This is a genomic window from Erwinia sp. AK-PDG3-5 (assembly GCF_056821705.1).
Window position 1 is genome coordinate 1896336 of sequence record NZ_CM165967.1, and the last position, 53382, is coordinate 1949717.

Genomic DNA, 53382 nt, shown 5'->3' on the forward strand with positions numbered 1-53382 from the left:
TTACTTCGGCCTGCACGATATGGCAATTGGTCCGGTTGCCTGTGGCGGCCGTGCCGCACTGAAAGCCTTAATGATTAACGGCCGCACCATCGTTGAAGACGATGTGGTGCCCGGTCTCGATCTTGATGCGCTGCGCCAGCAGGCGATGTCTGCGGTGCGTACTCTGCAACAGCGCGTTGCGGGCTAACCTCATTCCCTGAAGAAGGAAAACAACATGTCACAGTCCCAAGGTTACGGTTTGCAGGAACTTGAAAAAGAGGCGCTGATGGGCGCCATGGGCGAAGAGACCTTTACTCGCGAAGTGCGCTGCATTGACCTGTCGAACTTCGAACAACGCAAAAGCGAGATCGCCGACCAGCTCTGGCAGGCTGCGGTTGAAATTGGCTTCTTCCAGGTCAGCAATCACGGCATCGCGCTGGATGATATCCGTCATGCCTTCAGCACCACCGAGTCGTTCTTCGCGCTGCCGGATGCGGTAAAAGCGCAGTATCCGCTGGCGAGAAACGCCGGTTGGGAAAATAAGTCCCAGGTGCGTCCTTCGACCAAAACCCCCGATCAGAAAGAGTCCTATCAGATTACCCGTCCGCTGATGGATGGCCTGTGGCCGGGCGAGAACGAACTGCCGGCGTTTAAACAGACTATGCTGACATTTGAGTCGCAGTGCTGGGCGCTGGGAATGAAGCTGCTGTCCTGCTTTGCACTGAAGCTGGGCTTCCCGGAGCACTTTTTCGCGCAGGCGCACAATCCTGATGAGAAAACCTATCAGAGCACGCTGCGTATGCTGCATTACTATGCCACCGAGCAGTCCGAGCAGGGGATGTGGCGTGCCGGTGCGCATACCGACTTTGATTGCCTGACGCTGTTGTTCCAGCGCCCTGGTCAGGGTGGCTTACAGGTCTGTCCGGGCAAGGACCATGAAAGTCAGCAGTGGACCAGCATCGAACCGCGGGAAGAGGTGATCACCTGCAATATCGGCGACATGCTGATGCGCTGGAGCGACGATCGGTTGCCGTCGAATTTCCATCGGGTCAGAAGTCCGCTGCCGGGTGAATATCAGGGGCCGCGCTACAGCCTGGCGTTTTTCTGTCAGGCCAATAAAGAGGTCGAAATTCTTGGGCCGCAGAAGAAATATCCGCCGATCACCGCCGCAGACTATCTGCAACAGCGTATCCAGGCGAACTTCGCTAAAGGATAGAGGGGAAGGGCGACGCGCTCAGTGATTCTGAAAAGACAAAAGCCCGCTTATAAACATAAGCGGGCTTTTTTAAAGGGGCACGTCTTCGCGATGAGGGCTGGCCCTGATTTATCCTCGCGTCCTCCCCATCGATAAGACTATCGGGTCAGCTCACCGCGAACGATAGCAGCACCGGCACTTAACGCGCTCAGCTTGCCACGGGCAACGTCACGAGACAGCGGCGTCATGCCGCAGTTGGTCGAAGGATACAGCTTGTCAGCATCAACAAACTGCAGGGCTTTGCGCAGGGTATCAGCCACTTCTTCTGGCGTCTCAATGGCATTGGTAGCCACATCAATCGCCCCAACCATCACCTTTTTACCGCGGATCAGTTCAATCAGATCCATCGGCACGCGGGAGTTCTGGCATTCCAGTGAGACGATATCAATGCTGGATTTTTGCAGTTTCGGGAAGATTTCTTCATATTGACGCCATTCGGTACCCAGCGTCTTCTTCCAGTCGGTATTGGCTTTGATGCCATAGCCGTAGCAAATATGCACTGCCGTTTCGCACTTCAGGCCTTCAACCGCTCTTTCTAACGCGGCAATACCCCAGTCATTCACTTCATCGAAGAACACATTAAAGGCAGGCTCATCAAACTGGATAATGTCGACACCGGCAGCCTCTAAATCTTTCGCTTCCTGATTCAGGATTTTAGCGAATTCCCAGGCCAGCTTTTCGCGGCTTTTATAGTGGCTGTCATACAGCGTGTCGATCATCGTCATCGGGCCAGGCAGGGCCCATTTGATTGGTTTGTCGGTCAGCTTGCGCAGGAATTTGGCATCTTCAACAAACACTGGCTTCTGACGCTCTACCGCGCCGACCACGGTCGGTACGCTTGCATCGTAGCGATTACGAATCTTAACGATCTCACGCTTCTCAAAATCAACGCCGTTAAGGTGCTCAATAAAGGTGGTGACAAAGTGCTGGCGGGTCTGTTCACCATCACTGACGATATCGATACCGGCCTGACGTTGATCTTCCAGGCACAGGCGCAGCGCATCGTGTTTGCCATCAATCAGTTCCTGATCCTGCAATTTCCACGGTGACCATAATGTTTCAGGTTGCGCCAGCCAGGAAGGTTTTGGCAGGCTGCCCGCCGTGGACGTAGGTAATAAAATTTTCATAACAGGTGACCTTATATTTTTATGGTTAATCAAAGAACGGGATTAGCTGAGAGCTGTTCAAGGATCGCCCGATAGGGTTTGATAAAGCGCTCTTCAGTAAACTTTCCTTGTTCAATCGCTAACTGGCTGCGTTCTTCTCGATCATAAACAATCTTCGTTAATGCATAATCTTTGTGACTCAGGGTCGGCTGATATTTCTTACCCGCCGCAGAATTCGCATTGTAAATCTCAGGACGATAAATCCGTTGGAAGGTCTCCATCGTGCTGATGGTGCTGATTAACTCAAGATCGGTGTAATCGTTCAGCAAATCACCGGAGAAATAAAACGCCAGCGGCGCAACGCCGTTTGGCGGCATAAAGTAGCGTGCCTGCAGGCCCATTTTATTGAAGTAGTGATCGGTCATGGACAGTTCATCCTGCAGGTATTCGACACCTAACACCGGATGCTGATTTTCAGTACGGTGATAGGTGTTTTTGCTGGATACGCTCAAACAGATCACCGGCGCTTTATTGAAATGCGCTTTGTAGGCCGCAGAGTTAACGAAATATTTGAACAGGTTGCCATGTAAATCACCGAAATTATCCGGCGTGGTGAAGGCGGTTTTGTTCTTGTTATGCTCTAACAGCACCACGCTAAAATCATAATCACGTACATAAGAGGAGAAGTTATTACCGACAATCCCTTCGATGCGCTGATGGGTCTTTTTATCAACGATGTGGGTTTTCAATATTTCAATCACCGGGAAGGTATTTCCCTTGCCTTCGACATCCATCTCAACGGAAATAATTTCCAGCTCGACGGAATAACGATCGCCATTGGCATTATCCTGCAGCGCCAGCGAGTTGAAACGATCGTCGATCATTTTCAAGGTGTTGCGCAGGTTATCCTGGCGTTTTTCACCACGTGCCAGATTGGCAAAATTGGTGGTAATACGCGTATTTTTTGAAGGATTATAATTTTCATCAAAAGAAAGACTTTTAATGGTAAAGGCGAATTCGTTATTCATTTTGATGGCTATCCTAATCTCAGATGTGACACTGAATGCGTTTATTTTAAGCAGTTCCAGAATTTACTTTCTGGTTTCTTATTCAGCTGTTGTCAAATTGTCTTGGGCGAAAAGCAGTGTCTAATTTATGCCATAGTCACTGAGTGAGGAAAAGTGATATAAATTCACCGAACATGAAGTAATTTCATGATCTGGATCAATTTTTGAGGGGATTTCACCAGTAAGGCCGCTTAACAGGGGGAACCCGGGCTGGAGGTTAAGGCCAGCCTGGTGTCTGAAGCGGACAGGTTAACGCCTACTTCTTCTTGTTGAGCATCGACTTTAAATCGGCAAACGGATTGTAGGTCGCGGCATCCACGTCATTCTGCGCATCTTCTCCCGCCACCACCGAGGTGCCGTACTGGTCAGCTTCAGTGTACTTCGAATGCTCGTGATCATGGCAATACAGACACAACAGCTCCCAGTTACTGCCGTCTTCCGGGTTATTGGTATGGTCATGATCGATATGGTGAACCGTAAGTTCACGCAGGTTGGAGTAAACAAACTCACGCGAGCAGCGTCCACACACCCACGGATAGATCTTCAGGGCTTTCTCGCGGTAGCCGCTTTCCAGACGGGTGTAGTTTTTGGGGATCAGAGCCATGCCGATGTTACCTGTTAACAAGAAATCAATTCACGATAGTGCTGCCAATATATCCCAAAGCCCGGGTCATTCCTATCTCGCCTGAAGCCAATACTCTTCCACCCGTTGCTCACCTGATGCAGCGCCCGTCCAACCCCCGTTCATCGCACAACGTCGGTGCCATTCTCCTTAATATTGGACCTGTTTTCCAGGATAGTTCCTGGAATCAGCGGCTGGCGTTTCATCTTCTTGTAAAAAAAGTCTATTAAGTTTATTTAATAATTAGGTTGCTCACTTTTCATCTCTTTAAAAGGAAAAAGCGAATGTCTGTTGATATGTATCTGAAAGTTGATGGTGTAACCGGCGAATCCGCTGACTCTAATCATAAGAACTGGATTGATATTCAGTCTTTCAACTGGGGAGCCAGTCAGCCAGGCAATATGGCGGTAGGTGGCGGCGGCGGTGCCGGTAAGGTCCAGTTTAGCGACCTGGCGGTGCAGGCGTTTATCGATAAAGGCACTCCGGCGATCATGAAATTTTGTGCGTCAGGCAAACATGTCAACAGCGTTGAGCTTTCCGTTTGTAAGGCCGGTGGCCAGAAAGTTGAGTACACGCGTGTCGTCCTTGAAGACGTGCTGGTCACAGGATGCAAATTCACCGGGGTGGGCAGCACCGATAAAATCATGGTCAGCTATTACTTCCAGGCAGCTAAAGTAAATCTTCATTACTGGGAGCAAAGTGAACAGGGCACCAAAGGCGCAGAAACGAAATCAGGATGGGACGTTAAGCAGAATAAAGAAATCTAATTGTCTGGGGTATAACAATGGCTGGCATAGCATCCGCGATAACTAACGCTATTTATAATGGTGGATCGTTCGATCATGAGGAGATGAAACTGTTAGTCGATATCATCAATCACACACATGATGATGACCTGTACAGTTTTGCCAATGATGATGTCGAACAGGCGATGAAAACCTACACGGCTCTGCTGAACAACACCAGTGGCCGTACGGCGATGAGTGAGGATGATGTTGAGATGGGGCTGTTATCTAACCGCGCCCATGCTGTGATGGTGACGCCCAATAACCAGAATTTCTTCAATAAACACACCGCGGGAAATTCCGGGTGGTGGAATCCCCTGAAGGTCCGGGATGTTTACAATAAGTCTAATCGGGATTTTTTATGGGAGATTCTGGCGCCCATCGGCACCTTTTTGACTTCCGGGAGTACCATTGCCGCTATCTTGAGGGAAGTCAGCGTCAGGGTAGCGCTGTACTCCGCAGGCTCAACCTCTGCCCTGGTCTCTTTATTATTGGTGCTGAGATCAAGGAATAAAGAACATCAGCTGAAAGATAATAAAGACTTAATGAACGCGTTTAAGTCTCTTGCCAAGTCGAAAATTGAACTAAAGAAATCGTACTTGAAAGTTATTTCAAAGCTAAGGAATGATTTAGGCCCGCATGTGAAAGAGGACAAGAAGGAAGATACTCTTGATAATCTCAATAGCGATCTTAATATTTGGGGGGCGAGTGAGGGTATGAAAACCTTCATTCATGGCGGCTTTCTGAATATTTCGGGCGATTCTAATCCCGAAATAAAGATTGTGGACAACGGTTGGGTGATCAATTTTGATCATACGATGACCTTCAGTAAGAACGATATTGAGATTCTGGAGAGAATGGCTTAACCACCTTTTACCGGCTATGAACGATGAGGAGCGCGCGCCGACTTCGTTCATGGCCTGTTCCTGCCTTGCCACCTGATTCGGCCTGAAAAAACAGGTATAATCCCCCAAAATCAGGTAACCAGTTAGAGACCAGGATGACAAAACTCACCTTACAAGAGCAGATGCTAAAAGCAGGATTAGTGTCGAGCAAGAAATTGGCCAAAGTGCAGAAGACGGCCAAGAAATCACGCGTTCAGGCGCGTGAAGCCAGAGAAGCGGTTGAAGAGAATAAAAAAGCGCAGGTCGAGCGTGATAAGCAACTGAGCGAACAGCAGAAGCAGGCCGCGTTATCGAAAGAGCACAAGGCGCAGGTGAAGCAGCTGATTGAGATGAACCGGATCGCCATTGCCAGAGGCACCATCGATTTCAACTTCACCGACAATAATCTGATCAAGAAAATTGCCGTGGATAAAACCACCCAATCCCAACTGATCAGCGGCCGTCTGGCCATTGCCCGCCTGAGTGCGGATAACAACGGTGAAAATACCTATGCCATTATCCCTGCCAGCGTTGCCGACAAGATTGCCCAACGTGATGCGAACAGTATTGTCCTGAACAGTGCGTTGAGTCAGGAAGAGCAGGATGAAGACGATCCGTACGCGGACTTTAAAGTGCCCGATGATTTGATGTGGTGATTCGCTGGACGCTGACTTTGTTCCCGGTTAAATGACCCGGTGGTTGCCGCCTGAAAAAAGCAGGCGGTTTTGCCGGGAAAAAAACCTCTCTATCAGCGGCATTCTTTGCCATTCTGCTTAGCGCGTGGTTTCGTTCGCGTTGAGAATAAAGGTTTCAACATCGCCGCCGGTGAACTCAACCCCAATCACAACGCTTCGTTCAGACTGCTGATCGTCAGGTTTCTGAAGAATGTATTGTACGATGTACTGGCCGTTCTCAGAGAATTGATAAAATGCGGGAGGGAGACAAAGTTTTCCATTTGCGACAGTCAAATCAGGTGAGTCCTTTATGGACAGCTTTTGTGGAGGCGTTCCTCTCGGGTTTATTGCGATGAGGGAAGGTTGGTAGTCACTGGCATCTGGAATATCGAAGCATATTTCAGCCCCAACTTTACTGACCGTAGTCGTTTCGTCAGCTTTTAGCCTGTCACCTGAACCTGGACATCCACTCAGGAATATAACTGAGGCCGCCAGGATAGAAGAGCGTATTTTAATTAAGTTATTCATTATCATCCCCATGGGAAGTAACGCATCGTTTCTTGATATTTTTGTTTAATCACCGCTTCGCTTAAATCCCCGTCCAGGGTGATATCTCCCCTCCGTCTGAGGATCATCCACACGGCATAGCCGTAATGGCTCAATATAAAGTGGTCCGCAATAATTTGAGCCTGTTGTTCCATGGGATAGCGCCTTAAAGGTCGTCCATCGAGTCTGTAGCGATAGCTGACAGCAAAGCTTATCAACCCTCTTGCGATGACATTCATGCCTCTTTCACGCTGCCATACATGGCTCATCTCATGGATGAAAAGGTGCTTATAGGGATAGTCAGCTACTGAGAAGTCATTGCAATATCAGGCCCTGAAATACAACTCTCCATTCGGAGTCATTGCGGTATCTTTGTTTTGCAGGCCGAAGGGTAAGTAACTTCCATGATGAATCCAAACTTTGTTGTAATGAATCGCTTCTCCAAAAACAGACTTAGCGATTTTAATCTCACCCAGAGTAAGTAGCCTCAGACTGCCTTCCTTATTCTCACTCATTGAAACCTCCTTGTGTTTATCTAAGGTTAACATATGGATAGCTAAGTTCAATGCTTTGGTTGAGAGGCCATAGAGCCTCTTTTGCTTGCTGACAACTGATATTTCAGCCTGATATCACGTCAACCTTTCCGCTGCTAACCGCGCTCTCAGATAAGGTAAAGTCGTAAGGTGAGACAGGCAATTAGCAGCGGTTCAAAGGTCTGTCAGAACGGACTGTTATGACAGGCGTTGATCGGTTCCTGGCTGATGGGATGCACAAAATGCAGCGCGCTGGCGTGCAACATCAGCCGTGGTGTTTGTTCGGTGCCGGGCAGCATCAGGCCGCCATACAGGTCACAGCCCAAAATTGGGTGGCCCAACTGCTGGCAGTGAATGCGCAGCTGATGGGTGCGCCCGGTTTCCGGGGTGAGCTGCACCCGCGTTACTGGCAGTGACGTCCCGTCTTCACACTCACGATAAAAGCGCTCGACGACCTGATAACGCGAGCGAGCTGGCTTGCCGTTAATTGCGCAAATCGACATCAGCGGGAACAGCGCCGGATCTTTGGCTATCGCGGCGTCGATAACCCCGTCATCTTCCGCCAGATGCCCGCACAGCAGGGCGCTGTACACCTTGGTCACCGTGCGCTGGCTGAACTGATGACACAGAGCGGCATTGATCGCCTTATTGCGCGCAATCACCATCAGCCCGGAGGTGCCGAAATCCAGCCGATGGATCAGCGTACAGCCGGGGAACAGCTGCACCAGCCGGTGATGCACCGAGTCGAGATTTTGCGGATTTTTGCCCGACAGGCTGAGCAGTCCGCTGGGCTTATTGATTAGCACCAGATGCGGGTCCTGATAGAGGATCTCAATCTGATCATGGCACGGCGGGGCAATAAAGGTATCGATAATCCTGGACATCAGGTAACCAGCAAAGAGAGGGGCAGCGGATGATAGCGAATTTTACGCCGACTGACGACACTGGCGAAGGGCGGGTCAGATCACCGCCTCCTCGCAAGTCGGCAAATTATCGTCCAGGCTTAAAGAAATGGTCTGCGCAGGCATTGTGATTTACACTGCGCGCTGCAAAAATTGAGCAAATAAACGATTAAGTAGGCGGTAATGGCGATGAACGGAACAATCACAACCTGGTTTAAAGATAAAGGCTTTGGATTTATCAAAGATGAAAACGGTGATAACCGGTATTTTCATGAGGTTAAGGTCGCCAACCCTGATCTGATCAAGAAAGATGCGGCGGTGACTTTTGAACCGACCACCAACAGCAAAGGGCTCTCAGCCTATGCGGTCAAGGTCGCACCGGAAAGCAAATACATTTATATCGCCGGTGAGCGCATTAAGCTTACCTCGATCAAGTCTTACGTGGTGTTCAGCGAAGAAGTGCCAGCTGATACCCGCATCGATAAAGAAAATGCCGTGCTTTCCGTGGGCATTCTGATGAGCAGCATCAAGCCTAAATCAGCCACCACCGCGGGCGAAATGCGCTCGGTGAAAAAACTGGCGATCACCACCTTCCAGGGCACGACCTTAATCTTCTCGGAAGATGAGATCGACGTGGATACCACGGTGAAAATGCTGAAGGTCTGATTTTCGCTCCCGCGCTGAACCGCGGCGTGTAAATACGCCGGTGTTCTGCAGGGAAACCTCCCCATCATTGATGACCGATCAAGACAGTAAATTTGGACTCTTTATGAATAACGAAATAGCGCTTAAATATTATGACATCGCCGATGATTATGTGGCGGAATCTGCCAAGCCGGTGAGCGAGCCACAGCGTGACGCGCTGGCTCATTATTTCCAGCTGCTGCTGACCCGCCTGGCGGATAATCAGGAAATCAGCGAAGACACGCAGAAAGAGATGGCCCGTGAAGCGGGTATCGACGCGCAGCAGATTGATGGCATTGCGAACTACCTGAATGAATGGGGCAACGAGTAGCTTTTACCCGAAACACGTGAAGCGGATATAAGGTCACGCGCTTTATATCCGCTTCGGGTTGCGCCGAAAATGAATAGCAAAAAGCCCGCTTAAGTTTCCTTAAGCGGGCTTTTCTAATATGGCTCCTCTGACTGGACTCGAACCAGTGACATACGGATTAACAGTCCGCCGTTCTACCGACTGAACTACAGAGGAATCGGTTTCGATGGGGCGCATATTAGCGGGGTAGCCCAGGTGTGTCAACAGCAAAAAACACGCTAGCTTTCAACTGGCTAGGATTAAATCAACCCGACGTATTAGTGAACAATTCCACGGTCATTTTGTCGGAATTGCGCGTCTGAATAGCGTTTGGCCGGATCCTGGCGGTAAAACTGGCTAAAGCGTTGATAGAGGCTGGGGAAACGATCCTGCACGATGTCCGGCGCAGTGAAGAAGTACTCCGATAACACGGCGAAACATTCGGCGGCATCGCTGGCGGCATAGGCATCAATGCTGGCGGCGTTTTCACCGACGGTATCAATCTCATCCTGAATATCCTTCATCGCCGCCTGCAAATCCTGCTCCCAACCGGCCACATCACGCAGCGCAATCGACGGCACGCCATTGGCATGACCGCTGCCGCGGCTGTCGAGCTTATGCGCCACCTCGTGAATGATCAGGTTATAACCAGAGAGATCCCAGGAGTCCTGCACATCCAGCCAGTTCAGTACCACCGGACCTTGCTGCCAGCTCTGACCCGAATGCACCATCTTTTCATGGTGAACCAGACCAAATTCATCCTGCCACTCATCGTCGACCACAAAAGGGGAGGGGTAGAGCAGCACTTCATGAAAACCGTCCAGCCAGTCATAACCCAGATTCAACACGGGCAGGCAGAAGATCAGCGCAAGGCGGGTACTTTTCAATTCATCCAGCTGGAAGTCTTGCAGCGTGACCAGGCGCTTTTGCTGTAAAAAGCGTTTCGCTAATGCGACCAGCGATGTCTTTTCAGCCGCGGTCAGCGCGCCAAGTAAAGGAATCGCCATTGCCTGCTGCCAGGGCAGCGCGTCTGCGGCATCTTCGTCGGTTTTCCACGGCCATTTGATCATGATGCACCCGGTTCGCTGAAGGGATCTTTACCATGCCGCAGCGCACCGTCTTACGCAACTGCTGCGTGGGAGCAACAGTGCATAAGAAAGAAAGCTGAATGTGGGATACGCTGGCTTTAAGGCGCATATTCAATCACTTAAAACCAGCGGTGTCTGTGATGAAGTACAAAAAAGCGGCCTTTCGCCTCAGACGCGTTCGAACTCAATCACCCAGACCCAGGGGTTAACTTCCCAGCTGGTGCCACCGTACTGTAACGCCCATTGTTTACGATAGGCATCTTTGCTGGAAACCGCTTCGCTGTGCATGGTGAAAAAATTATTCAGGAAATGGGAGTCGGTTTGCACACCCTCGGCGATCACATCGTCATCGCTGATATCCTGAATTTTCTCGACACGAATGCCGGTGACCACCAGATCGATACGGCTTGCCCAGCGGGGCATATGAATGCCGGCCTGCCAGCCGAACTGCTCTTGTTCATCCAGCTCGGCGGTTGCGAACTGGCTGGTATCGGCACGGTACTGGCAATAACGCGCGCTTTTAAATGCCGCTGGCGAACGCTGATATTCCGCCATTTCGTCAGGCTCGATAACCGGGCCGCGCCAGGTTTCACGGACCCAAAGCCTGTCGCCGGGTTGTCCGTAAGGGCAGTGGTAACTTAAGTTTTCCATGCCCATAACCCGGTTGCCTTGCAGGTGATTATTCAGCACATCAATACCATAGCACCCCTCATGGTTATCCTGTCCGGGACCAAAGAGTTGTGACTTCATAATGCGCCGAGTTTGGCTCTGTTGGCCTGAGAGCAGCGCTCGCACCCGTTGATCGCTAAACAAAATCGGGCGTTCTTTCATGGTTTGACCTCTGTTACTTACATGTTGAACCGATAAACACAGCAACGCTAAAAAGACAAGACAGAATAATCTGAACATTAGCCTGAAGAAAAATACCAGAATCAAAAATTTAGGTAAACATTAGCTGTGCTTGTTGATTTCATTGCCAGGTTAGGACCATTGCACCTGCTGAATTATCAGGTCGTCCTACCCGGTCTTACCCAGGATGACCCCCTAAAATATAGGCGGGGTAACAAATTTGACATATGTCGTCTTTACAATCTCTTACAGTGCAGATGCTGAAACCGCGTACCGTCGCGAGGTAAAAATGCCCCAAAACAAGAGATTGTTGGGTAGGGTTAATTCTATCTCACTCTTTGCATAAAAGCCGACAGTTAATTTCACGGCGTTCATTATGTCTGTTTAACCATTTGCCTGAAAATTAATCAATAAATTTTCTTATGGCAAAAGGCTGAAAAGACGAAATATGTTGTGATTCCGTTAAAATTAGCGTTATAAACATGATGTGGATCTCGTTTTTGACCAATTGGTACAGGCGGGTTTCCAGCAGTGGACTGGCCTTCACCCACTGACATCTCTACAAGTCCAAACAATAAGGAGAAGTCTATGTCGCTTATTAACTGGCAACTGCGTTTTGAAAGCTGGCTCCATGAGACCTGGCCACAGGATGATAAAGCCCACGATGTGGCCCATTTACGCCGTGTCTGGCAGACAGCACAGCGTATTATGAAGGGCACCGAGGCGGATGAGCTGGTTGTGCTGACCGGCTGTTATTTCCACGATATTGTGAACCTGCCGAAAAATCACCCGGAACGTCATCTGGCGTCTGCGCAGGCCGCGGTCGAGACCCGGCGCGTATTGCGCGAGGTCTTTCCTGATTTCCCCAAAGATAAATACGAAGCGGTGGCTCACGCGGTTCATGCTCACAGCTTCAGTGCCGGCGTAACCGCTGAAACGCTGGAAGCGAAAATCGTGCAGGATGCTGACCGTCTGGAATCATTAGGCGCGATTGGATTGGCCAGGGTGTTTTATGTGTCTGGCGCGCTGGGGCGTTCACTGTTCGACAGTGCCGATCCGCTGGGACGTGAACGACAGCTAAATGATACCGAATGGGCGCTGGACCATTTCCAGAAGAAATTGCTCCGCCTGCCTGACACCATGCAAACCGTTGAAGGTAAACGTCTGGCGGAACACAATGCCCGTTTTCTGGTGACCTATATGGCCAAGCTGTGTGCTGAATTGAAAGGCGATTTCTGCGCACTCGATGAGGATGTGTTGCGGGAATTTAGTCCGGCTTCATAGAAATATTAAATTTTTATGAACATATGGTTAAATCGCACGATACAGGCTACGTTATCTGGGACATTTTTCAGGAGAATCAGTGATGACCGATAACGTAAGCCTTACGATTAAGATCGACCCTACTTTAAAAGAAACCCTCAAATCTCTGGCGCTGGAAAACCAAATCTCCCTGAGTCAGGAAGTTTGCCAGCGTCTGCAAAACAGTCTGACCGCCGTGGAACACACCGCCGTCGATAATCAGGGCACCGCAGAAGAAACTGACGAGCAGCTGAACGCCAGCGAACTCAAGCAGATCCGCGCGTTACTGAAAAAATCCAAAAAGAAGAAGTAACCCTCCTTCTGATTGCCCCTCATCGCTGCGAGGGGCACGCTTCCAGTTACAACACGAACTGACTGACGCTTTGCGATAACCGCTGTGCATGGGAAACCAGGTTTTCTGATGCACTGGCACTCCGTTGCGTTAACGCCTCGCTGTTTTTCACCTGTTCATTCAATCGTCCAATTTCGCTGGCAATGGCATTCACGCGTTTACTCTGCGCGCTGGCATTTTGCAGTAACTCATGCAGCACAGTCACCACGCCCGTAACCGAACCAGCAATCTGTGCATACAGACTATCCAACGCCTGGACTTTGCTAAATCCATTATCAATATGCTGATGGGTGCTGGTAATCAAACTATCAATATTGCGGGTCGACGCGCCGCTTTTTTCCGACAGCAGGCCAATCTCTCTGGCGACAATCGAAAAACTGCGACCGAAAATACCAGCATGGGCCGACTCTATCGCGGCGTTCAGCGCCAGTATTTTAGTTTGCAGCGACAGGCTATCCAGTAGCGTCACAATCCCGGCGATTTCACCTGACGCGCCGACAATCTCACGCATTTGTGCCTCGACATCCGCAACCATTACCCCACAGCGCTGGGTGAGCGTATCCGCTTGCTGAACCTGTTGCGTGGCATGGCTGGCAAAGCCAACGCTGTGTTCCACTTCTTCCGCGACCCGGTTAAGACGCTCGCTGATATGAGTAAAGGCTTCAGTCTGCTGCTGGTTATGCGCGCTGAACTCATCATTATGCTCAGACATCTGTTCCGCGCTGGTCATCACCGCCAGCGAGATGGCGTTTATTTCACCGACGATATGCTGCAAGCCGCTTTGCATCTCGCCAATGCTGTCATTCAGTTGGCGAATTTCACGGGCGTATCGACCCCGTGATGGCGTCTGCTGCGACAGGTCACCGACGGCAATGCGCGACAGCTGACGCGATACCTGATTCAGTGGCAGGATCACCCCGCGCAACAGCAATCCGCCGCCGGCCATTAACAGCGCCAGTAGCAGTGCCGAAATGCCCAGCGATACGTTACGGCTGGTGGTCAATGACCCAAGCGTGGCGTCATTAACCTGCGATGATTCGGCATTGGCCTGGTTTAGCGTCTGGTAATAAGCGTCATTAAACTGTTGCTGGAAGGCCTGCATTGGTACCATAAAGAACCCATCGATATCGCGTGCATTAAGGCCTTTCAGCTGCTCTTTCAGCCCGTCAACCAGCATGGCAAAATTTTGGCTCAGCGGGCCGTTGCTATCGGCATGGTATTGAGCAAACAGTTTTTGCGCATTCTCCAGCGAGGCCTGCGCGCTTTGCGCCAGGCTTTTCCAGCTGTCGACCGATCCGGTTTGATTATCCTGCATTAAATATATTGCGCCGCCCTGACTGTTATCGCTGGCGGTGAGTAGCTCCATGCGTGCTTTATCCAGCAACGACTGTCGCGCTGACAGTTGATGCGCAACGGCGACATTCTGCTGGGTGCTGTCCACCAGGCGCGTCAGCAGCAAAACACTGGCACATTGCATGACACAGAACAGCAACAAAAACAGCGTAAAGGCCCCGCGCAGGCTGTGAAGCCAGCCCGGCAGCGCGAAGGAGACGGCACGGCGACGAAGCAGACGGATGGGCAGAACGGTGAGCAGCGACATACAAAGACTCCAAAAAAAGAAGAGAGTATTGGCGCTGTTTATGACAGTCATGTTGCGGCCCAGCCAGATGTACGCTAAACAGTTTTAGATCCGTTGTTAAGGCAAATAGCCTGCCCGATCTTTTTTCCGCCTGGCGCGGGCGCAGCGAAGTGATAGACTGCAGGCGTTTACTTATTGATGTCGGGTGATTATGAGCGAGTTTGACAGCGTGGCGCTGCCGTTAGCCGAACAGGCAAGCCAGCAGAAATTTGATCAGGACTGCGAGTTACTGCACAAGGTGCTGGCGATTTATGACCAAAAACGGATCCTGGCGGAATTACAGCAAGCCAGCCAGCATGGCTGGACGCGCGACAGCCTCAGTCGCTGGATGAGCGGTAAAAGCGCCGCAACGCCGCTGACTGAAGCTGAGCATCAGGCGCTAAGCCAGCTGCTACCGACACCACCCGCTCATCATCCGCATTATGCCTTCCGCTTTATCGATCTGTTTGCCGGCATCGGCGGCATTCGCAGCGGCTTTGAAGCCATCGGCGGTCAGTGCGTGTTCACCAGTGAGTGGAACAAATATTCGGTCAGAACCTATAAAGCCAACTGGTACTGCGATCCTGACGCACACCGCTTTAATCAGGATATCCGCGACGTCACCCTGAGCGGCAATCCGGCGGTGAGTGAGCAGCAGGCTTATCAACATATCGATAAGCAGGTGCCCGACCATGATGTGCTGCTGGCCGGATTCCCCTGCCAGCCGTTTTCACTGGCCGGCGTGTCGAAGAAAAATGCGCTGGGCCGGGCCCATGGATTTGAATGTGAAGCGCAGGGCACGCTGTTTTTCGACGTGGCGAGGATTATCACCGCCAAAAAGCCGGCGATTTTCGTGCTGGAAAACGTCAAAAATCTGAAGAGCCACGATAAAGGTAAAACCTTCCGCATCATCATGGATACGCTGGATGAGCTGGGTTACGACGTGGCAGATGCCGAAGCCAGCGGTGCCGGGGATCCCAAGATCATTGATGGCAAACATTTCCTGCCGCAGCATCGCGAACGTATCGTGCTGGTCGGGATGCGTCGCGATCTGAAACTGCCGGAATTCACCCTGAAGGCGCTGTCCACGCTCTATCCCAAACAGCGCATCCCGCTGCTTGCCTTAATGGAGCCCGAGGTTGACGCCAAATACATTCTGACGCCAACCTTATGGAAGTACCTTTATAACTACGCCAAAAAGCATCAGGCAAAGGGTAACGGCTTTGGCTATGGCTTGGTGGATCCGCAGGTGGAGACCGGTGTGGTGCGCACGCTGTCCGCGCGCTATTACAAGGACGGCTCTGAAATTCTTATCGATCGCGGATGGGACCGCCAGCTGGGCGAAGCCGATTTTGACCAGCCCGAAAACCAGCTGCGCCGTCCGCGCCGTCTGACGCCAAGAGAGTGCGCCAGGCTGATGGGCTTCGAAGCGCCGGGCAGTTACCGCTTCCGCATTCCGGTTTCAGATACTCAGTCTTACCGCCAGTTCGGTAATTCGGTTGTCGTGCCAGCGTTTGCGGCGGTGGCTAAGCTGCTTCAGCCGTGGATAGCGTTGGCGGTGAAGCAGCGTTAATTGGCCCGATCCTAAGCTGAGCTATACTTAGCCAAAGCATAAGGATGATAACAATGGCCGACGTTCACTCCTCTGAAATCCGCAGCAAAAATATGCGCGCGATCCGCACGCGCGATACGGCGATTGAAACCCGGCTGGCAGAGTTGTTGACCGGCCTCGGCTTACACTATCGGGTGCAGGACAAGGCGCTGCCGGGCCGGCCCGATTTTGTGCTGGATGAGTATCAAACCATTATCTTCGTCCACGGCTGTTTCTGGCACAAACACCATTGCCATCTGTTTAAGGTTCCGGCGACGCGGACGGCATTCTGGCTGGGGAAAATCGACAGCAATGTCGCGCGAGATAAGCGCTATATTGCCGAACTGAGTGCGGCGGGCTGGAAGGTGTTGCTGGTGTGGGAATGCGCGTTGCGGGGCAAAACGCGGCTGGAAGAAGACGCGATGACCAGCCGGCTGGAAGAGTGGATCTGTGCCGGAAAGGGAAACGGAGAGATCGATTCCCAGGGGATCCGGCAGATTTAAGGGTCGCGTTACTCGCCCAATACGCAAGGTTTCACGGTAGGCCTGGCCGGGAACAGGTATTTTCCCAGCGTCACCAGGATCACCGCCAGCACAATAATTCCTAATGCCAGCCACTCTCTTGAGGTCAGGCTCTCCCCGCCAAATCCAATCCCCAGCAGCACGGCCACCACCGGATTCACATAGGCGTAGCTGGTGGCGATGGCCGGCGGCACATTGCGGATCAGGTACATATAGGCATTAATGGCGATCACCGAGCCAAACAGGCTCAGATAACCCAGTGCCAGCAACCCTTCAATCCCCGGACGCGTGGCCAGATGCTCACCGCTTACGGTGCTGGCGGTCAGCAGGACGATACCAGCGGTCAGCATTTCCACCGCACCTGCCATCATGCCGTGTGGCAAATTAATGCGTGAACCCCAGACGGATCCAAACGCCCAGCTTAATGACCCCAGCAGGATCATCAGCGCGCCCCAGGGATTTCCCCCCAGATGGCCGCCGCTATTCAGCAGTACGATGCCAACCAGCCCAACACCAATTCCCAACCACTCAATCCAGCGGGTCTGGATGCCGAATAGTCGACTAAAGCACATCGCGAACAGCGGCACCGTCGCCACCATCACCGCAGCAATGCCGGAAGGGACATTCTGGTGCTCAGCCACCGTCACTGCACCGTTACCGATCGCCAGCAGCATGATGCCGACCAACGCGGCATTCAGTGCAGGACGCCAGCCGGGCAGCTTTTCGCCACGTAGCAGCAGGAACACCAGCAACACGACACCGGCCAGCAGGAAACGCAGACCTGCCAGCATCATCGGCGGCCAGCTGGCAACGCCCACTTTGATCACGAAGTAGGTTGATCCCCAGATAAAGTAGAGGGCGAACAGCGCGGCTAACAGCGGCAGCAGGGCAGGAGCACGGCGTAACATGATATTTTTCTCGACCTGTTAAAGGAGGGTTAACTTAACGCTAAAAAAACGTTTCAACCAGATGATAAAACACTTTTTTTCCGGCAAAAGGACGATTAGCGTCACACAAGTTGCATCCCTCGTTCATAATTGTTTAGATCACACTCTTTAACATCTCTCGGCAGGGTAAACCATGGCCAGTATCAAACTCACGGTAAGACGGCTGTATAAAATCAGCGGCGAGCGCATGGTGAATACCCATGCGACCGCACGGATATTTGTCGGTGAATACCTGGTGGCAACCGAAGAGATTAGCGGAATGACCGAAAGCCCGGTGAGTAAATACCTTCATCATCATCAGGCCGAAGGGCAACCGATCCGCGTTGAGTGGGATTGCGACGGTATTGCCGATATGGCAGTGGCCGAAATACAGGTTTGTCCCTGTTGTCAGCACGATGAACAATAATAAGGAACGTAATTTTGGCAGGAACGAGCTTACTGACACTTTTGGACGATATTGCCACGCTGCTGGATGATATTTCGGTAATGGGGAAGGTGGCGGTAAAGAAGACCGCTGGCGTCCTTGGGGACGATCTTTCGCTGAACGCGCAGCAGGTTAGCGGCGTTAAGGCCAATCGCGAACTGCCCGTAGTCTGGGGCGTTGCCAAAGGGTCTTTCCTCAATAAATTAATCCTGGTGCCGCTGGCGTTAGTGATCAGCGCCTTTGCCCCCTGGGCAATCACCCCTTTACTGATGGTTGGCGGGGCTTATCTCTGTTACGAAGGCTTCGAAAAGGTGCTGCACAGTCTGCACAAGGACAAGTCGGCGAACACGCCGGAAGCGAGAGAAGCACGCATTAAGAAACTCTCCCAGCAGAATGCGGCCGAGTTTGAAAAGAAAAAGGTCAAAGGCGCGATCCGCACCGACTTTATTCTGTCGGCTGAAATTGTCGCCATTACTCTGGGTATCGTCTCTGAAGCACCGTTGATGAACCAGGTATTGATACTGGCGGGCGTGGCGATTTTGGTCACGGTGGGCGTGTACGGGATTGTGGCCGGTATCGTTAAAATCGACGATCTGGGCATGTGGCTGCAGGAGAAATCCTCAGCGGTGGCGAAAGCCATTGGCGGTGCGCTGCTGGCGATGGCGCCGTGGATGATGAAGATCCTGACCGTGGTGGGCACTATCGCCATGTTCCTGGTTGGCGGTGGAATTATTGCTCATGGCGTGCCGGCCATTCATCACTTAATCGAGCATTACACCGCTGATTTCGCCGGGATCCTGGCCTCCGTGCTGAGCAATCTGGCACACCTGGCACTGGGCCTGATTGTGGGGTCAATCGTGCTGTTGGTGGTGAATTTGGTTGCCAGGATGCGGGGTAAATCAGTATAAAGGCAGCTTATTCGCGAGTAAGATCTCTGGAGTGATGATGAAAGACGACATTTTTGAATTTGATATTGATGCCGAGCTGGAACAAGCCGAAGCCAATGCGCAAAAAAAGGCCAGTGAAGTGCCTGCCGACTTAGGCGATGAAGCGGATTGTGAAGGTTGTAAAATCTGACGCCAGAGCGCCAGTACTTTCCCTTAAAAGGCGAATAACATTGGTTATTCGCCTTTTTTATTTGCCTTAGATTGAGCAAGTTATCGGAATTTAACATAAGTTTTACTCCCCATTAACAGAATAAAGCTGGCCCGCCTGCTATACCTGAAGTTCCGGTGTCAGGTCTGCAAACATGAGAGGTGGTTATGATCATGGTCAGTCAGGAAGTGCAGCTTAAAAGTGGTGGTCCGGCGATGGTGGTGACAGGCTATGCCAGTGGCATGGTTGAGTGTCGCTGGTATGATGGTCACAGCGTTCGTCGCGAAGCCTTCAGGGAGGAAGAACTCTCACCTTTGCTCACTGGCGAGAGCCAACTTGCCAGCTAGCACCAAAAAGCAGGACGAAGTCGCTCCCGTCCTGCTTTTTCTCTCCTGAATTGCACTGCCGTCTGGCGCGATAATTACACGTTGCCGGCGTTATCCTCTTCTACCGCTTCATAAATCCGATGCAGAATATCCGGAAACGCTGACTGAACGCGGCTCCAGCTCGGGATAAAAGGCTTCTCGTTTGGCCGTTCAATAAACGACTGACCGGCATCCAGAATCGACTGGGTAAACATCTCAACCGCCGCCTCCTCGGCATGCTGATCGAACTTCAGGCCGTTCATCGTCGCTTCGTGGTTATAGACTTCCATCATATCCAGCGCATTGCGGTAATAGGTCGCTTTCAGCACGCGGAACGAATCGCTGGTGATGTTCACGCCCATCGTCGCCATCTTACGCAGCAGCGACTGCACAATGTCATTGCTCATCCTGCGCAAGCCTCCGGTGCCATCCTCTTCCGATAATGGCTGATGCTTGTGGTCGTAATTATCGGCAATCTCGACCTGACAACTCTGTCGGGTAGTGTAGTTACGGTAAATTTCTGACAGCACGCCGATTTCAAGTCCCCAGTCGCCCGGGATCTTGATGCCGTTGAGGACGTGAGTGCGCATGGCGAATTCACCGGAGAGCGGATAACGGAAGCTGGAGAGGTAATCCAGATACTCAGAATGGCCATACACTTTTTGCAGTGAGCGCAGCAGCGGGCCAACCAGCAGGCGGCCCACGCGGCCATTCAGCTTGTTATCCGCCACGCGGGCATAGAAACCTTTGCAGAACTCATACTGGAACGAGGGATTGGCCAGCGGATAGAGCAGACGTGCCAGCATGCCGCGCTCGTAGGTGACAATATCGCAGTCATGCAGCGCAACGCAGGAGGACTTGTCTGAAGCCAGCGTGTAGCCGGTACAAAACCAGACGTTGCGCCCTTTACCCGGCTGTGACGGCGACAGACCTTCTTTATCCAGTTCCGCATCCAGCGCTTTCAGACGCGGTCCATCGTTCCACAAAATACGGTGCCGCTGCGGCAACCGCGAGAAGAACTCACGGGCAAACAGAAACTGCTCACGGTCAGCCTTGTCGAGGCCAATCACAATCTCTTCGAGATAGGGGACTTTCGCCAGCTCGTCAACGATGTTGCTTAACGCCGGTCCTTCCAGTTCAGAGAATAAAGAAGGCAGGATTAACGCCATTTTGCGCTTTTTGGAGAAACGCACCAAATCCTTCTCAAGTTCCTCAACCGGCCGGCCGGTGAGGTTATGGAAGTTGGTAATTACGCCGTTCTGGAAAAAATCACTCATCGCATTCCCCTTAATGGCGGGTTATCGGCAGCAGGCCGATCCTCACCCCTGGTTTAAAAAGTGCGTAAGACCTTCACTCCAGCCTTCAGGGCCGAAATACGCACTGTGGAAAACGTGCTCGTTATCTTCACGCTGCAGCGTGACGGGTGTTTTACTGTAACCCTTAATAATGACGGCAAAATCGACTTTATCCAGCATGGGCGCATCATTGGGACCGTCGCCTAAGCCCACCGTCAGCCAGTGCTGGCCGGATGGATTTGGGTAGTGGCTGAGCAGAAAGTCCAGCGCCGCGCCTTTTCCCGCACCCTGATTGGTGACGCTCCAGAAACGTCCTCCCTGCAACAGCCCCAACTGCTCGGCGGCCAGCACCTGCTTAAAGGCAGTGAACTGCTGTTCGGTGTCGCGCCAGATCAGGCTTTCCGATCCTTCACGCATGCGCGCCAGCGAGGCGTTATGCAGCGTCAACCCGGTCCAGTCAGCCACTTCCTGTTCGGTCACATCGGCAAATCCGGTAAACTTGAAGTGATAGCGGTCGCGCAGTGCGTGCAGGGTCTGGCAAATCTCGGTGTAACCTTTTTGTGTCGGTTGAGCCAGGGCGTCCTTAAACCCTTCCCAATGGATGATGGCGCCATTTTCCGCGATATAGGGTGCGCCGGTCAGACCCAGCTGGCGCTGAAGCGGTAGGATCTCGGCGGCGGTTTTACTGGAACAAATGACCACCGGGATCTGTTGCTCATTAAGGCGATCCAGCCAGGGCTGAGCAGGCTGCCAACTGTAGGTATGATGATCGAGCAGGGAGCCATCTAAATCCGTCACAATCATCAGGGGATCATTCAGCGTGGGCATAAGCCATCCTCCTCGTTCACAACGATAAAAATGCAGGATAATCAGAGAGTATAACTCCGGCTGGAGACTCCGAAGGCTGAAACGCAGAAATACTGTCCGTTGAGGCCGGAGGAGTGATAAGAATTATCCTAAAAAATAGCGGGGGTTGTACAAGGGCAAAATAAAATGAGAATACCGTCTCAACGCGCGGCAGCATTGGGCTGGCCGATTTTTACTTTGTACAATTTTCACAATACTGTACAACTTTAGCAAAACTTGGGACTTGTCTTAGTAGAGAAGTCAGGTAGTCTGCTGCAGTCAGAGAATTTCCTCTGTAACGAATTTCAAAATGAATTTTTCATTCCCGGCCAGATGGCCGGGATTTTTTTTATCTGTTCACTTCAGAAACCGTGAAATCGCGGATATCAAGTTCGAAGGCGTCGGCAAGCTCGGTGTACGAACGGTACTCCCGACCATCCACCCTGACTTTGTGCGCGCGGTCATTATCCATAAACTCTTTGACCTCGCCGCTGGAACGATCATGGATCGCTTCCAGTAACGCCTCAACGTCAATATTGACTTCACGCTGAACATTGTCGCTGTACTCTTTTGCAATAGTCATCACGGAGTTCCTCGGCCGATCGTATCAACTGAGTATAGATGGCGGGAAGGAAAGGGGAGGCGGGAAACAGGCAAAAAAAAGCCCGCGCTGCGCGGGCAAAAATCCTTGTTACTTTTAGGTTGACTGCGCCTTTGGGGATGGTGCAGTGGGGAGAGTGTATGCAATCTCCCTGTCAGAAGTCCCACCGCGAAACGTTAAGAAAGTGAAAAGAGGCGTTGCGCCAGACATTACGTTGTTTTACACGCTGCCACCGGGCGGCATTATGCATAACGGCTATACTTATCAGTCGATTAGACAATAATAAGTTTGAATCCACGCTATGGAGGCGACATGGACCTTTTACGTATCATTATTGCGATTATTTTACCGCCAGTTGGGGTGTTCATGCAGGTCGGTTTCGGCGGCGCGTTCTGGCTGAATATTCTGCTAACGCTTTGCGGCTATATCCCGGGAATTATCCACGCCGTGTGGGTAATTGCACGTCGTTAACTGACTCCACTGCCAGAGGCGTTAATTTCGGTTAAACTTAGCGCATCTATCAAGGGAGGAACGCAATGAAAGTGAACGATCGGGTCACGGTCAAAACCGACGGAGGCCCACGCCGACCGGGCAAAGTACTGGCTGTAGAAGATTTCAGTGAGGGCACGATGTTTCTGGTTGCGCTGGAAGACTATCCGCTGGGGATTTGGTTCTTCAACGAGATTGGCCACAGCGATGGCATCTTTGTGGAGCCACATCCGGAAGCCTGACGGCGGGAACGGTGTTGCGATCCTGTTGCCTCTGACCCGGCAGCACGTTATTGAAGTAAAGGGGCGAACTGAAAAGTTCGCCCCTTTTCGATCAGAAGGTTTCCCAGTTATCGCTGTTCGCCAGCGCAGGACGGCCAGTAGCCAGCGCGGCTTTAGGCTGAACCGCCTGCACCGGCTGTGCTACGCGGCGCGGTGCGCTGTCACTCAGATGGAAGGCGGCAACGGCCTGGGTCAGGCGTGAAGCCTGTTCTTCCAGAGAAGAGGCGGCCGCTGAGGCTTCCTCAACCAGCGAGGCGTTCTGCTGCGTTACGTTATCCATTTCGGTCACCGCCAGGCTGACCTGCTGGATACCGCGACTCTGTTCATCAGAGGCGGCGGCAATCTCGGCCATAATGTCGGTAACGCGGCGCACCGCACCGACAATGTCGGTCATGGTGTCGCCGGCATGGCTGACCTGCGAAGACCCTTTACCAATCAACTCCACCGATTCAGAAATCAATCCTTCAATCTCTTTCGCCGCGCCCGCACTGCGTTGGGCCAGGTTACGCACTTCGCTGGCGACCACGGCAAAACCGCGACCCTGTTCTCCCGCCCTGGCGGCTTCGACCGCCGCATTCAGCGCCAGAATATTGGTCTGGAAGGCGATGCTGTTGATCACCGTGGTAATTTCGGCAATTTTCTTTGAGCTGGTGGAAATATTATTCATGGTGCTGATCACGCCGGAGACAATTTCGCCGCCCTGACTGGCTTTACCTGAGGCATCGGCAGCGAGCTGGCTGGCATGATGCGCGTTCTCGGCATTCTGTTTCACCGTGGCGGTCAGCTGTTCCATACTGGCTGCGGTCTGTTCCAGCGCGGCGGCCTGCTGTTCGGTGCGCGAGGAGAGGTCGGTGTTCCCGGCGGAGATTTCGCTGGAACCCTGATAAATCGCTACCGCACCTTCACGGACGGTGCCGACGGTTTTCACCAGCGACTGCTGCATATTTTGCAGATTGCTGCCCAGCGTGCCGATTTCACTTCTTCCCCAGTTTTGCAGCGGCGCGGTCAAATCGCCACGGGAAATATGTTCAATTCGCTCAACCGCCTGACGCAGTGGCGTGATCACCACACGACGCAGGAAGATAAAGGTCGCCAGGGTAAGTAACAGCGCGGCAGCAAACGCGGCGGCCATCATAATAAAGCCCAGCCGGGTTTGTGCTTCGGCCTGTTTATTAATGGCGTCGGCGCGTTGAGTACGAATGGCAATGGCTTTTAATAATATGGCGTTATACGCATCATCAAACTTACGGGTGTAATCCGTTTCCTGCGCAATCACCCCTTCGAAGCTGCCGTCTTTGGCGCTTTTCACCATCGGCAACAGGCCCTGAGTGACATAAGCATCGAATTTGGTTTTCAGCTCGCCATCCAGCGCCATGTCTTCCGGGGTTTTCACCCGACGATTCAGGTAAGCATTGAAGCTTTCCGTCGCTTGCTGAATCCGCTTTTCGGTCTGCTTAACATTATCGTTAAAGGCATCCATCTCGCCGATTCGGGCGGAGGCACCGGCATGGATGATATTCAGGCGGGCGGTACGTAAATGGTTAGAACTGTTCGAAATCGCCATTCGGACCTGAATTTCTTCCGTAACGTCCTTCAGTGACTGATTACTCTGGATAAGAAAATAGCTGGCCAGCGCAATACACAGGGCAAACAACAGCAGGATGCCACCCAGGATCGCGGAAAATAAAGGTACCAGTCGCAGATGTTGCCAGAAACTGATCCCGTTTTGTTCGGCATTGAGGTGTGATGATTTCATGTCCTTTTGCTCTCTGTAAGGGGTAAGCGAAGCGGGGAGCTTCGGTCTGTCTACAGAACATCGGCAACAGGTGGGAAAGGCTTAGCGGAGAAATGAGATCTGGTTAACACTTTGGCTCAAAAAAGAAAAAGCCGGCAAACGCCGGCATTTTTACTGTGCAGTAGGTGATTATCTCACATTAACATATATGCCACTGGTGACATTATCCGTCAAACGGACCACATGATAAATAACTTGTTTGTTGTGTGTTTTAATTTTACGTTTAATATTTCCTTTATGGGAGGAAACCGTCTTGGCCTTAATTTGCATTTTATCCGATATTTGAATTGTATCGTGGCCAGACATCCACATTTTAAGCATATTTGATTCTGTTTGGCTCAGCGTCAGTGGATGCACGTCGAAACCTGCGGAATACCGCGGGGAAACATTGAGTTTCTTTTGAAAATAAGACAGCAATAAGTTATCCAGAGTAGCCGGCTTAATCGATTTTGATGTAATAATCAGGTTCTTACGAACGTAGAGATATTCCTCAAAATGGATGTTAGATATGGCCATGAAGATAAAGAACAGCGTGTCAGGATGCTGCATAATAATGTTTCTTATGCGCTGACTGGCATCTGCTTCATGAATGAAACAATCTTCGTTAATAAAAACCACGCCTGGCTGATACTGTTGGCATTTTGCTTGTAATTGATCAATGTCAGTGACGGAAGTAATGTTTTTCTTTTTAACACCCTTCACAGTCATATAATCGGTAAGCCCTAGCCGTGTATAGCTGCATGAATCCATTATAATTGTTGGCATTGTAGCGACCCTCACCAAATTGTTATCCGTTTAAATCAACGATGAATTACGCGTTTGTGTAGTTACAAGAGTAAATTGTTCTTATGACGGTCTTGTTATATACCCGGCAGTAAATCTGTGTGGGCGAGCGCACACTGGTCAGATCTGTCCATGCCCGAGGTAATATTTAGGTTTATTCAGCAGATAAAACCAGTCTTTCGACGCTGAAATTCCACGTTCAGAATGAGTGACTGGCAAATTTTCTTAGCACAGCATGCTGCATGTTTTTTGTGAGCCACGCCACTATCGCGCAAAACACAGAAAAGTCTGATAGGACGATTCCTAAAAAACATTCGTCATGCGAATGTGTGACGCTGTGTGGTGTGTTGACAATGCCGCAAAATGCGGTTTGACACAAGATAAACCACCAAAAATAAAATTTCCAGTAAAAACAGGTAGTTGTTTGTTTTATGAACGTTAACGTTCCCGTAACAATCTACCCGTTTCGAAAATCAAAATACGCTAACTGGGATTTAATAAGAATAATTTTCATTGTCCGAATTAACTTATCAGAATTTCCTTAATGAAATTCTGATAATTTTGGTTCGAAAAATGCACAAACACATTTCACATACTTAACAGTAGCGACATTATGATCTAAGGATACATTAATTTATTTGGCGGGCATCTCGCTGAGTACACTGGCGAGTAAATCAAACACTTCACTGAACAAATGCTCACAGAATGGGGCGAGGAGGGGCATCATCAGGCTAATGAAGATGATCCCTATAGATAAGGTGACCGGGAAGCCAATAGCGAAAACCGACAGTTGAGGTGCAACACGGTTTAACAAACCCAGTGCCAGGTTAAGGGTGAGGAGCAGGGTTATCAACGGTAGCGCTAATCGCAGACCGTTAAGGAAAATTAGACTGGCCGCTTTGGTCAGGGCAAGGAAAGCATTGCCGTTGATCGGATCGCCGCCGATCGGCAAGGTGTGAAAACTGTCGGCAACCATCGAGATCAACCAGAGGTGTCCGTTGAAGGACAAAAACAGCAGCATGGCCAGCATATCGAGAAATCTTGCCAGTACCGGCATGTTCAAACGGCTGGCCGGATCGAAGAAGGTGGCAAAAGACAGTCCCATCTGCAAACCAATCACTTCTCCCGCCGTCCGCACCGCAGCGAAAGCGAATTGCATCGTAAAACCTATCGCCACACCAATCAGAATTTGCTGAATCAACAGCCAGAATCCGCCAACTGAGAACAGCGTCACGTTTGTCGGCGGCAAAGAAGGCAGCAGAACGTAGGTGATCATCACGCCGAGGCCGATTTTCACTTTCTTGCTGATGGATTTCTCGCTCAGCAGCGGCGCGGTCATGATCAACGCCAGTACACGCGCCAGCGGCCAGAAAAGTTGGCTAATCCAGAACACCAGCTGACTGCTGTCGATGTTAATCATTAACCGATCATATACGGGAGGTTAGTGAACAGGGTACGCATATAGTCGAGTACCAGATTCAGCATCCAAGGCCCGGCGATCACCATAGTGGCAACAACCGCGAGGATCTTCGGGATAAAAGATAGGGTCTGTTCGTTGATCTGGGTCGCCGCCTGCAGCAGGCTGATAATCAGACCGCTGACCAACGCTGCCAGCAGCAGTGGGGCAGCAACCGCCAGGGCAACCTGCATTGCATCGTGCCCGATAACCATAACCGATTCAGGTGTCATAGAGACTCCGGAGAAATAAAAGGGAAGTGCATTTTTCGGGGCGAAGTGGCTCCGCCCTCAATTTTTTTGGCAAATAAACGGTTAACTGTAAAAACTTTGCGCCAGCGAGCTGACCAACAGCGACCAGCCGTCGACTAATACGAACAGCATCAGCTTAAAGGGCAGCGAGATAGTGGCCGGTGGCACCATCATCATCCCCAGCGCCATTAATACGCTGGCAACCACCAGATCGATAATCAAAAACGGGATAAAGACGGTAAAACCAATCTGGAATGCCGTTTTCAATTCGCTGGTGACATAGGCGGGTAACAGGATGCGCATCGGCACGGCTTCCGGTCCCTGCAATGGCGGGGAGTTGGACAGACGGGCAAACAGCGCAAGGTCAGCTTCACGGGTCTGGCGCAGCATAAACTCACGCAGCGGCTGTGCCCCTTTATCAATCGCATCCTGCATGCTGATCTTGTCCTGACTGAACGGCAGATAAGCATCCTGGTAAATTTTGTCGAACACCGGACCCATAATAAAGAAGGTCAGGAACAGCGCCAGACCGAGCAGCACCTGGTTGGGCGGTGCAGACGGCGTGCCCAGTGCGTTACGCAGCAGGCCAAACACGATAATGATGCGGGTGAAGCTGGTCATCATCAGCAGGATGGCGGGCAGGAAGGTCAGCGAGGTGATGAATACCAGCGTCTGCACCGGCAATGACCAGCTCTGGCCGCCGTTGGCTGTTGGGTGGCTCATCAGGCCAGGGAGCTGCGCGTGCACATCAGGCGCGATCAGTAAAAATAGCGCCAGCAGAGGAAGAAAGCGTTTCATTATGGCTTACCGGGGCGTTTGAGTAAGGACTGTAACACCTGACGGAAGTCTGCCGTCGCAGCCGGAGGCTCCGGATTTTCCTGCTGCGGTTTAGGCGGCAGGGTATGTAAATGGGTAATCTGTTGACCGGTCACACCCAGCACCAAACGGGCATCTTCCACATCGACAATCACCACGCGCTCGCGCTGGCCAACCTGGCAACTGGCGCTGACGGTGAGGCTGCTTTGCCCGCGAATGCCGCGTTTCGGCGTAAAGCCGAAGCGTTTTGCTATCCAGGCACAGGCCAGAATCAGCAGGATAATCACCGCCAGCACGCTGCTAACCTGCGTCAGCATCGAATCGGTGGACACAGCAGGCTGGCCTACTGGCATTGGCTGGAGTGAACCGGTCTTCATTTAGCGGCTCAGACGACGCATACGTTCGGTCGGGGTGATGATGTCGGTGATACGCACGCCGTATTTATCCGCCACGACCACTACTTCACCCTGCGCAATCAGATAGCCGTTGATCAGGATATCCAGCGGCTCGCCCGCCAGACCTTCCAGTGAGACCACGGAACCCTGAGTCAGACGCAGCAGCTCTTTAATGGTCATTTTGGTGCGGCCCAGCTCCACGGTCAGTTTGACCGGGATGTCCATAATCAGATCGATATCCTGCAGCGAACCGGTGATATCGTTGCTCTCCAGAGATTTAAACACCCCTTCAGAAGACGGCGTGCTGGCTTGCTCATTCATCGCGTCAGCCCACAGGTCGTCCGCGGAGATGTCGTCTTCGGACGGCTTATTCGTATCACTCATCGGGCTGTTCCTCGTTCATCGAATTCAAAATCGGGTTAATCAGATGTTCCACACGCAGCGCGTACTGCCCGTTAAGGGTGCCGTACTGGCTGGTTAACACCGGCACGCCGTCGACATGGGCGATGATGCGGTCCGGCTTTTCAATCGGTAAAACGTCACCTGGCTTCAGCGCCAGCAGACGGGAAATGCGCATCGACACTTCACCAAAGTTGGCAATCAGCTCCAGTTCGGAGTGCTGAACCTGCTTCACCAGCGTGTCGCGCCAGTTCTGGTCTTCCTGACGGGAGTTCTCCAGCGGCGGATTGACCAGCGTTTCACGCAGTGGCTCAATCATGCTGAACGGGATACAGATATTGAACTCGCCGACCAGGTTACCAATCTCGACCTGGAACGGCGTGGTGATCACGATATCGTTCGGCGAGGTGGTGATGTTGGTGAACTTCACCTGCATTTCTGAGCGCACATACTCTACGTCCAGCGGATAAATCGGCTTCCACGCTTCGCTGTAGCCTTCGAGGGCCAGCTTCAGCATGCGGCGGATCACCCGCTGTTCGGTCGCGGTAAACTCGCGGCCTTCCACTTTTGTCGGGAAACGACCGTCACCGCCAAACAGGTTATCCACGGCGATAAACACCAGGCTTGGCGAGAACACCACCAACGCCGTACCGCGCAGCGGCTTCAGGTGGATCAAGTTCAGGTTGGTCGGCACCGGCAGGTTACGGGCAAACTCATGGTAAGGCTGAATTTTAATCGCCCCTACCGTGATGTCCGGGCTGCGGCGCAGCAGGTTAAACAACGCCATGCGATAAGAGCGGGCAAAACGTTCGTTGATGATCTCCAGCGCCTGCAGACGTTCGCGAACCATGCGACGCTGGGTATTAGGATCATACGGACGAATGTCGTTATCGCCCTTGCTGGTGGTGGTTTCTTCTGCCGCACTGTCGCTGTCGCCATTGAGCAGTGCGTCGATTTCCGCTTGTGAGAGAATGCTGTCGCCCATAATGTCTACCTCAGGATAAAGGCAGTGAACAGAACATCGCTCACCACCTGCTGAGGTTCACCTTGTACCAGCGGCGGTGCCAGTACAGCTTTGATTTGTTTCATCAGTTCCTGTTTGCCCTGCTCGCTGCTCAACGCGGAAGCGTCCTGGCGGGAGAGCAACAGAAGCAGACGGCTGCGAACTTCCGGCAGATAGTCATTAATGCGACGACGGGTGTCTTCGTCAGGCAGACGCAGCGTAAAGCCAACATACAGCACCCGATCGGGATCGTTGTCTGGATTGATTAAGTTAACGGTGAAGGTGTCCAGCGCATAGAAGACCGGTGCGACAGGCACGGCAGGTTTTTCAACCTTCGCACTGTCCGCAGGGGACTTCATCATGTGCCAGACCATATAGCCCGCCACGCTGCAAGCAACCACTGTTACGAGCAGTAACAGGGGTATCAGGAGCTTACGTTTGCCGCTTTTGGCTTTCTTATCAGTCATATGAGCTATAACTTCCTGTGATTATCTTCGAGGTGCGGTGCCACTTAATCCGCTATCCCACGGTGTTATGGGCAGATTATGGCGCGTCTTGCGCTAAACAATAGGCAGATAAGACGCGCGTTTTGCCACTAGCTTATGCGTTTGTCACCGTCAGGCGAAAATATCAACAGCGCTGGACCCGGCTGCACGCGCCTGTAGTGAGGCTGGAACGGCAATCGCGGTGACATCACTGTCGTTTTCTGCTGCAAGACTAAATGTGTTACCACGTGAGTTATTACGCTGCGGATCCTGCTGGTTGCCAGAGCTTTGACCCTGCTGGAACGCATCGCTGCTAACGTTACTCTGGCCGAGGTTGATGCCGTTTTCTGCCAGTGCGGTACGCAGCTGCGGAATAGCCGCTTCCAACGCCGCACGAACCTGGCTGTGGCCCGACACCATATTCAACTGCGCCTGGTCGTTATCCAGCTTCAGACTGATCTGAATGCTGCCCAAATCCTGTGGATGCAAATGCAGTTCAGCCGTTTGCTGACCGTTTTTGCTGAACATCAGGATCTGCTGACCCAACGCCTGCTGCCACTCCTGGCTGCCAAGCTGTGAACTTAGCTGCGCGCTGGCCGGCGCCGTCACCAGTGAAGTGGTGACCGGCGTGGTCAGTGAAGAAGCCGCACTGATAACATTATTGGTTATCGTCGAAGCGGGGGCAGAACTTGAATTTTCTTTATCTGTCTCTTTGCCCGCGTGGCCCATGGCCTGCTGGAAAGCGGTATTCAGCACGCTGGTATCCACCGTGGCTTTCTGAGATGCGCCGGCAGTAGACGCGGTGGTGGTGGTCATATCGGCCTTGCCGCTGACTTTGCCTTTGTCGCTCTCTTCCGTGGTGTCCGCGCCGAGCAGCGAGGCGAGGGTCGACTGCTTCGCACCCTTAATGCTTTGTTCGTCAGACAGCGATTCGGTGCCTTTGGCCTGCATCGTCACCGGCTGGGCGGTGGTGGGTGGCAGCATGGCGAACAGCGCCTGTAGCGTTTGCATATCGCTCTGATTCAGCGTTGGGGCGGCGGCCTGGCTTTCGTCCGTGGTTTTATCGTCGGTCTTGATGTCTTTGCCGGTTTTCTCTGGCTGCAGCAGGGCACTCAGGGTTTCCGGCTTGTCCAGCGCCGCCAGCAGGGCATTCAGCTTGGCTTTGGAAGACTGGCCTGCGTCGGCCGTTTCACCGGCAACCGCGGTGGTGGCTGCGGCGGCAGTGGCCTGGCCTTTTTCGCTCTGTTGCGCCAGGGTCAGCAGCTTGTTTCCCAACAGGGTCAAAAAGCCTTTAGAGGTGCCTTCACCCGCAGCGGACTCTTCGCCGGCTGCGGCGGTGGTGGTATCAGTCCCCACGTCTGCTGATGCTGACGCAGACCCAGAGGCAGAATGACTGGACGTCGTGGTTTTGGTCCCGGAAGTAACAACAAGTGGCAAAGTGATCATTCGCCTTTCCTCAATGATGCCCGTTGGGCAAATTCATCCATCCGTTTCTGATCGAGACGGTTTTCCTGTAATAATTCGTTGGCCTGCGCACGCGCATGCAGCGTTTCGTAGGCATGGAGCCGCTGCTGCTTATCGCGCCAGAAGGTCAGGGCGTTTTCCACCCGACTGCTCCAGTGCAGGAGCTGCTGACGATGCTGTTCGATGGCTTTTTCCAGCGTTTCAATAAACTGGTGGTAGTTGTACCAGCGGGTGCTGGCAATGCCTTCCGCCATGGTGTTGTTCAGCGTTTTGCGGTATTCGTCCTGGTAGTTCAGCAGCATGGATAACTGTTCGTCGGCCTGCTTATGCGCGCGCCGGACGTCACCCAACTGGATGGCCGCCTTCTCAAGATCTTTCTGTGCCAGACCGCACAGGGTTTCGATGGGTGATGCTTGTTTTGCCATGCTTCCTCCGCCAGGGTCGGACTTCTCCGCTCGGGCCGCCCGTTAGCCAAAGATTGCCTGTAGGTGCAAACAGGCATCGTCAAATGTGCTGCGCTCAAACATGCCCTGTTGCAGGAAGGTTTCCAGCTCCGGGTAGAGTTTGATTGCTTTATCCAGTGTCGGATCGCTGCCTGCGGCGTAAGCGCCGACGCTGACCAGATCACGGTTACGCTGATAGCTCGACAGTAGCTGCTTGAACTGGCGAACCCGCGCGTAATGCGGCTCATCAATCAGGTGCGCCATCACGCGGCTGATTGAGGCTTCAATATCGATTGCCGGATAGTGACCGGACTCCGCCAGACGGCGGGACAGCACAATGTGACCATCCAGAATGGCGCGGGCGGAGTCCGCAATCGGATCCTGCTGATCGTCGCCTTCGGTGAGAACGGTATAGAAAGCGGTAATCGAGCCGCCGCCATCAATGCCGTTACCGGCACGTTCAACCAGCGCCGGCAGCTTGGCGAAAACCGATGGCGGATAGCCTTTGGTTGCCGGCGGTTCGCCAATCGCCAGCGCGATTTCACGCTGTGCCATTGCGTAACGGGTCAGTGAATCCATAATCAGCAGCACGTGCTGGCCACGGTCACGGAAATCTTCGGCGATACGGGTAGCGTAAGACGCGCCCTGCATACGCAGCAGGGGGGAAACGTCAGCCGGCGCCGCAATCACTACCGCACGGGCACGGCCTTCGGTGCCGAGAATATTTTCGATAAAGTCTTTTACTTCGCGACCACGTTCGCCGATCAGGCCAACCACAATCACGTCCGCTTTGGTGTAGCGGGCCATCATGCCCAGCAGCACGCTTTTACCCACGCCCGAGCCGGCAAACAGGCCCATACGCTGTCCACGTCCCACCGTCAGCAGGGCGTTGATGGCGCGCACGCCGGTATCCAGTACGTCGGTTATCGGCGTTCTCTGCAACGGGTTAAATGGCGGGGTGATTAACGGTGCGCGATAACCGGTTTCCGGTGCCGGCAAACCATCCAGCGGACGGCCGCTGCCATCCAGCACGCGGCCCAATAATTCCGGGCCGAGCATCAGCTGCTTGCCGCTGTGCTTATCGCCAGACAGTCGGGCGTAAACGCGTGCGCCGGGTAAGATGCCTTCGACTTCTTCCAGTGGCATCAGGAATAGCCGCTGGCCATTGAAGCCAACCACTTCGGCCTCAACTTCCGCCACGCCATTATTGTCCGCGCGTTCAATCACGCAGGTGGCACCGAGCGGCAGCTGCAAGCCGGTCGCTTCCAGCACCAGGCCGGTCGCACGGGTTAACCGTCCGTAGCGACGCACTTCGGGTAATTGGTTCAAACGTTGTTCGAACGATTCCATGGCGCCAAGCCAGCGTGAAAGGCGAGTGGTCATTACAGTTCTCCCGGTGCGGCAAGGCGGCAAAGTTCATGCCAGCGGGTGGCGAGGCTGGCATCCAGATCGCCATCTTCGGCGCTGACTTTGCAGCCGCCAGGATGGATCGTGCTGTCGGCCATCAGACGCCAGCCGTGCAGGCTGAGCGTGGCACCCAGCGTTTGTTCGACGCGCTGTAAATCGTCCGGATGCACTCGTAGCGTCGGTTTGCCGCTTAACATCGGTTCCTGCTGGATCATGCCCTGAATCTGACGAAGCAGGGCGGTGCCATCAACGTGCGGCGCCTGACCGATTACCTGACGCGCGGCTTCCAGCGCCAGCTGCATCAGGCGGGCGGCAATCACACTGTCCAGCGCTTCCAGCGTATGGTTGAATTCTGATACCAGCTGCTGCATACGCGCCTGAAGCGGTGCCTGCTGCTGCTGTGCTTCCGCCAGCCCCTGCTGAAAACCGGCGTCGTAACCCGCTTTCTGGCCTTCGGCAAAACCTTTCTGCTGACCTTCGGCATAGCCCAGACCCTGCGCTTCACTGCGCACCTGGGTCTGGAGCTGCTCCAGCTCAAACTGCTGACGGTTGAAGGGATCTTCCGGCTGCTCTTCCTCGACGATTTCTTCGATCTTCGGCTTGTTCAACTGCCCGAGATCGTTGGGCTGCCAGCGCTGCCACGGTAAGGAAGATTTATCAGACATACTGTTCCTCGCCACCACCAATCACCATCTCGCCACTTTCTGCCAGACGACGAACGATAAGCAGGATGGCTTTCTGTTCGCTTTCCACCGCAGACATACGCATCGGGCCACGGTTGGACAGGTCGTCGCGCAGGATATCTGCCGCACGCGAGGACATGTTTTTCAGGAACTTCTCGCGCAACGGCTGCTCGGAACCTTTCAGAGCCACCAGCAGCGATTCGGATTCCACCTCCTGCAACAGGCGCTGGATGCTGCGATCGTCGACCTGAATAAGGTTTTCGAACAGGAACATCTCGTCGATAATTTTCTGTGCCAGCTCGCCGTCGAACTCGCGAACCGCTTCGATAACCGCTTCTTCCTGCTGGGTCTTCATCAGGTTGATGATTTCCGCCGCCGTTCTCACGCCGCCCATCTTCGCGCGCTTGAGGTTCTGGCCATCGAGCAGGCCGTTCAGCACTTCGGTCAGTTCTGCCAGCGCCGCCGGCTGAACGCCGCCGAAGGTGGCAATACGCAGCATCACATCGTGACGCAGACGTTCGTCGAACTGGGCAACGATATCCGCCGCCTGAGCACGTTTGAGGTGCACAAGGATGGTGGCGATAATCTGCGGGTGTTCGTCGCGGATAAGATCGGCCGCCGCTTGTGGCTCCATAAAGTTGAGGGTGTCCATGCCGCTGGTGGTTTCCCGCGTTTCGAGAATATCTTCCAGCAGGGTGGCGGCCTTCTCTTCGCCCAGCGCTTTAACCAGCACCGTACGCAGATAATCATTCGAGTTGACGCTCAGCGCCGCAAACTGCTCGGCATCGATTTCGAACTCGCGCAGCACATCGGTCAGCTGCTTGTGGGACACCTGACGCATATTAGAAATGGCAGAACTCAGGTGTTGGACTTCGCGGCTGTCGAGGTGTTTGAACACCTCAGCAGCGCGGTCTTCACCAATCGTCATCATGAGGATGGCGCTTTTTTCAGTACCGGTGAGACTCATAGCTCGTCCTTCATCCACTGGCGAATAACCAGAGCCACCACCCGCGGGTCATTTTCTGACATTTCGCGAATACGCTGGCTCATGACCTCAGCACTCATGCGGTGCTGAGATTTACGTTCCTGATCCTGCTCGTCTTTCGACAGGCTGACGGCCACGGCATCGTCACCGGATTCTTCCCGAGCCTGCTTAGCAACGGCCGCGGCTTCAACAGCAGCCTTCTCCAGCTCTGCCTTGCGGCGCAGCTGTGGGCGAACCAGCTTGCGGTAAAGGATCCAGGCAACAATCAGGACCAGTAACCAGCGTCCCAGTTCCATCATCTGGTCGATGAAGGCCGGCTGTTTCCAGAACGGTACGTCATCACTGGTGTCTTCGGTTACGGTGAACGGTGAGTTAACCACGTTCAGACTGTCTCCGCGTTTGTCCGAATAGCCCATCGCCTCACGGGTCAGGTTTTCAATCTGTTTCAACTGCGCATCTGTCAGCGCAATTGGTTTACCGGCTGCATCAGCTTTGTAGTTCACCACCACCGCGACCGACAGGCGCTGCACTTCACCGACGTTCATCTTGGTGTGAAGGATGGTGCGATCTACTTCATAGTTGGTGGTGTTGTCGGTGCGGGTATTCGACGGACCGGCCTTGGCGGTGCTGGCGCTGGAACCCTGATTCGCCGCTGCCGCGTTGCCGTTCTGTCCATTCTGACCATTTTGGCCGTTCTGGTTGTTCGCCGCAGGCGTGGTCACCGGTGCGGTGTTGGCCGGAGCCGGCTGGTTGGAAAGGGCACCCGGGACGCCGCCAGGATACTGTCCACCAATCTGTTCGCTGTCGCTGGTCTGGCGAGAGCGGACGGCCTGAGTAGACGGGTCGCTGTTCGGCTGATATTTCTCGTCGGTCTGCTCACGGGCATTAAAGTCGATCTGCGCAGTCACCTGAGCATGAACGTTGCCGGTCCCGACGATAGGATTAAGGATGGCTTCAATGCGTGACTGGAAGCGGTTTTCAACATCGGTCGCATATTTCAGCTGAGCATCATTCAGATCGCGGCCAGCATTATCTGATTGGGTCAGCAGGTGACCGGCCTGGTCAACAACGGTCACATTGCCCGGTGGCAATCCGGCGACGCTGCTGGAAACCATATGCACGATGGCACTGATTTGCCCCTGGTCCAGCGCACGGCCAGGTTGCAGCGTTAAGGTGACGGAAGCGGTCGGGGATTTCTGCTCGCGGACAAACAGGGAAGGTTTTGGCATCGCGAGGTGGACACGAACATTTTTCACCGGACCCAGCGTTTCAATGGTCCGCGCGAGTTCACCTTCCAGCGCGCGCTGATAGTTAACCTGCTCGCTGAACTGGCTGATGCCGAATTTTTCCTGATCCAACAACTCAAAGCCCACGGCTCCGCCTTTCGGCAGACCCTGTTGGGCTAAACGCAGGCGCAGCTCATGCACTTTTTCAGCCGGCACCATTAATGCGCCGCCTTTATCATCAAACTGATAAGGGATGTTCATTTGGGTGAGCTGAGTAATGATTGCTCCGCCGTCTTCATCACTGAGATTGTTGTACAGCACACGGTACTCAGGCTGTTTAGCCCAGAGCGCCATGGCGATAACGATGGCGATCACCGCCGCCGCCGCAATGATGATTGGGATGCGAGGATTAGCGCGTAAACGAGTAAAAAGGTCGTTCAGACCTTTCTTCTCGGGTTGATCCTGCGTGACAGTTGCATTCATGACTCTTTCCTGGCTGACAGTTGACCGGACTGTTTCGTGTAGTGTCGTAACAAAACTGACTCCCTGATGCGCTGGCGAAAAATTTTCACTTCTAATGGCTGCCATTATTTTCTGAATCAGGAAATTCGATGGCTGGATAAGCCGTGTTTTATGCGCTTATTTAGCGGCTTTGTCTTATTGACATTGTGTTAAGTTTTCACCCATCAAGAAAATCACCGTCAACTTAGCAAGGTAAAACATGTCAATTCAGGGTATCGAAAGTGTTATGCAGCAGCTGCAAACCGCAGCGATTCAGGCCAGCGGCAAGAGTACCGATGCCTCCAGCCATGCGGATTTTGCCGGTGAGCTGAAAGCGGCACTGAACAAGATCAGCGACACGCAGAATGAAGCCCGCACGCAAGCGCAGGACTTTGAGCTGGGTAAGCCAGGCATCAACCTGAACGATGTGATGGTGGATATGCAGAAGTCGTCGGTGTCGATGCAGATGGGGATTCAGGTGCGTAACAAGCTGGTGAGTGCGTACACTGACATCATGAATATGCAAGTATAAGTCGGGTAACTTATTGGCAGGAAGGGAATTAGAGGCTAGACAGCTTTGCTGTGGGACAGTGATCGGACAAAAAAGCCCGCATGGCGGCGGGCATGTGCTCAGGTCTTGTTGCATAAATGTTACTTTTAAGACTAATACCCCCCAGATAATTCGGACAGAAGCGTCGGGGAGTGATATTGTAATTTCTTCTTGTTCACAGTTTATGAAGGTTATTATTCCTATTATCAGATTCAAATGCCCGTCATGTCATGGATGTCAGTTCCGTTTATCTCCCCATAACATCACGCCAAAAAATCCCCACGGTGCTAACTGTATTTTTTGCAAAGCCGGAATGCAGGCCAGCGCTCAGACTCTTACTCACTAACACACTTCGATCGTAAAAACTCTTGATTGCCGCGAATGAAAATCGGGTGAGTTACTGACCCAGCACTTCAGCGCTGCAATCAGGGAGTAAAACTGTATTAACCCTCTCTTACCCCGACAAGCAATCTTCTATTGCAGAAATCAATCGCTTGCCTCAAATCACTCTTTTACCTTAACAATCACTTACGTATCCCTGACCAATTTCACCCGGCGTTGGCTGCACCCACCCAGCGCTTCCGCAATCTTACTGGCCAACCGTCGATCGCGCTGTCGTCGCGCCAGGGCTTCGGCACGGCGGGCTTTGTAGCGACTTTTGCTGGTGCCATGTTGCTGGCACGCTTTCCAGATGATCGTGGTCATCATAACCTCCTGATTTTTAGGGCTGGCTGGTATTCATTCAGGGAAAATATGACCATTAAATCAGTTAACAGCTTAAATATATCCCCCCCTAAAAACGATAGCCATAGTTATTATTAATATCAATGGTTATGATGAAAATAACTGTTATTATAGGCTTACGTCATTGAATTTAAGCGTAAAAATGTTTTTTTGCCGCTTTTTTTACGCTTTATTCTGGCGATGTTATAGAAAGCTTTACTAATCTATTCAGTTGAATCAATGCGTCAAAACCCCTGTGCAGGTTAACTGTCACAGAGGGGGGAATTTGCGAGGAGTAACTGATGATATCTGTACTGCACAGAGTATCCGGAGGGCGATACAAGGAAACCATTCTGCAAGGGCAGGATGTCAGTACTTACCGTCTTAAATCACGGATCAGGAAGATTGCAACACCGGTCAGTTCTGACTCGTCAGAGAGCTCTACAGCGGGCAATCTGGGATCGTCTACGGTTAAAAAACCATTAGAGGGGCCCTCAAGATAACGGTATACGGAGAGGCGGGAATTGACCTTTGCAATCACCAAATCTCCAGATTCTGCTGGTACTTCAGTGTCGATGATGACGATGCTGCCGGCGGTGGCTTCTGAGCAACCGCTGTTGCGGTCAAGAATATAGGCTCGCCAGCTCTTCTTCGCCTTTGCGCCATTAGGGGCTGAGACCACTTCTCCTGTTTTTCCATCTGGCCCCCAAACGGAAATAGTAGTACCACTCTTTACTTTGTCAATGGCGCTAATGGCGGAGGCGCCGCGCATCTCTCCTTCGCCGTTAGCCAGCCACTGTACGTTCACGTCAAGGGCGCGGGCAATGTCGACCAGTTTGCGGGAGCCTTCTGCTTCCCCTTTGGTCAGACGCCAGATTGTAGGCTGCGATACGCCGGAGGCTTTAGCTAAAGCACCCTGGGTAATTCCCATCATGGACATAGCCATGTTCAGTCGGTAAGCGAGTGTATTCGGTTTCATATACCAGAATTTATAGCGAAGGCTATTTTTCGTCAAACACGCTTTGCTATTGACGAAGTTAATAGCTATTGCTATTAATTTATCATAAGCAATAGCAAGAAGGATATTCAGCGCCACGGAATGCTATCGGATTTACCGCTCTTTCACAATCTGGCCGCCCGCCTAATCGCTGGCAACGCATCCGACGTCTTCGTATGACGCAGATTTACCCCGATATTTGGGTCAGATCTGCCGACTTGAACTTAGCAGGTGTTTACGAAAAGTGCCGAATAGATCGGCTCGTTCCCTGCCTGAATGTTGATTTAAGGAGTCATTATGCGAGACATCAAGCTATTACTGGAAAGCTGGGGCGGCTGGGCGGCCACCGATCGCAATGGTATCGGTTACTCTTCTGTTGCGGCCGGTTTCCGTGGTCTGATTACCTCCTCGCCGGTTCCCCGTCCTGTCTGCAGTGATAACGACGGCATTCTGCTCGACAGCTGCATCAGCCGTCTGAAAATAAATCATCCTGATGAACATGCGCTGCTGGTTGCTCACTATCTGTTCAGAATTTCACTGCGCTCGATTGCCCGGCGACGCCGTTGCGCCGACGGCACCATTCGCAAGCAACTCCAGACCGCAGAAGGTTTTGTCGAAGGGGTGTTATCCGCGCTGGATATAACGCTTGAATGTGAAAATTAATTTATTTTCAGAAAAAGTGGTTGCGTACGCAATTACCGATCCATGATGTTAAAAAGGCAATTTAATCTTCACCCTTGAAGCACTTTCAATACCGGGGAATTCACTTTAAATGAATTCAGGCTGGTGCCTGTTTTCGCATGAGGAGGTGGGGAATGAGTAAGATAATACAGATATTAACCTATGAGGAAGGATATAAGGAACGGCCTTATATTGACACTGAAGGTTATCCAACCGTCGCCTGTGGGATCGTTATCGGTCCCAAAGATGCTTCGCTGGTTAATTATCAATTTACCGTGCCAAAAACGGTTGGCGATATTTGGATGCAAAAAATGCTGGATGACAAAATTCAGCTGATGAATATGCGTCCTTCTATTGTTGCCGCATTGAAGCAATGTAATCCAGCGCGTGCCGATGTGCTGTACAGCATGGCCTATCAGCTGGGTGTTGATGGCCTCGCAGCCTTCAAAAATACGCTGGTGATGATCTCAAACGGTCATTTCGATGGCGCGGCGGAAGGCATGCTCAGCAGCTTGTGGGCACGGCAAACGCCGCAGCGGGCAAAACGACTGGCGCAGGTAATGCGCAGCGGGACTTATGATGCTTATCAGGGGGTTATATGAAATTCATTCTGTTTTTACTGATTGTACTGGCGGTGATTTTCCTGGTCTGGTGGGTAAGCAAACACGGCAAAATCGAGTTGGTCTCCCATACCAAACTGCTGTTTAAGACCTGGTCGGTCTGGCTGGCGTCAGCCGGTTCCGCCATCGGCGCCTGGGCCCAGTCATTCCCGGATTCCGCGATGAATGCCTGGACCGCATTACCGGAAGATGTGAAGACCTTTATGCCGCAGCATTATCTCGGATTTGTAGCCTCTTTTATGGTCGCGATGGCGGTTATCGCCCAGTTTGTTCGGCAGAAAACCTTAGCCATACAGCGCCAGGCAACGGAGGGTAAAGCATGAGCACACTTCTTTCTCTTTTCACCGGCAGCTGGCATGGCCTGGCTGCAATCGGGGTGGTGTTTGCCGCGTTAATCGCCAGCTGGTTTGGCGGCAAAAAAATCGGCAAGGTGCAGCAAAAAGCCACCTCTGACGTCACGGCGGCAAAGCAGGAAGCCGATCGTGTGGCTATCGTCGCCAATAAACAGGCTCTGGATATTAAGGAGGTTAAAAATGTTCAGGACAGCAATAACGTGCTTACTGATGACGCTGCTCGTAACAAGCTGCGCGACTCAACATGGAACAATCCACAATAGTGCCGAGATTATTCAGGACTCCTCCTGTACGTTATTTTCACCCATCCGCACTTACGGTAAGGACTGGCAGGTCATTGATATCAGGACGGTGAAGGAAATTAACGTCCACAACGATACCTGGAATAAAGTTTGCGCAAATAAAAAGGAAGATTAACCCATTCACCCACAGGGAACGGGTGATTTTATCCCTCAGGAGTTATGACTTATCTTTTATTTTTCCTTTAATGAATATTTCATTTAGGCGATTCGCTACGGCTTATCGCCGCGGAGGTTATTATGATTGAAGTTAACTCATTTGCTGAATTAAGAACAACTGCACCTGCCAAAGCTGGCGATTTGGCTATTCTGCGCCGTTATTACGATAAAGACTCCACATTCCGTGGCGGCGGTGATTTTGTTGGTTTCCTCAGCGCCACGCCGCCGGCGGATGATTCAGGCACGCTGGCAGCCGGCAGCACTTTTTACTGGAAACGCGTCATTCACGATCCGGATGAGCTCAACATTTATCACTTTGGCGGTAAAGGTGACGGCGTGACCGATGACAGTGGCGCCTTCAAACTGATGATGAGCTGGGCGCAGACCTTTAATACCAACGCCAAAGATCTCGGCGTGCGCTTCCCGGCCGGAAAGTTCCTGATTAATCCCATCGATTATACCGGGACCGACGCCGCCTTCTTTTATATCTACGGTGATGACAACCCCCATGGTGCCATGCCACGCACCACCATCGTGTCCAACAAGTCCACCGCACCGGTATTCAAAGTGCAGGCACGGCGCGTGGCGATTAAAGGTATCGCCTGGAATGGCCAGGCCACAGCGGATATCACCACCAATAAAGCGGCGATTACCTCGGCGATGTGTACCAACCAGCAGCCGTTTTTTGAAAATACCATCGTTGCGGGGGAGTCGGTGGTGATCAATCGCTTCCGGGCGTCAAACAACGGCGGCACGGTCATCAAGCTGTTGGACACCCTGGATTCGAAGTTTGACCAGATCTATACCTTAACCACCTATGGCCGGGTGTTTGATATTGGCTGGTCAGACACCGCGGCCGGTGTCTGGGATCACTCAACGGCGATTGAGTTAACCAACGCGAATTTCCAAACCGGCTATGGTGATGCGACGCTGTATATGCCGCGCGTCACGCAAGGGATTTTGCGCAACGTGTGGATTGAACATACGCGCTTCCCGGGCGACCTGAGTGATGGCGGCTGGACGATTGATACCCTGAATCTGGAAGACTGTGCCAATCCGTTCAACATGAACAATGGACGCGTGCAGATCCGCCAGCTGAATCTGCAGTCCGGCGGTAAAGTCAGTCTGGATACCACGTCTCCTCGCTGGCTTTCAGGCTATGAATACGGCTGGCGTCGCGATGAAAGTTTTGGCTCAACCATGACCGGTTCGATGAAGGCGGGCTGGTACACCGGCTTCAAGGTGACCAATACCTCGACCAGCGATAAATGGTACAAGCTGGGCAAAATCAACATGCCGATGGATAACCAGCAGTGGGTGGTGGAGATGATCAGCAAAGCAACCAACGATGTCCTGACGGGCACGGCGGGTAATCCGGTCACGGCACTCTCATCCTGTATGACCTGGCTGAATATCTCGCGCTGTTCAACCGCCATCTATGCTGACATTCAGCATAAAGGTTCCCCGGCGGTGCTGGACGTGAAGCTGAACCGCATCGGTGTGACCTACGCCGAAATCTGGGTCAAGCTGAAAGCCGCCAGCGGCGACATGATGTTCAACCTGAAATCAACCGGGCCGAGTCGTTTTGAGTCGGGCGAATGTAACTTGTTTACCCCGGATCTCAGCGAAGTGACCGACAGCACCACCATCGGCACCACCTCACCGAACGCCAGGATGAGCCTGCATAACGGGCTGGCGGGAATTGGGGCCAATGAGAAGGGGGTACTGACGGTGGCTACTGTGGCGGCCACCGCGCCAACCACCACCACGGCAGCGGGCTATATCACCGTCAACATCAACGGTACGGACCGCAAAATCGCCTATTTTTGACCTGTAAAACAGCAGCGGCCGCCAGTGATGGCGGCCTTTTTCAGTGTTTTACTTTGTTGGTTAAAAAATTGTTGTGAACTTCTGCGAAACGCAGCGGTCAGAATTAATGAGTGATTTTTTAACCCAGAAGGATAAACGCATGAGTGATAACACCGAAGAACGTAAATCTCCGACTGAACACGTACGCGATGTGACTTCTCAGTTAAAAGAAATGCGCCACTATGCCCAATCCAATGTGGAAACGCTTTCAGCTCACTGGCTGGCTTTTGATCAGGGTGAGTACAAACATCCCGAATTCGCCGAAAGGGTGAACGACCTGCTAACTAAGCAGGGGCAGCTACTGGATGAGTTAGATAAAAACATTCAGGATATGGAAATTGAAGCGAACCGTATCGACAACGAAGCCTGATGATTCAGACTGAGTGAACGCAACCCGCCACGGCGGGTTGTTTTGTTTTTGTGGCAGGGACTACAGCACGAACTCCGGGCTGACGCGGTTTCTGCCGCTGCTTTTCGCAATGTACAGTTGCTCATCGGCATTTTTAATCGATTCGTCCAGACTGCCCGCATCTATCACGTGCAAGGTACTGATGCCGATGCTGACCGTCACGCTAAGGTTCTGCTCGTTGAGCATAATGGTATTGCGCTCGATGCTCTGGCGCAGCCGATCGGCCAACAGATACGCTCTTGGCTGAGAAATCCCCTCTATCAACACTAAAAACTCTTCGCCACCCATCCTGCTGATGATTGCCGTCTGTTGCAGCGACTGGCGGATGCACTCCACCGTCTTCGCCAGCACCTGATCGCCGGCCGCGTGCCCATAGGTATCATTGATGTTTTTGAAACGATCGATATCCACCACGAACACCGCACCGTAAAAGCCGCTGGTTTTATTCTTGCGGGCAATCAGCGCGTTCAGCTGCGAGGAGAGGCCGCTGCGGGTCAGTGCGCCGGTGAGGAAATCATAATCCGCCCGCTTGGTAATGCGCGCCACCAGCTTTTTATTGGCGGTAGTGCTCAATGCCACAATCAACGGGCTGATGGTCATCGCGGCAACGCCCAGTCGGGCGGATGCCAGGCTGTCGATGCGGAAGAAATCATCGGAACCCTGGATAGTCAGCACCTTACTGGCCACCAGGATGATTTCAGTGATGCCGGTTAACAGCGTGAGCAGGCAGGTAAAGAAGATCGGATAGCTGACCGCACACCACATCAGCGCAGGCAGCGGGAAGATCAGGCTGCCGCCGCCGCCAACATAAATGCCGCACACGGCGGAAACCAGCAGCATCACCAGCGGCATCAGATTGCTTTCGCGGAGTTCATTGAACAGCTGGTCCAGCTCATCACGGCGCGGGAAGGTGATCACCAATGGCAGGATCAGGATCGACGTGGACACCTGTTCGCAGAACCACGAGATCCATCCTTGCATCAGGTCATCGTGAAAATAACGCTGACCGGCGAAGGAGCCAATGGCGGCACACACCGCGGCGGCGATAATGGAAGCCGGGAAGACGCGGATCAAGGCCAGCAGTCGTCGCGGATAGGGACGCGTCAGCCAGGGTGACAGCAGCACCGCCTTGCCCACCGTCACAAAGGCGATATTCGCGGCATCCATGCCCAGCGAAACAACAACCGGGGTGCCGTACAGCATATCGGCGGCAACCATGCCGAAATACATCGCCGGCAGGCTGGAAAGGGTATCAAAGCGAGGAAAACGGATCAGCACCCCTAATAACAGGGCATTACACGGCCAGAAAAGAGAAAGTGCCTGATAACTACGGCAATGCAGGCCCAGGGTCGCTAAACATAATGCGAGAAAAAATAAGAATATAACCTGGTCAAACTTATATTTATTAATTTGCATTTTTTATGGCTCAAGGTGCTTACCGGAGTCCGGCGAAGACTGTCTGCGCGGTAACTACCGTGTCATGTCCGACTGCGCCCGGCTCCCTGGTACACATTTCTCAGGGAGAAAAAGTGTGTAAGGTTGGCATCCACTCGCAGTAAAGTCATGGTTTAAGAATGTTCTTAATTCGGCTGGTGTGCCGCTCAGAATATCGCTAAGGCTGTTTAATTTCAATCACTACCAGGCGTAACTGGCGTGAACAACATAGCTGACAGGTTAAGGGCAATCGCTAGCATATATATCGTAATAGCCTCTGATTTTCGAACGATAATCTGCTGCCCTTTTCGATTTGGGAGCATTCTTAGCAGCTGAAAAGCAGAAAAAGTTGTGGGGGCAAAACGGGGGCATCGTAATCACTGGCCCGATTACAGGCCAGTGAAAGGGGATTACAGTTCGTTCTTGATGCAGAATTCTTCCCAACTCATGCCGAGTGCGGTCGCATGTTGACGCAGGTAAGCTTCAATAGCCTCAGCTGCGACCGCTTTATCCGGTTCGGCTAGCTGAATGGCGAACAGCATGCCGTCGAGCTTTTTCTCACGGGTGAACGCGGCATAGGCGCGGTCGGTTTGCATATCCTGTAACTGGGGCAGGGTCATGCCCAGTTTGGCCGCATCGGCGTCGGTGAGTTGAGCAATGCCGGTTTTGATTTCCGGGTGTGCTTCAAGAAAAAGAACGCGCGCGATGGCGTAATACTCTTCAATGCTTTTCATAAAAAATCCTGCGGTCAGTAATGGGCGCTAGTTTACACGGCTGCGGGCTGCGGTGAAATGGCGACGGTAAGGTCAGTGCCTGCGGGAATTGTTGCGGTAATTGTTGCGGTGAATAAGGAGAAATTATACCGTAGCGCCTGACTGCAGAATTTGGAACTGAAAATGAAAAAGTGGATGATTACGACCTTAGCCGCCGTCACGCTGGCTGGCTGTGCAGATATACCCAACTATCAGGGTGCAGTAAAAACCCCACCGCCGGCGAACCTCGTCGGAAACTGGCAGAGCATGGGACCACAGAAAGGTCTGGTCAGTAAGGAGGCGATTGCCAGCCTGATTATTACTGCGCAAGGCGACACGCTGGATTGCCGTCAGTGGCAGCGGGTGATTGCTAAGCCTGGCAAGATCACGCTGTTTAAAGGCGACTGGGTTAACGTCAATAAAGACGTCCGGGTGATGCCGCTGGAGCTGGAAGGCACCGAGTTGCATTACGACAAGCTGGTTCTGCAGCGCGTCAATCAGCCAACGACAGAGTGTCAGCAGGCGCTGGCCCATGAAAACGATGCGGTTACTACCGCCACTAAAGCCAAATCTGCCGAATCCGGCGCTAAAAAGCACCACAAAGCGTCGTTCAAAAACGCCAGGTCTTAAGCAAAACAGGCCGTCTGAGGATCCCCAGACGGCCTGTTGTTATTTAGAAACTGCCGAATCGAGCAAATCACCTTCGGGTTGCCCAATCATTACCCGTCAGTCCGGGCACTACTCCGCCAGCACCCACACGCTGACGCTGCCTGGATTACAGCGGAACACCGCGTTCCCCTGTTCATCAGCGGTAATGGTCTCCGTCTGATGGCCAAGATAATCCCGCCAGCTTTTCCCTGCCAGCGCCTCGCCCATTGGCAACGTCTTTTCTCCCGCGTCACCATTGGACAGGATCACCACGCAGCCCGGCTGTTCTTCCGTTCCGCTGCGCGCGAAAGCCACACAGTTGGGATGATCGAACCACTCGGTCTGTACGCCGTGGGCATACAGCTGACGGGCGCGGATCAAGGCTTCCAGCTCCGGGATCACCGGCATATCGATGTGGTGATTTTCGCCGTCACCGCCTTCATCTTCATAGCTGGCACCGAACAGATCCGGATAGAACACCACCGGAACACCCTGTTCGCGCAGCAGGATCAGCGCGTAGGCCAGCGGTTTGAACCAGGGTTCGACCGGCGCTTCCAGCGACTGCAGCGGTTGCGTGTCGTGGTTGGCCACGATGGTCACCGCATGCCAGTGATCTTTCTCAACCAGGGTGTCATTAAAAATCTGGCTAAGGTCATAGCTGGCACCTTCGCGGGAGGCATTGTGGAATTTCATCTGCAGCGGGGCGTCGAACAGCAAGGTTTTGCCCTCAACCTGATGGATGTACTGCTGCAGCTTATCCACTTCGTGCGACCAGTATTCCGCAACAATAAACAGCGGTTGTTCAGCGACTTCCTGAATATGCTCAATCCACTCTTTATAGAACCAGGCGGGAATATGTTTGACCGCATCCAGCCGGAAGCCGGTGCAGGGCAGTTGTTCCAGCATCCAGCGCGCCCAGTACTTCAATTCTTCCGTCACGGCATGGTTGCGGAAGTCGATATTGGCACCCATCAGATAATCGAAGTTGCCCAGTTCATCATCGACCTGATCGTTCCAGCCTTCGCCGGTGTAATCATTGACGATTTTGAATACGCCATTTTCGTCGGGGTTCTCGATGTAATCAACGCCGTTGAAGCACTTATAATCCCAGACAAATTTTGAATACTGGCCCGCACGGACCGGGAAGGTGAATTTGGTCCAGGCATCGGCTTCGAAGGCTTCAGGATCGATCTCATCGCGGTTGTCGGGGTTGGTGCGGTTAACCTGAATACGTTCCTTTTCATCTGCCCCCATTTTATGGTTGAGCACCACATCCATGATCACACCAACCTGGTGCGCGCGAAGGGCGTCCACCGCCGCTTTCAGCTGCTCTTTGTCGCCATACTTGGTGGCACGCGAGCCTTTCTGATCGAACTCGCCCAAATCAAACAGATCGTAACTGTCGTAGCCGACGGAATAGCCGCCGGATTCGCCTTTATAGGCAGGAGGCAACCAGACGTCGGTGATGCCGATTTCAGCCAGTTTTTCCGCGCGTTCGGCGGCTTCAGGCCAGAGTTTACTGCCATCGGGATAGTACCAGTGGAAGAATTGCAACAGGGTCGAATTAGGCATGTCCTTGCTCCGGATGTTCAGGCTGGGATCTGAAGTATGGAGCAGGCGGAGAGAAAAGCGCGGGTCAGAAGCTAAAAAAGTTTAGCGTTCTGCCCGCCGGCTGGTGTGAGTTGAATTCATACTGAAAAAGGTCTTTTTATGCGCCTTGTGATCCCTGCGGGAACAGCACAACACCCTGCATTCCGCTATAGGCTTTATTCACGGATTTCTGCCGGGTTGCCTGGCCAATCAGCGAGGAGAGCTCGCTCATCCGCGACTGCAAAAGGCTTTTCACTTCGGCTTCGTTGTTAAGAATATGGCGCAGCACAGGACGCAACTGATCCTGTGTCTGATCCGGAACAGGGGAAAGCTTGGTGCTCTCCGCCAGTATTTCTACCGCACTGACGTAATCGACTTCCATTTCAATGAGTTCATCCCATTTACCTTCGCTTGCCAGGCGTAACATAGACTGGCTGAGAACTAATAACTGTTGGTAAATCGTGAGCAGCTGCGGAGCAATATTCATTTAAACGGCGTCCTGAAGGGCGTTAGTTGCAGAAACTTCTTTCCAGGCATCGGCAATGTTGCGCAGCAACGTTTCGACTTCCAGAATCGCTTCGGCGTCATTATGCAGATTGGCTTTAAGCAGCCGGTGGACCATATAGCGGTAAAGACTGGCAAGATTATCAGCAAGTTCATCGCCTTTATTCTCATCCAGACCCTGCTTAAGGCCGTTCTCAATAATGTTGATGGCTTTGGAGAGCGACTCTCCTTTGCCAGCAATGTTGCCATCCAGCAAAAATAACCGGGCACGAACCAGGGCGCTAAGCGCCCCGTCGAACAGCATGGTGACCAGTTGATCCGGCGTGGCGCTCATCACTGCGCTTTCCACACCGATTTTTGCATAGGCTTTGGTACCGCTTGCGCTATACATTTTGTCTCCTTTACTTAGTGCTGCTAGAACTGCTTGATGTTTCAAACTGCGACGTCAGATAGCTACTGGTACTGTTCAGTTTGCTCATCATGACATCCAGTGCGGTGAACTGGGTTTTGTAACGCGCGATAGTGGCATCAATGCGCGTGCTGGCCGCGTTATACTGTGTGGTCAGGTTATTCAGCGTTTTACTGACGCCATCTGTCGCCGCCTGCACAATACCGGTGCTGGATAACCAGCTAGTGATATTGGTGGCAATGGTGGTAGCGATACCGTTGGTCTTGCCATCACCGATGATCATTGCCTTCACACCGTCCTGATCGCTGGTCAGCGCGGCAGTCAGCTTGTCGTCGTCCACTTCGAGCTCGCCGGTAGACGGGTCTGAAGTCACGCCAATCTGCGCCAGGGATTTATAGGTAGATGAACTCTGCGCATTGGTCAGCATGGTCTTCAGCTGCGACTGAATGGTACGCAGCGTACTGTCACCCAACAGGGCGCCGTTGCTGGTGTCCTGCGCGGAGGTGCCAACATCGACAGCGGTATATTTGGTCAGGCTGGCAAAGCTGTCCTGCAAGGTATTGTAAGCATTCGCCCACGCGGTGATCGCGCTGGACGCTTTAGAGGTATCGCTGGTAATGGTCAGCGTCTGGTTACCGGTGGTCACGTCGCTCAAATTCAGCGTAATCCCTTCCAGCGCATCGCTGATGGTGTTGCTGCTGTTCTCAATCGCCACGTTATTCACGGTCAGCTGTGAGTTTTTCGCTTCGACACTCTGCGTCATGTTGCTGCTGGAGGTGCCGTCGTAGCTCAACATGCTCTGAATGGCGCTGTCGCCGGTCACCGCAATGGTCACCGCGTTGTCAGTCCCGGTGTCTTTCGAGGTCATCGACAGGCGATAGCTGCCGTCACCGGTTTTAATAATACTGGCGGTGACGCCGGCATCAGATTTATTGATCGCGTCACGAATGCCGGTCAGTGAAGAGGTGCCAGCAGGAATCGAGACGTTAACCGCCGCATCCCCTTTCGCATTCTGAAAGGTCAGGGTGCTGTCAGTGGTTGCCAGGGCAGTGGTGTTGCTGGTCTGAACCGCTGACGTCAGCGTTTGTGCCGCGGCCAGCTGCGTAACACTGACGGTATATTTACCGGCGACGGCACCGGCAGCAGTCGTGGCGCTAAAGGCGCTGGAGCTGCTGGTGGTTTTCGTCGTGCTAAATAAATCAGCATTGTTCAGCGTGGTGTTCGCGGTCTGGAACGTGGTCAGCGCGCTTTTCAGCGTGCCATAGGCACTCAGTTTGGCTGTATAGGAAGACTGCTGCGTTGAGATAGGGGTTAACGCTGCCTTCTCGGATGTTTGCAGACTGTCCAGTATAGAAGCTAAATCAAGGCCTGAGCCGATACCCAACGTAGAAATAGTGGCCATAGATGTTTCCTTTATAGAGTCAACACGGAGAATGAATACCGTGGTTATCGGCCAGTGATGAGGAAAGTTTACGATTTTTTGTGCAGAGGTAATGACGCGAATAGCGGTAATAGAGAGGGGTATTTCGACGAGTAGGGGGGTGGAGAAAAAATTGCGGTTGGGACTAAAAAAATTCTAAAGGTTAGTTAAGTGCTGACGATAATAAGTTTGACGGCGATGAAGCCGGGCGGCAAACAAGCCCCACTCCCTTAACAAGATTCGATTTTAATAGGAAACTTTATCATGGCACAAGTAATTAATACCAACAGCCTCTCGCTGATCACTCAGAACAACATCAACAAAAACCAGTCTGCTCTGTCTACTTCTATTGAGCGTCTGTCTTCTGGTCTGCGTATCAACAGCGCAAAAGATGATGCAGCTGGTCAGGCAATTGCCAACCGCTTCACTTCTAACATTAAAGGTCTGACTCAGGCTGCTCGTAACGCTAACGACGGTATCTCTGCTGCGCAGACTACTGAAGGCGCACTGTCAGAAATAAACAACAACTTACAGCGTGTTCGTGAGCTGACTGTACAGTCTCAGAACGGCACCAACTCCGATTCCGACCTGTCTTCAATCCAGGACGAAATCAAATCCCGTTTAAGTGAAATTGACCGCGTATCTGGTCAGACTCAGTTCAACGGCGTGAACGTACTGGCTAAAGACGGCAAAATGTCTATCCAGGTTGGCGCTAACGATGGCCAGACCATCGATATCAACCTGCAGAAGATTGACTCTTCTACTCTGGGCCTGAGTGGTTTCTCCGTCTCTAAAAACAGCCTGAGCGTTGGAGCATCAATCACTTCTGTTGCAGATTCTACCAGCGGCGTTCAGACTGCGGTAAATCTGACAGATGTTGCTAAAACACTGGGTGTTGATGCAAGCACGCTTTCTTTGCACCAGATTTCTGGCAAAAACGAATATGTTGTTCAATCTGGAAGCGATTCATATTCAGTTTCAGTGGGTGACGGAAGTACTACCACTGGCGATGCTGGTAAAGTTGAACTGAACACCACTGATGTCAAATATGGTGATGCGGCAAATGGTGTTGCTACCGATGGCGCTACTCAGGCAGCTCAGTTGATTAAAGTTGGAACGAATGCTACTGGTGATGCAGTTGGTTTTGTCACTGTTCAGGGTAAAAACTATGTAGCTGGCACAGCTGGTACTGGCGCAGACGTTCTGGCTAACTCCAAAAATTCAGCAACTCCAACAGCTATCGCCACCACCGGTATTCAGGTCAGCAACAGCGCTGATGGTACTACCACTAAAGCAACGGCTGAATTCTCTGGCGCATCAACTGCTGACCCACTGGCACTGCTGGACAAAGCTATCTCTCAGGTTGACAAATTCCGTTCAAGCCTGGGTGCGGTTCAGAACCGTCTGGATTCAGCGGTAACTAACCTGAACAACACCACCACAAACCTGTCTGAAGCCCAGTCACGTATCCAGGATGCTGACTACGCAACAGAAGTGTCTAACCTGTCTAAAGCACAGATTATTCAGCAGGCGGGTAACTCAGTGTTGTCTAAAGCTAACTCCGTACCACAGCAGGTTCTGTCTCTGCTGCAGGGCTAATCGACTTAGCTCCCTTATTAAAACATTCTTAAAACCCCGCGCCAGCGGGGTTTTTTATATCTGGAGTGTCTATGCGCTTCAATGTCGACCTAACACCTGGGGACCTGCTGACTTTTGAGGAAATCGCGCAGCGCTATGCGCTGAAATATCCTGAAGAGAAGGAGCTGACGGCGCGTGCGCTGTTAAGCCCCTCGACCAGCTACCGCAACCTGGTGATCCGCGCGGTGTTTGCCAATGAAGAAACCAACAGTCCGTTAGAAGACCTGTTGTTCGTCTCCAATGACAACGAGCGCAAAAACTACCTGCGGCGATTTGAGTCCTATCTCAAACAGCAGCAGTCCTTCTTCTATTTCCGCCGCACGGCAGAAGCCAAGCAGGAGAACCGCTGGAAGGTGATGGGCGAAAGCCAGGTGTACGCCATGCTGGACCCCGCGTCGGCAGCGGCACAGAACCTGATATCGAGCCGGGGCTACAAACTGTCGCTGATGCGTAAAGAGGGTGAGGACGACTACTGGCAGCTGTTTGATGCCCAGGCGCATCCGTGCTTCACCGTATCGCGGCGTATTCAGTTTGTGGTGGTGTTGACCAGCCCATTACTGAAACTCCCTGCGGGGGTGATTGCCGGCACCCAGGTGGGCAGACAGGTGAAAGCCAACGTCTGGCAGCGCGCCAGTCAGGCGGAATTTGCCGCGTCGGTGAAGGCCCGGTATGGCGCCTGCGTCATCACCGGCACCCGGCTGATGGAGCACAGTCAGTATCCGTGGGTGGAAGCCTGTCATATTGATACTCAAGAGAATGACGATGGTTTCCTGCAGGACAACAGCGTCGATAATGGCCTGTTTTTGCGCAGCGATTTGCAACGGCTGTTCACCAGTCGCCTGCTGACCATCCATCCGACAACCGGAACGGTGAACTTCCGCCACGGTTTGCAGGATGACAATCAAATAAGTGCGTTTTATCAAGAGATTGACGGCAAGATCTGTGCGCTTTGGCAGCAGGTTCCCGCCGCCACCCGTGAGAAACTTCATCCCCTAAGGTAAATCCTCAGCAGGCGGTTGCGCAACGCGCCGCCTTTTTAAACAAAAATGAAATAACCCGCCTTTAGTACCGCTATTCAGCCAATCAATCTCCCCTACAGAAACGGATAATCATGCCGATAACTTAACTAACGCAGGGTCGTCATCGTGAATGATCTCTATACCGCCGATGGTGTGATGGACAAAA

At 52.5% G+C, this 53382-nt stretch carries 64 protein-coding genes, 1 tRNA gene and 1 pseudogene (2 of these 66 running past the window's edge); 29 read left to right on the plus strand and 37 right to left on the minus strand.

What is annotated here, in order from left to right; translation table 11 throughout:
- Positions 1–187, plus strand: partial view of an amidohydrolase family protein gene (locus AC1UKS_RS08655; RefSeq protein WP_265910826.1) — the 3' end only. The gene continues 1241 nt to the left of window position 1, outside the view; 187 of the gene's 1428 nt are visible here — the last part of the coding sequence; its start codon lies beyond the left edge, outside the window; the stop codon is at positions 185–187.
- 27 nt (positions 188–214) lie between these two features.
- On the plus strand, positions 215–1195 hold the full coding sequence (locus AC1UKS_RS08660; protein ID WP_265910825.1) for an isopenicillin N synthase family dioxygenase: 981 nt from the start codon (positions 215–217) through the stop codon (positions 1193–1195).
- Positions 1196–1332: 137 nt separating this feature from the next.
- Here AC1UKS_RS08660 and AC1UKS_RS08665 read toward each other — a convergent pair whose 3' ends face one another.
- The 3 genes from AC1UKS_RS08665 to yajD all read right to left on the minus strand — a co-directional run bounded on the left by AC1UKS_RS08665 (position 1333) and on the right by yajD (position 4011).
- The gene (locus AC1UKS_RS08665) at positions 1333–2361 is read right to left on the minus strand and encodes a methionine synthase (protein ID WP_134824410.1); all 1029 of its coding nucleotides are present in this window, start codon (positions 2359–2361) and stop codon (positions 1333–1335) included.
- Positions 2362–2390: 29 nt separating this feature from the next.
- Complete coding sequence (locus AC1UKS_RS08670) at positions 2391–3368, minus strand: DUF1852 domain-containing protein (RefSeq protein ID WP_105759934.1); 978 nt, start codon at positions 3366–3368, stop codon at positions 2391–2393.
- A 295-nt stretch (positions 3369–3663) separates the two neighbouring features.
- Positions 3664–4011: an HNH nuclease YajD gene (yajD, locus tag AC1UKS_RS08675; protein ID WP_013202720.1), complete on the minus strand. Its 348-nt coding sequence runs from the start codon at positions 4009–4011 to the stop codon at positions 3664–3666.
- Between the two features lie 302 nt (positions 4012–4313).
- On the opposite strand from yajD, the gene AC1UKS_RS08680 reads away from it, so the two are divergent.
- The 3 genes from AC1UKS_RS08680 to AC1UKS_RS08690 all read left to right on the plus strand — a co-directional run bounded on the left by AC1UKS_RS08680 (position 4314) and on the right by AC1UKS_RS08690 (position 6354).
- Positions 4314–4796: an Hcp family type VI secretion system effector gene (locus AC1UKS_RS08680; protein ID WP_482436486.1), complete on the plus strand. Its 483-nt coding sequence runs from the start codon at positions 4314–4316 to the stop codon at positions 4794–4796.
- 83 nt (positions 4797–4879) lie between these two features.
- Positions 4880–5680, plus strand: a complete 801-nt coding sequence (locus AC1UKS_RS08685) for a hypothetical protein (protein WP_482436488.1) — start codon at positions 4880–4882, stop codon at positions 5678–5680.
- A gap of 134 nt (positions 5681–5814) precedes the next feature.
- Positions 5815–6354, plus strand: a complete 540-nt coding sequence (locus AC1UKS_RS08690) for a DUF2058 domain-containing protein (protein WP_482436489.1) — start codon at positions 5815–5817, stop codon at positions 6352–6354.
- Between the two features lie 117 nt (positions 6355–6471).
- On the opposite strand, the gene AC1UKS_RS08695 is transcribed toward AC1UKS_RS08690, so the two are convergent.
- The 3 genes and pseudogenes from AC1UKS_RS08695 to AC1UKS_RS08705 all read right to left on the minus strand — a co-directional run bounded on the left by AC1UKS_RS08695 (position 6472) and on the right by AC1UKS_RS08705 (position 8335).
- On the minus strand, positions 6472–6900 hold the full coding sequence (locus AC1UKS_RS08695) for a putative T6SS immunity periplasmic lipoprotein (protein WP_482436490.1): 429 nt from the start codon (positions 6898–6900) through the stop codon (positions 6472–6474).
- A gap of 2 nt (positions 6901–6902) precedes the next feature.
- Positions 6903–7433: pseudogene (locus AC1UKS_RS08700) on the minus strand (type IV secretion protein Rhs).
- 203 nt (positions 7434–7636) lie between these two features.
- A complete protein-coding gene (locus tag AC1UKS_RS08705; protein WP_482436491.1) occupies positions 7637–8335 on the minus strand; it encodes an RluA family pseudouridine synthase in 699 nt (232 codons plus the stop codon).
- A 201-nt stretch (positions 8336–8536) separates the two neighbouring features.
- On the opposite strand from AC1UKS_RS08705, the gene AC1UKS_RS08710 reads away from it, so the two are divergent.
- Together AC1UKS_RS08710 and AC1UKS_RS08715 are read left to right on the plus strand one after the other, a co-directional pair.
- Complete coding sequence (locus AC1UKS_RS08710) at positions 8537–9019, plus strand: cold-shock protein (RefSeq protein ID WP_053142382.1); 483 nt, start codon at positions 8537–8539, stop codon at positions 9017–9019.
- Positions 9020–9122: 103 nt separating this feature from the next.
- On the plus strand, positions 9123–9368 hold the full coding sequence (locus tag AC1UKS_RS08715; RefSeq protein ID WP_482436493.1) for a DUF2543 family protein: 246 nt from the start codon (positions 9123–9125) through the stop codon (positions 9366–9368).
- A gap of 119 nt (positions 9369–9487) precedes the next feature.
- Here the strand turns inward: AC1UKS_RS08715 and AC1UKS_RS08720 are convergent.
- The 3 genes from AC1UKS_RS08720 to AC1UKS_RS08730 form a co-directional block, all read right to left on the minus strand.
- A tRNA-Asn gene (locus AC1UKS_RS08720) sits at positions 9488–9563 on the minus strand.
- 101 nt (positions 9564–9664) lie between these two features.
- Positions 9665–10456, minus strand: coding sequence for a DgsA anti-repressor MtfA (gene mtfA, locus AC1UKS_RS08725; protein WP_482436494.1), 792 nt, complete (start codon positions 10454–10456; stop codon positions 9665–9667).
- Positions 10457–10642: 186 nt separating this feature from the next.
- Positions 10643–11305, minus strand: a complete 663-nt coding sequence (locus AC1UKS_RS08730; protein ID WP_013202703.1) for a hypothetical protein — start codon at positions 11303–11305, stop codon at positions 10643–10645.
- 606 nt (positions 11306–11911) lie between these two features.
- On the opposite strand from AC1UKS_RS08730, the gene AC1UKS_RS08735 reads away from it, so the two are divergent.
- Entirely contained in the window at positions 11912–12607 is a 696-nt protein-coding gene (locus AC1UKS_RS08735; protein WP_265910818.1) for a phosphohydrolase, read from the plus strand.
- Between the two features lie 82 nt (positions 12608–12689).
- On the plus strand, positions 12690–12938 hold the full coding sequence (locus AC1UKS_RS08740) for a hypothetical protein (RefSeq protein WP_013202700.1): 249 nt from the start codon (positions 12690–12692) through the stop codon (positions 12936–12938).
- A gap of 46 nt (positions 12939–12984) precedes the next feature.
- On the opposite strand, the gene AC1UKS_RS08745 is transcribed toward AC1UKS_RS08740, so the two are convergent.
- Positions 12985–14577, minus strand: a complete 1593-nt coding sequence (locus AC1UKS_RS08745) for a methyl-accepting chemotaxis protein (protein ID WP_482436496.1) — start codon at positions 14575–14577, stop codon at positions 12985–12987.
- Positions 14578–14767: 190 nt separating this feature from the next.
- Between AC1UKS_RS08745 and AC1UKS_RS08750 the strand changes: the two genes are divergently transcribed.
- Positions 14768–16168 carry a DNA cytosine methyltransferase gene (locus AC1UKS_RS08750; RefSeq protein WP_482436498.1) on the plus strand — a complete coding sequence of 467 codons (1401 nt, stop codon included), beginning with the start codon at positions 14768–14770 and terminating at the stop codon, positions 16166–16168.
- 53 nt (positions 16169–16221) lie between these two features.
- A complete protein-coding gene (locus tag AC1UKS_RS08755; protein WP_151037123.1) occupies positions 16222–16689 on the plus strand; it encodes a very short patch repair endonuclease in 468 nt (155 codons plus the stop codon).
- 8 nt (positions 16690–16697) lie between these two features.
- On the opposite strand, the gene yedA is transcribed toward AC1UKS_RS08755, so the two are convergent.
- The gene (gene yedA / locus AC1UKS_RS08760; protein WP_482436499.1) at positions 16698–17615 is read right to left on the minus strand and encodes a drug/metabolite exporter YedA; all 918 of its coding nucleotides are present in this window, start codon (positions 17613–17615) and stop codon (positions 16698–16700) included.
- A 172-nt stretch (positions 17616–17787) separates the two neighbouring features.
- Between yedA and AC1UKS_RS08765 the strand changes: the two genes are divergently transcribed.
- The 4 genes from AC1UKS_RS08765 to AC1UKS_RS08780 all read left to right on the plus strand — a co-directional run bounded on the left by AC1UKS_RS08765 (position 17788) and on the right by AC1UKS_RS08780 (position 19520).
- Positions 17788–18060: a hypothetical protein gene (locus AC1UKS_RS08765; protein ID WP_265910813.1), complete on the plus strand. Its 273-nt coding sequence runs from the start codon at positions 17788–17790 to the stop codon at positions 18058–18060.
- A 14-nt stretch (positions 18061–18074) separates the two neighbouring features.
- The gene (locus AC1UKS_RS08770; protein ID WP_482436500.1) at positions 18075–18986 is read left to right on the plus strand and encodes a DUF808 domain-containing protein; all 912 of its coding nucleotides are present in this window, start codon (positions 18075–18077) and stop codon (positions 18984–18986) included.
- Between the two features lie 37 nt (positions 18987–19023).
- Positions 19024–19155, plus strand: coding sequence for a hypothetical protein (locus tag AC1UKS_RS08775; protein WP_482436501.1), 132 nt, complete (start codon positions 19024–19026; stop codon positions 19153–19155).
- 185 nt (positions 19156–19340) lie between these two features.
- On the plus strand, positions 19341–19520 hold the full coding sequence (locus AC1UKS_RS08780) for a YodC family protein (protein ID WP_013202693.1): 180 nt from the start codon (positions 19341–19343) through the stop codon (positions 19518–19520).
- A 74-nt stretch (positions 19521–19594) separates the two neighbouring features.
- Here the strand turns inward: AC1UKS_RS08780 and AC1UKS_RS08785 are convergent, their stop codons facing one another.
- From AC1UKS_RS08785 to yodD, 3 genes are all read right to left on the minus strand, one after another.
- Complete coding sequence (locus tag AC1UKS_RS08785; RefSeq protein WP_053142410.1) at positions 19595–20815, minus strand: glycosyltransferase family protein; 1221 nt, start codon at positions 20813–20815, stop codon at positions 19595–19597.
- A gap of 42 nt (positions 20816–20857) precedes the next feature.
- Complete coding sequence (locus AC1UKS_RS08790; protein ID WP_482436502.1) at positions 20858–21661, minus strand: mannosyl-3-phosphoglycerate phosphatase-related protein; 804 nt, start codon at positions 21659–21661, stop codon at positions 20858–20860.
- A 367-nt stretch (positions 21662–22028) separates the two neighbouring features.
- Positions 22029–22262: a YodD family peroxide/acid resistance protein gene (gene yodD / locus AC1UKS_RS08795; protein WP_482436503.1), complete on the minus strand. Its 234-nt coding sequence runs from the start codon at positions 22260–22262 to the stop codon at positions 22029–22031.
- A gap of 330 nt (positions 22263–22592) precedes the next feature.
- Between yodD and AC1UKS_RS08800 the strand changes: the two genes are divergently transcribed.
- Both AC1UKS_RS08800 and dsrB read left to right on the plus strand, forming a co-directional pair.
- Complete coding sequence (locus AC1UKS_RS08800) at positions 22593–22751, plus strand: YqaE/Pmp3 family membrane protein (protein WP_013202689.1); 159 nt, start codon at positions 22593–22595, stop codon at positions 22749–22751.
- 65 nt (positions 22752–22816) lie between these two features.
- Complete coding sequence (gene dsrB, locus AC1UKS_RS08805; RefSeq protein WP_013202688.1) at positions 22817–23011, plus strand: protein DsrB; 195 nt, start codon at positions 22817–22819, stop codon at positions 23009–23011.
- A gap of 91 nt (positions 23012–23102) precedes the next feature.
- Here the strand turns inward: dsrB and AC1UKS_RS08810 are convergent, their stop codons facing one another.
- The 15 genes from AC1UKS_RS08810 to fliF all read right to left on the minus strand — a co-directional run bounded on the left by AC1UKS_RS08810 (position 23103) and on the right by fliF (position 37124).
- Complete coding sequence (locus AC1UKS_RS08810; RefSeq protein ID WP_482436505.1) at positions 23103–24806, minus strand: methyl-accepting chemotaxis protein; 1704 nt, start codon at positions 24804–24806, stop codon at positions 23103–23105.
- 168 nt (positions 24807–24974) lie between these two features.
- On the minus strand, positions 24975–25610 hold the full coding sequence (gene rcsA / locus AC1UKS_RS08815; protein ID WP_013202686.1) for a transcriptional regulator RcsA: 636 nt from the start codon (positions 25608–25610) through the stop codon (positions 24975–24977).
- 652 nt (positions 25611–26262) lie between these two features.
- On the minus strand, positions 26263–27048 hold the full coding sequence (gene fliR, locus AC1UKS_RS08820) for a flagellar biosynthetic protein FliR (RefSeq protein WP_265910808.1): 786 nt from the start codon (positions 27046–27048) through the stop codon (positions 26263–26265).
- Positions 27048–27317: a flagellar biosynthesis protein FliQ gene (gene fliQ / locus AC1UKS_RS08825; protein WP_013202684.1), complete on the minus strand. Its 270-nt coding sequence runs from the start codon at positions 27315–27317 to the stop codon at positions 27048–27050. Before fliQ ends, fliR begins: the two co-directional genes overlap by 1 nt.
- An 81-nt stretch (positions 27318–27398) precedes the next feature.
- On the minus strand, positions 27399–28133 hold the full coding sequence (gene fliP / locus AC1UKS_RS08830) for a flagellar type III secretion system pore protein FliP (RefSeq protein ID WP_013202683.1): 735 nt from the start codon (positions 28131–28133) through the stop codon (positions 27399–27401).
- Positions 28133–28528 carry a flagellar biosynthetic protein FliO gene (fliO, locus tag AC1UKS_RS08835; RefSeq protein WP_482436507.1) on the minus strand — a complete coding sequence of 132 codons (396 nt, stop codon included), beginning with the start codon at positions 28526–28528 and terminating at the stop codon, positions 28133–28135. The genes fliP and fliO overlap by 1 nt, the downstream gene beginning before the upstream one ends.
- Complete coding sequence (gene fliN / locus AC1UKS_RS08840; RefSeq protein ID WP_013202681.1) at positions 28529–28930, minus strand: flagellar motor switch protein FliN; 402 nt, start codon at positions 28928–28930, stop codon at positions 28529–28531. It lies immediately after the preceding gene.
- On the minus strand, positions 28923–29930 hold the full coding sequence (fliM, locus tag AC1UKS_RS08845) for a flagellar motor switch protein FliM (protein ID WP_013202680.1): 1008 nt from the start codon (positions 29928–29930) through the stop codon (positions 28923–28925). Before fliM ends, fliN begins: the two co-directional genes overlap by 8 nt.
- Positions 29931–29935: 5 nt before the next feature.
- Positions 29936–30415, minus strand: a complete 480-nt coding sequence (gene fliL / locus AC1UKS_RS08850; RefSeq protein ID WP_265910807.1) for a flagellar basal body-associated protein FliL — start codon at positions 30413–30415, stop codon at positions 29936–29938.
- Between the two features lie 150 nt (positions 30416–30565).
- Complete coding sequence (locus AC1UKS_RS08855; protein ID WP_482436508.1) at positions 30566–31879, minus strand: flagellar hook-length control protein FliK; 1314 nt, start codon at positions 31877–31879, stop codon at positions 30566–30568.
- Positions 31876–32322, minus strand: coding sequence for a flagellar export protein FliJ (gene fliJ / locus AC1UKS_RS08860; RefSeq protein WP_013202677.1), 447 nt, complete (start codon positions 32320–32322; stop codon positions 31876–31878). Before fliJ ends, AC1UKS_RS08855 begins: the two co-directional genes overlap by 4 nt.
- Before the next feature lie 42 nt (positions 32323–32364).
- Positions 32365–33723: a flagellar protein export ATPase FliI gene (gene fliI, locus AC1UKS_RS08865; RefSeq protein ID WP_013202676.1), complete on the minus strand. Its 1359-nt coding sequence runs from the start codon at positions 33721–33723 to the stop codon at positions 32365–32367.
- A complete protein-coding gene (gene fliH / locus AC1UKS_RS08870) occupies positions 33723–34412 on the minus strand; it encodes a flagellar assembly protein FliH (protein WP_482436510.1) in 690 nt (229 codons plus the stop codon). Before fliH ends, fliI begins: the two co-directional genes overlap by 1 nt.
- On the minus strand, positions 34405–35397 hold the full coding sequence (fliG, locus tag AC1UKS_RS08875; RefSeq protein ID WP_013202674.1) for a flagellar motor switch protein FliG: 993 nt from the start codon (positions 35395–35397) through the stop codon (positions 34405–34407). The genes fliH and fliG overlap by 8 nt, the downstream gene beginning before the upstream one ends.
- Entirely contained in the window at positions 35394–37124 is a 1731-nt protein-coding gene (gene fliF, locus AC1UKS_RS08880; RefSeq protein WP_482436512.1) for a flagellar basal-body MS-ring/collar protein FliF, read from the minus strand. The genes fliG and fliF overlap by 4 nt, the downstream gene beginning before the upstream one ends.
- Before the next feature lie 238 nt (positions 37125–37362).
- On the opposite strand from fliF, the gene fliE reads away from it, so the two are divergent.
- Complete coding sequence (fliE, locus tag AC1UKS_RS08885; protein ID WP_013202671.1) at positions 37363–37674, plus strand: flagellar hook-basal body complex protein FliE; 312 nt, start codon at positions 37363–37365, stop codon at positions 37672–37674.
- A gap of 202 nt (positions 37675–37876) precedes the next feature.
- Positions 37877–38038 (plus strand): cold shock small protein YmcF, encoded by a 162-nt coding sequence (ymcF, locus tag AC1UKS_RS08890; RefSeq protein WP_422615308.1) that lies wholly within the window; start codon positions 37877–37879, stop codon positions 38036–38038.
- 182 nt (positions 38039–38220) lie between these two features.
- Here the strand turns inward: ymcF and AC1UKS_RS08895 are convergent, their stop codons facing one another.
- Both AC1UKS_RS08895 and AC1UKS_RS08900 read right to left on the minus strand, forming a co-directional pair.
- Positions 38221–38400 (minus strand): hypothetical protein, encoded by a 180-nt coding sequence (locus tag AC1UKS_RS08895; RefSeq protein WP_482436514.1) that lies wholly within the window; start codon positions 38398–38400, stop codon positions 38221–38223.
- Positions 38401–38791: 391 nt separating this feature from the next.
- Complete coding sequence (locus AC1UKS_RS08900) at positions 38792–39511, minus strand: LexA family transcriptional regulator (protein WP_231853665.1); 720 nt, start codon at positions 39509–39511, stop codon at positions 38792–38794.
- A 198-nt stretch (positions 39512–39709) separates the two neighbouring features.
- Between AC1UKS_RS08900 and AC1UKS_RS08905 the strand changes: the two genes are divergently transcribed.
- From AC1UKS_RS08905 to AC1UKS_RS08930, 6 genes are all read left to right on the plus strand, one after another.
- The gene (locus tag AC1UKS_RS08905) at positions 39710–40075 is read left to right on the plus strand and encodes an antiterminator Q family protein (RefSeq protein ID WP_265910804.1); all 366 of its coding nucleotides are present in this window, start codon (positions 39710–39712) and stop codon (positions 40073–40075) included.
- Between the two features lie 152 nt (positions 40076–40227).
- Positions 40228–40695, plus strand: a complete 468-nt coding sequence (locus AC1UKS_RS08910; RefSeq protein WP_482436515.1) for a glycoside hydrolase family protein — start codon at positions 40228–40230, stop codon at positions 40693–40695.
- The gene (locus AC1UKS_RS08915) at positions 40692–41036 is read left to right on the plus strand and encodes a DUF7940 domain-containing protein (RefSeq protein ID WP_013202666.1); all 345 of its coding nucleotides are present in this window, start codon (positions 40692–40694) and stop codon (positions 41034–41036) included. The genes AC1UKS_RS08910 and AC1UKS_RS08915 overlap by 4 nt, the downstream gene beginning before the upstream one ends.
- Complete coding sequence (locus tag AC1UKS_RS08920; RefSeq protein WP_265910802.1) at positions 41033–41329, plus strand: hypothetical protein; 297 nt, start codon at positions 41033–41035, stop codon at positions 41327–41329. The genes AC1UKS_RS08915 and AC1UKS_RS08920 overlap by 4 nt, the downstream gene beginning before the upstream one ends.
- A 276-nt stretch (positions 41330–41605) precedes the next feature.
- A complete protein-coding gene (locus AC1UKS_RS08925) occupies positions 41606–43354 on the plus strand; it encodes an amylovoran biosynthesis protein AmsF (RefSeq protein WP_482436516.1) in 1749 nt (582 codons plus the stop codon).
- A gap of 139 nt (positions 43355–43493) precedes the next feature.
- Positions 43494–43763, plus strand: coding sequence for a hypothetical protein (locus tag AC1UKS_RS08930; RefSeq protein WP_013202663.1), 270 nt, complete (start codon positions 43494–43496; stop codon positions 43761–43763).
- Positions 43764–43823: 60 nt separating this feature from the next.
- On the opposite strand, the gene AC1UKS_RS08935 is transcribed toward AC1UKS_RS08930, so the two are convergent.
- Entirely contained in the window at positions 43824–45080 is a 1257-nt protein-coding gene (locus AC1UKS_RS08935; RefSeq protein WP_482436517.1) for a GGDEF domain-containing protein, read from the minus strand.
- A 566-nt stretch (positions 45081–45646) separates the two neighbouring features.
- The gene (locus tag AC1UKS_RS08940) at positions 45647–45970 is read right to left on the minus strand and encodes a DUF6388 family protein (RefSeq protein WP_134824387.1); all 324 of its coding nucleotides are present in this window, start codon (positions 45968–45970) and stop codon (positions 45647–45649) included.
- 162 nt (positions 45971–46132) lie between these two features.
- On the opposite strand from AC1UKS_RS08940, the gene yedD reads away from it, so the two are divergent.
- A complete protein-coding gene (gene yedD / locus AC1UKS_RS08945) occupies positions 46133–46618 on the plus strand; it encodes a lipoprotein YedD (RefSeq protein WP_265910800.1) in 486 nt (161 codons plus the stop codon).
- Positions 46619–46726: 108 nt separating this feature from the next.
- Here yedD and amyA read toward each other — a convergent pair whose 3' ends face one another.
- The 4 genes from amyA to fliD form a co-directional block, all read right to left on the minus strand.
- Positions 46727–48208, minus strand: a complete 1482-nt coding sequence (gene amyA, locus AC1UKS_RS08950) for an alpha-amylase (protein WP_482436518.1) — start codon at positions 48206–48208, stop codon at positions 46727–46729.
- A gap of 136 nt (positions 48209–48344) precedes the next feature.
- On the minus strand, positions 48345–48713 hold the full coding sequence (fliT, locus tag AC1UKS_RS08955; protein ID WP_134824384.1) for a flagella biosynthesis regulatory protein FliT: 369 nt from the start codon (positions 48711–48713) through the stop codon (positions 48345–48347).
- Entirely contained in the window at positions 48714–49121 is a 408-nt protein-coding gene (fliS, locus tag AC1UKS_RS08960) for a flagellar export chaperone FliS (RefSeq protein WP_013202657.1), read from the minus strand.
- A gap of 10 nt (positions 49122–49131) precedes the next feature.
- Positions 49132–50541: a flagellar filament capping protein FliD gene (gene fliD / locus AC1UKS_RS08965; protein ID WP_482436519.1), complete on the minus strand. Its 1410-nt coding sequence runs from the start codon at positions 50539–50541 to the stop codon at positions 49132–49134.
- Between the two features lie 282 nt (positions 50542–50823).
- On the opposite strand from fliD, the gene AC1UKS_RS08970 reads away from it, so the two are divergent.
- From AC1UKS_RS08970 to AC1UKS_RS08980, 3 genes are all read left to right on the plus strand, one after another.
- Positions 50824–52158 (plus strand): flagellin N-terminal helical domain-containing protein, encoded by a 1335-nt coding sequence (locus tag AC1UKS_RS08970; RefSeq protein ID WP_482436521.1) that lies wholly within the window; start codon positions 50824–50826, stop codon positions 52156–52158.
- A gap of 71 nt (positions 52159–52229) precedes the next feature.
- The gene (locus tag AC1UKS_RS08975) at positions 52230–53198 is read left to right on the plus strand and encodes an HNH endonuclease signature motif containing protein (protein WP_482436522.1); all 969 of its coding nucleotides are present in this window, start codon (positions 52230–52232) and stop codon (positions 53196–53198) included.
- A gap of 144 nt (positions 53199–53342) precedes the next feature.
- Positions 53343–53382, plus strand: the 5' end (the start) of a protein-coding gene (locus AC1UKS_RS08980; protein ID WP_013202652.1) for an RNA polymerase sigma factor FliA. 683 nt of this gene lie beyond the right edge of the window; the window shows 40 of its 723 coding nt (coding positions 1–40); its start codon is at positions 53343–53345; the stop codon falls past the right edge of the window.

Excerpts from the sequence above, each read along its gene's own strand:
- rcsA (WP_013202686.1), bottom strand. The coding sequence starts at position 25,610 with ATGCCAACAATTATAATGGATTCATGCAGCTATACACGGCTAGGGCTT.
- AC1UKS_RS08730 (WP_013202703.1), bottom strand. The coding sequence starts at position 11,305 with ATGAAAGAACGCCCGATTTTGTTTAGCGATCAACGGGTGCGAGCGCTG.
- mtfA (WP_482436494.1), bottom strand. The coding sequence starts at position 10,456 with ATGATCAAATGGCCGTGGAAAACCGACGAAGATGCCGCAGACGCGCTG.
- fliO (WP_482436507.1), bottom strand. The coding sequence starts at position 28,528 with ATGAAGACCGGTTCACTCCAGCCAATGCCAGTAGGCCAGCCTGCTGTG.
- AC1UKS_RS08735 (WP_265910818.1), top strand. The coding sequence starts at position 11,912 with ATGTCGCTTATTAACTGGCAACTGCGTTTTGAAAGCTGGCTCCATGAG.
- AC1UKS_RS08780 (WP_013202693.1), top strand. The coding sequence starts at position 19,341 with ATGATCATGGTCAGTCAGGAAGTGCAGCTTAAAAGTGGTGGTCCGGCG.
- fliE (WP_013202671.1), top strand. The coding sequence starts at position 37,363 with ATGTCAATTCAGGGTATCGAAAGTGTTATGCAGCAGCTGCAAACCGCA.
- AC1UKS_RS08975 (WP_482436522.1), top strand. The coding sequence starts at position 52,230 with ATGCGCTTCAATGTCGACCTAACACCTGGGGACCTGCTGACTTTTGAG.
- fliQ (WP_013202684.1), bottom strand. The coding sequence starts at position 27,317 with ATGACACCTGAATCGGTTATGGTTATCGGGCACGATGCAATGCAGGTT.
- AC1UKS_RS08920 (WP_265910802.1), top strand. The coding sequence starts at position 41,033 with ATGAGCACACTTCTTTCTCTTTTCACCGGCAGCTGGCATGGCCTGGCT.
- amyA (WP_482436518.1), bottom strand. The coding sequence starts at position 48,208 with ATGCCTAATTCGACCCTGTTGCAATTCTTCCACTGGTACTATCCCGAT.
- AC1UKS_RS08925 (WP_482436516.1), top strand. The coding sequence starts at position 41,606 with ATGATTGAAGTTAACTCATTTGCTGAATTAAGAACAACTGCACCTGCC.
- fliF (WP_482436512.1), bottom strand. The coding sequence starts at position 37,124 with ATGAATGCAACTGTCACGCAGGATCAACCCGAGAAGAAAGGTCTGAAC.
- AC1UKS_RS08690 (WP_482436489.1), top strand. The coding sequence starts at position 5,815 with ATGACAAAACTCACCTTACAAGAGCAGATGCTAAAAGCAGGATTAGTG.
- AC1UKS_RS08745 (WP_482436496.1), bottom strand. The coding sequence starts at position 14,577 with ATGTCGCTGCTCACCGTTCTGCCCATCCGTCTGCTTCGTCGCCGTGCC.
- AC1UKS_RS08665 (WP_134824410.1), bottom strand. The coding sequence starts at position 2,361 with ATGAAAATTTTATTACCTACGTCCACGGCGGGCAGCCTGCCAAAACCT.
- ymcF (WP_422615308.1), top strand. The coding sequence starts at position 37,877 with ATGAAGGTTATTATTCCTATTATCAGATTCAAATGCCCGTCATGTCAT.
- AC1UKS_RS08705 (WP_482436491.1), bottom strand. The coding sequence starts at position 8,335 with ATGTCCAGGATTATCGATACCTTTATTGCCCCGCCGTGCCATGATCAG.
- fliT (WP_134824384.1), bottom strand. The coding sequence starts at position 48,713 with ATGAATATTGCTCCGCAGCTGCTCACGATTTACCAACAGTTATTAGTT.
- fliH (WP_482436510.1), bottom strand. The coding sequence starts at position 34,412 with ATGTCTGATAAATCTTCCTTACCGTGGCAGCGCTGGCAGCCCAACGAT.
- AC1UKS_RS08895 (WP_482436514.1), bottom strand. The coding sequence starts at position 38,400 with ATGATGACCACGATCATCTGGAAAGCGTGCCAGCAACATGGCACCAGC.
- AC1UKS_RS08800 (WP_013202689.1), top strand. The coding sequence starts at position 22,593 with ATGGACCTTTTACGTATCATTATTGCGATTATTTTACCGCCAGTTGGG.
- fliS (WP_013202657.1), bottom strand. The coding sequence starts at position 49,121 with ATGTATAGCGCAAGCGGTACCAAAGCCTATGCAAAAATCGGTGTGGAA.
- fliN (WP_013202681.1), bottom strand. The coding sequence starts at position 28,930 with ATGAGTGATACGAATAAGCCGTCCGAAGACGACATCTCCGCGGACGAC.
- AC1UKS_RS08970 (WP_482436521.1), top strand. The coding sequence starts at position 50,824 with ATGGCACAAGTAATTAATACCAACAGCCTCTCGCTGATCACTCAGAAC.
- AC1UKS_RS08775 (WP_482436501.1), top strand. The coding sequence starts at position 19,024 with ATGAAAGACGACATTTTTGAATTTGATATTGATGCCGAGCTGGAACAA.
- yajD (WP_013202720.1), bottom strand. The coding sequence starts at position 4,011 with ATGGCTCTGATCCCCAAAAACTACACCCGTCTGGAAAGCGGCTACCGC.
- fliL (WP_265910807.1), bottom strand. The coding sequence starts at position 30,415 with ATGACTGATAAGAAAGCCAAAAGCGGCAAACGTAAGCTCCTGATACCC.
- AC1UKS_RS08695 (WP_482436490.1), bottom strand. The coding sequence starts at position 6,900 with ATGAATAACTTAATTAAAATACGCTCTTCTATCCTGGCGGCCTCAGTT.
- AC1UKS_RS08680 (WP_482436486.1), top strand. The coding sequence starts at position 4,314 with ATGTCTGTTGATATGTATCTGAAAGTTGATGGTGTAACCGGCGAATCC.
- fliI (WP_013202676.1), bottom strand. The coding sequence starts at position 33,723 with ATGACCACTCGCCTTTCACGCTGGCTTGGCGCCATGGAATCGTTCGAA.
- AC1UKS_RS08660 (WP_265910825.1), top strand. The coding sequence starts at position 215 with ATGTCACAGTCCCAAGGTTACGGTTTGCAGGAACTTGAAAAAGAGGCG.
- dsrB (WP_013202688.1), top strand. The coding sequence starts at position 22,817 with ATGAAAGTGAACGATCGGGTCACGGTCAAAACCGACGGAGGCCCACGC.
- AC1UKS_RS08855 (WP_482436508.1), bottom strand. The coding sequence starts at position 31,879 with ATGATCACTTTGCCACTTGTTGTTACTTCCGGGACCAAAACCACGACG.
- AC1UKS_RS08710 (WP_053142382.1), top strand. The coding sequence starts at position 8,537 with ATGGCGATGAACGGAACAATCACAACCTGGTTTAAAGATAAAGGCTTT.
- fliM (WP_013202680.1), bottom strand. The coding sequence starts at position 29,930 with ATGGGCGACAGCATTCTCTCACAAGCGGAAATCGACGCACTGCTCAAT.
- AC1UKS_RS08810 (WP_482436505.1), bottom strand. The coding sequence starts at position 24,806 with ATGAAATCATCACACCTCAATGCCGAACAAAACGGGATCAGTTTCTGG.
- yodD (WP_482436503.1), bottom strand. The coding sequence starts at position 22,262 with ATGACTATTGCAAAAGAGTACAGCGACAATGTTCAGCGTGAAGTCAAT.
- AC1UKS_RS08715 (WP_482436493.1), top strand. The coding sequence starts at position 9,123 with ATGAATAACGAAATAGCGCTTAAATATTATGACATCGCCGATGATTAT.
- fliG (WP_013202674.1), bottom strand. The coding sequence starts at position 35,397 with ATGAGTCTCACCGGTACTGAAAAAAGCGCCATCCTCATGATGACGATT.
- AC1UKS_RS08740 (WP_013202700.1), top strand. The coding sequence starts at position 12,690 with ATGACCGATAACGTAAGCCTTACGATTAAGATCGACCCTACTTTAAAA.
- AC1UKS_RS08905 (WP_265910804.1), top strand. The coding sequence starts at position 39,710 with ATGCGAGACATCAAGCTATTACTGGAAAGCTGGGGCGGCTGGGCGGCC.
- AC1UKS_RS08930 (WP_013202663.1), top strand. The coding sequence starts at position 43,494 with ATGAGTGATAACACCGAAGAACGTAAATCTCCGACTGAACACGTACGC.
- AC1UKS_RS08940 (WP_134824387.1), bottom strand. The coding sequence starts at position 45,970 with ATGAAAAGCATTGAAGAGTATTACGCCATCGCGCGCGTTCTTTTTCTT.
- AC1UKS_RS08790 (WP_482436502.1), bottom strand. The coding sequence starts at position 21,661 with ATGCCCACGCTGAATGATCCCCTGATGATTGTGACGGATTTAGATGGC.
- fliP (WP_013202683.1), bottom strand. The coding sequence starts at position 28,133 with ATGAAACGCTTTCTTCCTCTGCTGGCGCTATTTTTACTGATCGCGCCT.
- AC1UKS_RS08755 (WP_151037123.1), top strand. The coding sequence starts at position 16,222 with ATGGCCGACGTTCACTCCTCTGAAATCCGCAGCAAAAATATGCGCGCG.
- yedD (WP_265910800.1), top strand. The coding sequence starts at position 46,133 with ATGAAAAAGTGGATGATTACGACCTTAGCCGCCGTCACGCTGGCTGGC.
- AC1UKS_RS08915 (WP_013202666.1), top strand. The coding sequence starts at position 40,692 with ATGAAATTCATTCTGTTTTTACTGATTGTACTGGCGGTGATTTTCCTG.
- fliR (WP_265910808.1), bottom strand. The coding sequence starts at position 27,048 with ATGATTAACATCGACAGCAGTCAGCTGGTGTTCTGGATTAGCCAACTT.
- AC1UKS_RS08765 (WP_265910813.1), top strand. The coding sequence starts at position 17,788 with ATGGCCAGTATCAAACTCACGGTAAGACGGCTGTATAAAATCAGCGGC.
- AC1UKS_RS08785 (WP_053142410.1), bottom strand. The coding sequence starts at position 20,815 with ATGAGTGATTTTTTCCAGAACGGCGTAATTACCAACTTCCATAACCTC.
- AC1UKS_RS08670 (WP_105759934.1), bottom strand. The coding sequence starts at position 3,368 with ATGAATAACGAATTCGCCTTTACCATTAAAAGTCTTTCTTTTGATGAA.
- AC1UKS_RS08910 (WP_482436515.1), top strand. The coding sequence starts at position 40,228 with ATGAGTAAGATAATACAGATATTAACCTATGAGGAAGGATATAAGGAA.
- fliJ (WP_013202677.1), bottom strand. The coding sequence starts at position 32,322 with ATGGCAAAACAAGCATCACCCATCGAAACCCTGTGCGGTCTGGCACAG.
- AC1UKS_RS08750 (WP_482436498.1), top strand. The coding sequence starts at position 14,768 with ATGAGCGAGTTTGACAGCGTGGCGCTGCCGTTAGCCGAACAGGCAAGC.
- AC1UKS_RS08685 (WP_482436488.1), top strand. The coding sequence starts at position 4,880 with ATGAAACTGTTAGTCGATATCATCAATCACACACATGATGATGACCTG.
- yedA (WP_482436499.1), bottom strand. The coding sequence starts at position 17,615 with ATGTTACGCCGTGCTCCTGCCCTGCTGCCGCTGTTAGCCGCGCTGTTC.
- fliD (WP_482436519.1), bottom strand. The coding sequence starts at position 50,541 with ATGGCCACTATTTCTACGTTGGGTATCGGCTCAGGCCTTGATTTAGCT.